Here is a 43,761-nt window from a genome sequence, read left to right as displayed (position 1 = left end):
TTCACTAACGCTAGGGCTACTATCGTCATTTCACATACGCAAGCGGATTATCGTCATTTCAGATTCACCGCCGCGCTATCGTCATTTCGATTACGCTTGAGCGCGGCAGGGAAGGCCTGGCGCTATCGTCATAGTGGATTCGCCTTTTCGTCACTCTGGATTCGCTTTTTCGTCAGAGCGGATTCACCGCGCGGCAAATTTCTGCCAAAAAAGCGAGGATTTCTGCGCCTTTCCGGGCAGGCCGAATTTCCGTAACACATCACTAAACCCATATTTTAACACTAGGCTGACCTGTGGATAACTTCAGCGGAAGATTATGACGAGAGGCTGGATCATCGTGGTTTCACCCACCAGCGTCCCGCCAGATCGGACAGCTTGTCCCGAAAATCGGGACAACGGCAGCGCGACTCACCAGCGCCGCGCTTCAGGGGGGCGTTTGCGGGAGGGGGCGGAATCCTACGCTAAGGATTTGGGCCAGCGATATTCCCCGGTTAGATTGATGTGTTCCCATCCCAACGGCGAGACGTGGGCGAGTAGATCAGGCTCGATATGGGTACCGCTGGCGGCCCGGGTATTGACGACCTCGCCGAGCTTCATGGTGTTCCAGAATATGATGATGGCGGCGAGCAGGTTCATTCCGGCGATGCGATAGTGCTGGCCTTCGCCGGATCGATCCCGGATTTCACCTCGGCGGTGGAAGCTGATGGCGCGCTTTAGGGCGTGGTGGGCCTCACCCTTGTTGAGGCCGATCTGAGCCTGGCGCTGGAGGCCGGCATCAAGAATCCAGTCGATCATGAACAGGGTTCGCTCGATGCGGCCCACCTCTCGCAATGCGAGGGCCAGCTCATTCTGGCGCGGGTAAGAGGCGAGCTTGCGAAGAATCTGGCTGGGGGCGACGATCCCCGCTGCGATCGTCGCCATGATGCGCAGGATGTCGGGCCAGTTGCGCTCGATGAGCGGTTCATTGATCTTACCTCCGACCAGCGCTCGCACATTGGCCGGCGTCGCGTTGGGCGTGAAGGCATAGAGTCTTTTCTGAGGGAGATCGCGGATACGGGGGGCGAACCTGTAGCCGAGCAAGGCGCAGGCGGCGAACACATGATCGGTGAAGCCGCCCGTGTCGGCAAAATGCTGGCGAACGCGGCGGCCCGCGTCATTCATGAGCAGCCCGTCCAGGATATAGGGAGCCTCGCTGACCGTTGCCGGGATCACCTGGGTTGCGAACGGCGCATATTGATCGGACACATGGCTGTATCCCTTGAGGCCCGGGACGTTGCCATATTTCGCGTTGATCAGATTCATCGCCTCGCCCTGCTCGGTAGCAAGGAAGAACTGCCCGTCGCTGGATGCCGATTGCCCTTGTCCCCAGAAGGCGGCCATGGGCAGGGCGGCGTGGGCCTCCACGATCATGGCGAGCGCCCGATCATAGGCGCTGCCTTCGACATGCCAGCGCGCGATCCGCAGCAATTCCCAGAAGCTGTGCGTGTTGGTCGCCGCCGCCATCTTGCGCAAACCGAGATTGACGCCTTCCGCCAGCAACACGTTCATCAGGCCGATCCGGTCGCTGCAGGGCGCGCCGGTGCGCAGATGCGTGAACGCCTCGGAAAATCCGGTTCGCTCATCGACTTCCAGCAACAGATCGGTGATCCTCGCGGGCGGGAGCTGTTGATAGAGATCGAGCACGAGATCCTCGGCCCCTTCGGGCGTGTCGGCCCTCAGCTTGTCGATGTGCAGCTTGCCGTTCTCGATGATGCCGCCTGGGATCGTGCCGGTTCGCGCCGCGCGGCCAAACTCCTTCAGCCGTGTATCCAGTCGAGCCCTGCGCTCGGCCAGCCATTCGCCGGGTCGCAGCGGCACGGCGAGCCGCGCGGTCTGCTCTATCGCCTGTGGCGGGACCAGAAGCTGCTTGAGGTCGCCATAGCGGCGCGATCCCGCCAACCATATGTCACCGGACCGGAAGGCGTCGCGGATGTGGAACAGCACCGCGATTTCCCAAAGCCGGTGGTCGCCGCTCGGCTCAGCGCGAAGATGACGATGCCATTTCGAGTTGGGACGTAGAAAATCCACCGGCGGATCGACCTTGATCCCGTTACGCAGCATCGCAACGGCCGCCAGAAGAGGCGTGGCGATCGGCGCCGCCTGCATGTCGAGCAGGCGCAGCATCCTGGGCGCGTAGAGGCGGAAACGGTGATAGCCGTCCAGCACACGGCTGAGCGGGTCGGCCGCGAGCACGTTGGTCAGCGCGGAGGCCGTGGCGACAAGGGTTCTGAACCGTTCCCAGCCAGGCCCGGTGGCGATTATCCCGTCCAGGGCCGTGCCATCGTCCTGCGCTCCAAGCAAAGCACCACCGATTTCGGCAAAGGACTTCAGCGTGTCCCGAACGGCCGCCTTTTCGTCGGCGATCCTGGTGTTGCAAAGGCGTTCGGAGGCCCGATAGAGACGGCCTACGATGCGATCGTGGGTCTCCACGATGACATCGGCCAGCGATGACCGCCATTCCAGGGTGCAGACAGCGAGGATCGCAAGCCGCCTGTCTTCGGGCAGATCACGCATACCGTCGGCGTAATAGCGCTCGCCCTGCCGGCGAAGCCGGGTCACACGATGCGCCGGCACGCCGTCCAGCAAATCCGCCGGAAGATCGAACCTTTGAAGATATTCCAGTCGATCCATCAGCCGGTTAGCGGCTGCTGAATTTGCGCCAACCTCGAACTGTCGCAGCCATACGAAGCGCGTGACGCGACCATCCACCGTATCCTCCAACAGGTGAGCCAAATTCTCGCTCAGGGTTGGCGTGATGCGATGGGCGATAAGATCCTCGATCCGGCGCTCGGCCTCAACCAGCGCATCGGCGCAAAGGCGCTCGATCGTCGAGGAGCCGGGAAGGATCGTGCGGGTGCGGCGACACTCCGCAACGAAGCGACGGGCAAGATCCTCATTCGATGTCGCCGCCTCGGCTTCCCGAGCGATCCATTCGCGCAAATCCCGTGCGCCCCGCCCCGAAAAGGAGCGATAGCCGTAGATTCGGCGAAGGTCCGCCAGATGCTCGTGCCGGGTCTCCTCGCGCGCGGCATAGAGGAGTAGATCGTCGCTGGTCAGGCCGAGCTGGGCCGCGATGAAATCCGATACCTGCGCCGGGATCAACTCGCCAGGAGCGAGCACCCGGCCCGGGTAGCGCAGGACGCACAGTTGCAGCGCGAAGCCAAAACGATTGTGGGCGCGCCGGCGCTGGCGGATATGCCCGAGATCCTCATCGCTGAGGGTATAGTGCCGCAGCAGCTCACCTTGATCGACCGGCAAGTGAAGCAGCGCCTCGCGCTGTCGATCGGTCAGGGTCACGCGACGCGGCATACATGCTCCTTATTCTTTCCGAGCTACGGTTTGAGATAGCTTGATTGAGATGCTGGTTAAGATACACAATAGCCCAATCTTATGTGCTCATGTTCGTCACCGCCTCAAACCTTCGTTTGTGATCCATGCTGATCGGCTACGCCCGCGTGTCCAAAGCCGACGGCTCGCAGTCGCTCGACCTGCAGCACGATGCCCTTCGCGCTGCCGGTGTCGAGCCAGGCAATATCTATGATGATCGTGCATCCGGTAGCCGTGATGATCGCCCCGGTCTTGCCGCCTGCCTGAAATCGTTGCGCGACGGCGATGTCCTCATCGTTTGGAAGCTCGACCGGCTCGGCCGAACGCTCACCCACCTGGTCAGCACGGTGCAGAATCTGTCGGATCGCGGTATCGGTCTGCGGGTGCTCACCGGCAAGGGCGCGCAGATCGACACCACGACGCCATCGGGCCGGATGGTGTTCGGCATTTTTGCCACACTGGCGGAGTTTGAGCGGGATATGATCCGCGAGCGCACCATGGCTGGCCTGGCCGCTGCCCGCGCGAGGGGACGCAAGGGTGGCCGCAAGTTCGCCCTCTCCAAGGCCCAGGTGCGGCTCGCTCAGGCTGCTATGGCCCAACGCGACACGTCCGTTTCCGACCTCTGCAAGGAACTCGGGATCGAGCGCGTCACTCTCTACCGCTATGTCGGTCCCAACGGGGAACTCCGGGATTACGGTCAGCGCGCGCTTGCTGCCAAAACGCGATGATGATGACGGGAGCCCCGATCAAACTTACCCAAGCGGACGCCGCAGACGTTGCAGACCTGTACAACCGTTGCAGCGACTATTTCCTGTTGCAGGACGGGGCCGCGCCCACGCTGGACGATGCTCGCGAGCTTTTCTCCGATGTGCCGCCCGAAAAGAGCGCCCACAATCAAGCTGTCCTGGGATGGAAGGGGCCTGGCGGCCTATATGCAATCGCGGCCATCCTCCGCGATTATCCGCGTGATGGCACATGGTATCTCGGCTTCATGATCGTAGATGCCGCACAGCGTGGTCGTGGCGTCGGACGCTCAATTTACTCGACGGTCGAAAGCTGGGCCGCTGCGAGAGGTGCCACAGAGATTCGGTTGGCCGTGCTGGAAGCGAATGAAGCGGCAGAGCGATTTTGGCGTTCTCTCGGCTTCATTGAGTATCGGCGCGTTGGGCCAGACACCTTCAAAATGCGTAGCCATCGCCGGATAGAACTGAGCCGTCGCCTTTCTGGCGCGACCGTAGAAGGCAGCAACAAGTAAGATCTCGCGCCGGCTATCTGGGCGAGCTTGGCGTAGGATTCCGCCCCCTCCCGCAAACGCCCCCTTCAGGCACAATCAGAAAGAAGAAAAACACCGCCTCTTGGGGCTTCGCCCCGCCGGCTCGCGGCCTTCGGCCGCCCCGGATCGCTTTAGCGATCCTCCCACCCGGCATCCCCATGATGAGCCGGCTTCGCCGGCACGCTTTTTGTTAGAAAGGGGATCGTTTAAACGCTGCGCCTCCATCGCAGCCACAGCGCCAGCAGCACCGTCGCAATTGGCTTTCCAGAAAAGCCAGGCGGATAGGACAGCGATCAATCCGAGAGGGCAGGGCAGGCGGAAATGTCGCCACAGGCGCGATTTCCGGGCCGCTGGGCCTCATTTCAGACGTTCGGCAAGGTCGGGGAGGGTTCGGCCGGCATGGCGCTCTACGGGCTTCCCAGGCGGCTGATTTTTTGGAAAGCTAGATCCTCGCGGGGTCAGAGGATCTAGCGCGTAGAATTTGAGCCGGTCCTAATGGCGCGTCCGCTTCTGTGGCGGCGGCGCTGCCATAAGCCCATCAAAGGCGGAGTCATCGCCCAATGCGTAGCGGCGCAGCGGATCATCCTCCGTCATGCGACCGGCCTGCACCTCGCGCCCGGTCACATACCGCAGCCGGTCCCGGTCCAGCACGCCATCGACAAGGCATTCCGCGCGCAGGAACATCCATATCTGGCCCTGGCGGTGTTGGGCGAAGGCTTCAACATTGCCGTTCGTCTCTTGGAGATGCACGGCCACCAGGTCGCAAACGAGATTGAATATCCGCATGAGGCCAAGCCGGCTTTCCTCATCGGTAATCGCCGCGTGCAGCTCCAACACTTCATCGCGGATCGCGGGGAGAGGGGCGGAACCGCTCTCTCCATAGGCCATGAGCCGGTCCCAAAGATCAATGACGCGCTGATCCATATCCTATCCTTCCGCCCTTGGCGGCGGTTCTGACACTATACAACAATCGGCCTATCCCCTTGCTCGATAGTCCGGTTCACGGTTTGTCGAATCTCCCGGCGAACTCGCGATCGGCATAGTAAGCGAGCTTGGTCGCGACGATCGGGCGTTGCCCCGCGAGGAACAACAATTCCAGATTGGCCGGCATGGTGCGGACCTCATCGGGCGTGAGTAGGGGCCGCGCGACATGCTGCGACCCGAACGATATGCCGGTTTCCTCCGCGTCGATCGCGCGGCTCATGGTCTCGAACACGACCGTCTCCTGGCCGAGCAGATCGGAGACGAGCTTGGCGCTGTCGTGATCGTTGACCCCGAATATCTGCAAGACGCCGGCGTTGGACAGGAAGGTGCCGGCGCGGCGCTCGTAGAGCGCGCGGAGCTGGTGAACGTCCTGCAAGATCGGCCAGAGCTGGATGCCGTAACCGGCCATCAGGCCCATAGCGCGCTCGACAGGTTCGAGGCGGCCGAGCGCGGCAAATTCATCGAGCAGGAACAGGACGGGGCGGGCAGGGGAGGCGGGTGCGCGCGCCAGATCGGTCAGCCCTTGCGCCAGCATCAGGCGCAGCCAGCGGGCATAGGTGGCGAGCCGATCGGGCGGCAGCACCAGATAAACGGTTGTGGGCTGCGCCTTCACATCGGCGAAGGTGAAATCCGAGCGGCCCAGCACGGCCGACATGCGCGGGGAATCGAGAAAATGGGTATGGCGCTGCGCGGCCGACAGCACGCCGGCTGCCTCGCGGTCGGACTTGCCCAGGTGGCGGTTGGCGGCACGCGCGATCAGGCCCCGCGCCTGCGTGCTGCGCGACATTTCCCGCAGCATCCGCTGGAAATTATCAGGGGCGAAGGTGAGGCAGTCGCGCAGGGCTTCCAGCGTGCGATCCTGGCCTTGCGCTTGCGGGTCACAGGCCACCCACAGGAGGATGCCGGCGATCAGCGCCTTGGCTTCCTCGTTCCAATGCGCCTCGCCGGCTTCGCCGGGAGCGTCATAGACCAGCGCATCGGCCAGAGTCATCGCGTCGTCGGCGAGATCGAGGCCGGCAGGGTCGAGGCGATCGAGCGGGTTGAACGCGGCCGAGGCGATGCCCGTCACCCCGAAGGGATCGAGGACATGGACCGGGCCGAACCTGGCGCGATGGCGGGCGGTGATGCGGGCGTTCTCGCCCTTGGGGTCGATGCAGATGACCGAACCGGGATAGTCGAGCAGATTGGGAATGATGGTCCCCACGCCCTTGCCGGTGCGCGTCGGCGCGATCGTCAGCAGATGGGAGGGGCCGGCGTAGCGCAGCAGCTTGCCCGACTTGCGATCACGACCGATCAGCAGGCCGTCGCCATTTTGGGCGAGGGGCTTTGTCTCGCGATCGGTGGCGAAACGGGCCGAGCCGTGCGTGTCGTCGCCGGCAGGACCGCCATAACGCAGGATCAGCGGTTGGAAGAGGGCGCGCAGCGTGACGAGGAAGATGACCAGGCCCGTCAGCATCATCACGATCTGGTAGATATTGGAATCGCGGGGCAGGCCGAGCAGCTTGCCGAGGATGAGCGGCACCCCAAGCCCCAGCACCAGGGCGGTGATGAGGAACAGCACCAGGACGCCGAACAGATGGCGGATGAGGGCGACCGGGCTGACCACAAGGGCGGTGATCGCCCATATCGGGTTGGTCCGCGCGATGCGCGCAAGGTTACGGATCGCGCGGCCGAGCTGGCGGAACCATTCCATCATCAGGACTCCCTCCCATCGTCATTTCCCAATATCCGGCGCGGATCACGGCCGATCGCGGGCCTCCCATGCGGCTTCGAGTTCTGCGAGGCTGGCGAAATAGTCCTGCGCCGGCGCGCTTGCGGGCAGGCTGTTGGCATGAGCGAGCGCGGCGGCGATGTATTCGCTTTCGGAGAGTTCGCCGGCGACGAACCGGACGCCCAGCGCCGCCATTCCCGGCGAGAGAGCGAAGCCCGACAGCTCGATATTGGTCCGCGCGAAATCGATCGCCTTCTGGCGTCGGGCGCGTTCGTCGTCCGATATGGGATGCTCATTCATCGGCGGGGCTTTTCTCGGGGGTGTCGTCGCCGGCGAGGTGTTCGGCGCAGATCGCGCCGGCGATCGTGTGGAGATGCTTCACGCGGTCAACGAGCCAGGCCAGTTCGTCGGCGGTGATTTCATAGGCATGGGAATAGCGGGCCTCGACATAGGCGCGCTGCAACTGCGCGAAATGGCGGCGGGCGGCGCGGGTATCGCGCGGCCAGGCTTCGATCAGCCGGGGATCGAGATTTTCGGCGAGCGAGCGCAGGATGCCGAGACGGTGCGATTTGGGCGCGTAGAGCGTCAGGACGAGCAGCACGGCGTTATAGACCCGCTCGACGGCCTGGTGGAGCATGAACGCGGCATCGCGCGGCACGCCATCGGCAATGCTGTCCCGGGCGAGCTTGAGCGCGTGCGCGGCGAGCGGGAACCAGTGGTCGCGATGGCGCAGGGCTTCGGCGTGGCGTTCCTGCGCGTCGAGCTGGCGCGGCACGGCGAGGGCTTGCCCTGGCGCTTCGTAGAGGGCGATGCCGTCGCGGGCTATGTCGGCGAAGAAGGGACGGCCGCGCGCGAGCTGGTCGTTCACGTCCATCAGCGAATGCACGATGAAATTGACGGGTGTGGCGAGGTGCCTGGTGACGGTCAGCTCGCGCACCAGATGATCGTCGGCGACCGCCCACCATGTTTGCAGATCGGTGAAGGTGTCGGCGTTGACGACGACGAGCAGGTCATAATCGGAAATGTAACCGCTGGCGCGATCCTCGACCCAATCGCCGCGTGCGTAGGAGCCGAACAGGATCAGCTTGAGGATGCGGCCGCCCTTGCGCTTGTCCGAGAGCTTGGTTTTGACGGCATCCTCAAATTCATCGAACAGGACGCGGGCGACCCGTTCCAGCTCGCGGCGCTTGACGGCGGGCAGATGGTCGAGGCCGGTCCGCATCGTCATCCGATCGTCGCCGGCGAGATCGCCAGCGTCGGGTCGGCGTCGGGATGATCGAGGAGCTTGAGGACGATCGCGGTGGCGAGGGGAGGGGGCACGGATTCCTCGCGGAGCATGTCGAACAGGGCGTGTTCAGCCAAGTCGAGGTCCATGCCTTCGATCGCGAGATTGGCGCGTGCGTCGGCATCGTCCTCGCGCCATAGCGCGACTTCGGCCGGGGTGCCGCGCGTGAAATCGAGCGCGCGGACCTGGGCGCGGATCGCTTCGACATCGAGCCTGTTCATGGTGCGTCTCTCCCTTCCGCTTCCGCGTCGAACGCGCGCTTGCCGCGCCGCTTCCAGAGCATGAGCCGGTCGCGGTCCTCGCGCGCCTTGGCGGCCAGTTCGAGCAGCGCGCCGTAGAGGGTGGCGCGATCGTCGTCGGCCAGCTCGACCAAGCCGGCTTTCTGGACCAGGCCGCCCAGCTCTATGAGGTGGCGGGTGCGTTCGCGGCGAGCCACGGCCCATTCCCTCGTATCGGTGCGGCGCTGTGCGGCTTCAACCCTGCGTCTCGCCTGCGCCAGTTTTGCTTCCGCCTCCCGCGTTGCCGCCAGTGCTTCGGCCAGCCTTTCGGCCGCGTCCTTGAAAGAAGGCGGACCCCTTCGCGCGCCACGCCTCCTTTTCGTCGGCGCTGGCAGATTCGACGGCGGCGAGCAGCACCCCGGCCAGCACATCGAGATCGAGCGCATCGGCCCCGGTGGATGTGACCAGCTCGCCTAGCTGCTGGACCTTCTTCGCCTTGAGGGCGCGGGCCTTGTCGCCCAGCGCCTTCAACTCGGCGTCATAGTCGCGGACCTTACGCATATTCTCTCCCTCGCGCCCATGATCGGGAGTGGCAGCGTAGCACGGTCGCGGTGACAGGACAGCAGCTCCGGATAAAAAATGCGGCAAAGTCAATCATGCGAACGGCAGAGAGTGTGAGTGCGCGCTTATACGTCGTTGCCGACGTGCGCTAAGAAAGGCAGTATAGCGGCCGTCATGGCGATCTACCATTTCTCGGCCAAGGTCATCAGTCGCGCCAACGGATCGAGCGCCGTTGCCAGCGCGGCCTATCGTGCGGCGGAACGGCTGCACGACGACCGGCTAGGACGCGACCATGATTTCTCGAACAAGGCCGGCGTCGTCCATTCGGAAATCATGTTACCCGAAGGTACACCGGAGCGTTTAAACGATCGCGCGACCCTATGGAACGAGGTCGAGGCGGGCGAGAAACGCAAGGACGCGCAGCTCGCCCGCGAAGTCGAGTTCTCGATTCCGCGCGAGCTGGACCAGAAAGAGGGCATCCGGCTCGCCCGCGATTTTGTCGAAAAGCAGTTTGTCGAGCGCGGCATGGTCGCGGACATGAACGTGCATTGGGACTTGGGAAAGGACGGGCAATCCAAGCCACACGCGCATGTCATGCTGTCGATGCGCGAGGTAGGGCTGGAGGGCTTCGGCCAGAAGGTGCGCGAGTGGAACAGCACGGCGCTGTTGCAGGAGTGGCGCGAGGCGTGGGCCGATCATGTGAACGAGCGCCTCGCCGAACTGGATATAGACGCGCGCATAGATCATCGCAGCTATGAGGCGCAGGGGATCGAGCTTGAGCCGCAGCACAAGATCGGGCCGGCGGCGTCGCGTATGCCCGAACAGGGGCTTGAGGCCGAGCGGGTCGAGGACCATGCCCGGATCGCGCGGGAGAATGGCGAGAAGATCATCGCCAATCCGCAAATCGCGCTCGACGCGATCACGCGCCAACAGGCGACGTTCACGCGGCGCGACCTGGCGCAGTTCGCGTTCCGGCATAGCGACGGCAAGGACCAGTTCGATCAGGTGATGAGCGCGGTGCGGACCTCGCCCGAGCTGGTAGCGCTGGGGAAGGACGGACGCGGCGAGGACCGGTTCACGTCGCGCGAGATGATCGACACCGAGCAGCGGTTGGAGCGCGCCGGCTACGGCCTAGCGGATCGGGCCGGGCATGGTCTCCCGGCGGCGTCTAAAATGGGGGGGCGAGACACCGCCGAGAGGGTTGGCCTTGCGCTGGGAAGCCAGCAGAAGGACGCGCTCGCGCATATCACCGGCAAGAACGACTTGGCAATTGTCGTCGGCTATGCCGGCACCGGCAAATCGACCATGCTGGGCGTTGCGCGCGACGAATGGGAGCGGGCGGGCTATCAGGTGCGCGGTGCGGCCTTGTCGGGGATCGCGGCCGAGGGGCTTGAGGGCGGTTCCGGTATCGCCTCGCGCACGATCGCCAGCATGGAATATCAGTGGGAGCAGGGCCGCGAGCTGCTAGGTCCGCGCGACGTGCTGGTGATTGACGAGGCCGGCATGATCGGCACGCGCCAGATGGAGCGGGTGCTGTCCGAGGCCGAACGGGCAGGGGCCAAGGTGATCCTTGTCGGCGACGCCGAGCAGTTGCAGGCGATCGAGGCTGGCGCTGCGTTCCGATCGCTGGCCGAGCGCTACGGCGCGGCCGAGATCAGCGATGTTCGCCGGCAGCATGAGGACTGGCAGAAAGACGCCACGCGGGCGCTCGCAACAGGCCGCACCGGCGAGGCGATCCATGCCTATGCCGAGCATGGCATGGTCCACGCGGCCGAGACGCGCGAGGCTGCGCGGGAAAGCCTTGTGGAGGGCTGGGATCGCGCTCGCATCGCCGATCCCGACAAGACGCGGATCATCCTCACCCATACCAATGCCGAGGTGCGCGACCTGAACCTGGCTGCGCGCGATCGGCTGCGCGACGCCGGCGAGCTGGGCCAGGACGTGCGCGTGTCGGCCGAGCGGGGCGCGCGGGAGTTCGCGACCGGCGACCGCATCATGTTCCTCAAGAACGATCGCGGCCTTGGGGTGAAGAACGGCACGCTGGGCAAGGTCGAGCGCGTGTCGCCCGACAGCATGGCGGTGAAGTTGGACGATGGCCGTCAAGTCGCGTTCGACCTGAAAGATTATGCCCATGTCGATCATGGCTATGCGGCGACCATCCACAAATCGCAGGGCGTGACGGTCGATCGGGCGCATGTGCTGGCGACCCCCGGCATGGACCGCCATTCGGCCTATGTGGCGCTGTCCCGGCATCGCGACGGGGTGCAGCTCCATTACGGCCGCGATGACTTCGCCGACGATCGCCGGCTTGTCCGCACGCTGTCGCGCGAGCGGGCGAAGGATATGGCGTCCGACTATCCGATGTATCGGGATCGCGATGCCGAGGCGCAATCCTTCGCCGATCGGCGCGGGCTGTCGGGTGAGATCCGCGTTGCGGATGCACCCGAGCGGAAGGGCGTGGAGATCCTCGCGCCCCGCGCGGGAACTTCACGCCAGATGGGCGAGGATTCCCGCACGCCCGATATTGGCGGCGACCGCGGTGCCGGCGAGGCGAAGGCCGCGGCCGAGCGTCAGTCGCGGCGCGGTATGTTCGACGGCTTGAAGCTGTCGGCCGCGCCGGTGAAGGCGGCCGAGCCAGCACAGGGTGCGAAGGAAAAGCCGGCTCCCAAGCGGGGCATGTTTGACGGGCTGAAACTGCCCCAGCGCACGCCGACGCCGGAGCCGGCGAAGGAATTGCCCGCGCGGGCCGAGCAGGGCCAGGATCGCGATTTCCGGCGCGCGGTCGAGCGGGCCTCGCGTTCGGCGGAGGCGGTGTTGCAGGCGCGGGCGTCGGGCGGGCCGGTGCTGGAACATCAGAAGGTCGCGCTCGAGCGCGCGGTTCAGGCGCTCGACACGCTCCGGCCGCGAGCTTCGGACGATATGGCCGAGGCGATGAAGCGCGATTCCGGCTTGCTGCGCGAGGCGGCGGCGGGGCGCAGCGGCCCGATGATCGAGGCGATACGCCAAGAGGCGCGCGTGCGGGCCGATCCGAACTTGCGCGCCGATCGGTTCGTGGAACGCTGGCAACAGCTCTCCCAGGATCGCGACCGGCTTTATCGCGCCGGCGACATGGCGGGCCGCAAGACGCTCGGGCAGGAGATGGCGGGCATGGCGAAAAGCCTTGAGCGCGATCCCCAGGTGGAATCGATCCTGCGCGGTCGCACCCGCGAGCTGGGGCTTGAGATCGGAATGAGTCCGGGCCGCGAGCTTGGGCGCGAGCTGTCGCGGGGGTTGGGGATCAGTCACGATCGCGGATTGAGCCGATAGGGAGAGGATGATGGACGAGGATGAATATCGCGAACCCGATGCTGGTGACGATCCGGCGCTGGCGTTCGCGCGGGTCGAGGATCGGTTGGCGTCGGTGCATGGCGAGGTCGGGTTGCTGCGCGCCGCGATCGCGGGGCTGGCTGCTACGCGCGAGTCCATCGAGATACCCGATTACGAGCCGACGCTGGCCCGCACCGAAAAGGTGCTGGGGGTGCTGGTGCAGCAGATCGACCCCATCGCCAAAAGTCCTCTCCTGTCGATGACGCCTCACAACATGGCGGGCGAGATCGTATCGGCGGCGCTCCATGCCCGTCGCGAGGATCAACGGCTGATCGCCGAAGCCCGGACAGGACTGGACCAGGCCGCGCGCGAGGTCGGCAACCGGCTCGCATCCGCACGGCGCGGCGATGTGCAAAACCGCTGGCTGATCGGGACCGGGCTGGGGGGCGCGGCGCTGGGGATGCTGCTCTATGCGGCGCTCGCCGGCCCGGTCGCGCGGATGATGCCGGCGAGTTGGCACTGGCCCGAGCGGCGGGCGATGCACGCGCTTGGCGAACCGACGATGTGGGATGCGGGGCAACGGTTGATGCAGACCGCCGCGCCCGAGAGCTGGGCGTTGATCGTCGCGGCCTCGCCGCTCGTCGATGGCAACCGCGAGGCGGTGCAGAAATGCCGCGAGCAGGCTGACAAGGCGAAAAAGCCGGTGCGCTGCACGATCGAGGTCAGGCCCGATGGCGGAAGGTGATACCGGCATGAACTCTGCGAGAGAAAGACTGTGGCGTCGCCTCAAGATTATCGCACGAGAGCAACGCCTATACGTAACCGGCGGGTGCGCCGGTTATAATCGAGCAGATTTTCACCATAGCCGTAGAAGGACTGGGCGAAGAGATAGAGATCGGGACCACCGCCGAGGAGACGGGGCAACGGATAGGACAGGTCGGCATTGACAGCCCCTTTGCCCGAACCGAAGTTGAAACGGGTGGAGGTGGAGAGGCGCAGTCCATTATCCTCTCCGACCTCCATGAACAATCCGGCATGTCCGCGATAATGGACGATATCCGGATTGTCGGATTTGTTACCGACATACAGGGAAAGCCTGGGGGCGAATGTTAGCCTGTAATCGCCGGCGATCGGAAGGGTTGCCATTGGAGCGATGTAGATGCTGTTGATGCTGCGCGACTGGGGACCGTCCCGCCCGTTGGACTCATGACGAATACCCGCCTGCACGGTCATGGCGATGTCGCCGGTAAGGCCAACTGTCGGTGTGATGTAGATAAGTTCGGGCTGGAAATCGATGTTGCGGAACGGGGAGGATTTGCTTTCAAGGTCCCAGAACATTCTCTGGGTGTAGGCGAGGTACAGCCCGTCTCGCCAATTGGAAGACGTCTGGCTGTTCGCCGAGGCTCCGAACAGGCGATATTTGAAGCTCAGTTGAATGCGAGCTTCGCTGTCGGTGCCTGGCCCGTAAACGGCATAGATGGGTTCATACAGGTCGAGATTGTCCACAAAGGCGTTGCCGGCTTTTCTGTCGGTAGGTGGCGGTGGAAGAATCGGTGCATTCGGATTCGAGCGATTTTCGGCCTCATGCGTAGCGGTCTTCACAATGGGCGCAAGCACCACCTCCTGAGTTGACCAGGCAGGAATGGAGACCATGGCTCTGACGAGGGGTTCATTTGCGGGCAGGCGATAATGGGCCTGCCCAAATCCATGCGCGTCGATGGCAAGATGCGGCTCTGTATCGTTAGCGCGCGCCAACAGGAGCGTGCGTTCACGATTCTCCTGCCGGACTTTCGCTTCGATCCTGTCCGGCAGGGCGAGGATTTCTTGTCTGTCAGTCCGGTTCAGAAAGCGCAGTGCAACGACCTGTTCGCCACTGGCATCGGTTTCTACCTGGCCGGTCAGTAGAACTTCCATGTCGGGCGGTGAAGCCCACACGGTGCCGGGAAGAACAAGCCAGAATGCACCGAGGATCAGGCAGCTTCGTTGGTGAAGGCGGCCCATGTCAGGCCAGGCGCTCGCGCCGGCGCACCGAGGTGTCGAGGGTATCGGCAAGCCACAGCAGGCTACCGCGAACCGGTCCATAAATTCGCGCCTGATGCCGCCGATAGAGCAGCGCATGCCCAAGCTGCGCCATGCGCCCGTGCAGGAACCCACCCCGGAACAACCCGAAGCGGCCAAGCGTCCCATAAGCGTCATAACCGCCGAGCGACACCAATGACCCGAAGTCATGGTAGCGAAATGGCGGCACGGGCTTTCCTTCCAATATTGTAGGCAAAGTGCGGCCAAGATAAACGCTCTGCTGATAGGCTGCTTGGGCCGTGGTCGGCAATGGACTCTCGCGGTCCGGAAGCATGACACTCGCACAGTCGCCCAGCGCGAAGATATCGGGGTCATTGGGTGTCGCCAAATTCGGGTTTACGATGACCTGCCCGAGCCTGCTGTGGTCCAGGCCATCTATCGCAGCGACAAACTCGGGCGCACGCACCCCGGCCGCCCAGAGTTTGATGGATGCCTCGATCCTGCGTCCATCGGCAAGCTGGAACCCATCGGCATCGCCCGCCAGAACGCGCGCCTGCGTCAACACCTCGATGCCCAGCGACTCCAGGACCGTGTGCGCGGCATGCGCTACGCGCTCGGGAAAGGGGCCGAGAATGCGCGGCTGAGATTCGATAAGGTATATTTTCAGCCCGCTTCGCGCTCCCGAAGCGCCATGCTGTTCCAGCACATCGGCCAGCCGCACCAGTTCGGAGGCAAGCTCTACCCCGGTCGCGCCAGCCCCAACGATAGCAATCGAAAGATGGTCGTTCGAGGCGATCGCCTGAAGCATTGCGACACGCAGCCGCTCGCTGAAGGCAATGGCTTCGCGCCGGCAATCGATCGTCATGCAATGCTCTACGACGCCGGGTGTGCCGAAGTCGTTGGCTCGGCTTCCCGCAGCCAGCACCAGCTTGTCATAGGGCAGGCTGCGCGCGGGGAGAATCTCCGCCCCATCGACGACGAGCGGCGCCAGAAGGACTTGCTTCGCTGCGCGGTCGACGGCCATCACTTCGCCCATCTCGAAACGGAAGCCACGCTGCTGAGCCTGAACCAGATAGGCGGTCTGGTTGGCGCCGGTGTCGGCCGTTCCGGCCGCGATCGTATGGAGCATGGGCTTCCAGACATGGGCCGGCTCACGATCTATGAGGCGTATGTCAAGGCCCAGCCGCTTCGCCGGGGCGCCCGCCAGTTGGCCCGCAAGGTCGAGTCCGGCCACACCGCCACCGACGATCAGGATGTTTTTGCGCGGGCTCATCGTTTCAATCCTTCTGACCTGGCCGGCAGCAATGATCGCCGCCGGGCGCTTCAGTGCATGTGTGCGCCGCCATTGATATCCAGCGTGGTTCCAGTGATGTAGGACGCCTGCGGCGATGCCAGGAACACGACGCCAAAGCCGACTTCCTCGGGCGTCCCCAAACGGTTGAGCAATGCAGATCGCGCGGTTTGTGCCCTGAATTCTTCGCTCGTATTGCGGTAGAATTCCGGTGTTCCGACCACGCCTGGAGCGATGGTGTTGACGGTGATGTTGGCGTGAGCCAGATCGTAGGCGACCTGACGGGTGAGGCCGATCAGCGCGGCCTTTGACGCCACATAGGCGGGGTTGGCCGGGCTTACCGCAAGCTGGCCGGTTCCCGAGGTCATCGTTATGATCCGGCTGTGCTCAAGAGGGCGGGCCAGACGCAACTGGGCAAATTTGCGAATACAGAAGAAAACCCCGCTGAGGTTCAGAGCGATACCCCGGTTCCAGTCCTCGGTGGCCGTCGTCGCAATATTGGGATGAGGATTATCCGGGTTCACGGGAGCGCCGCCGGACGCCACCACCAGCACGCTGGCCGGCCCATCCGCCTCGATGCTATCGAATGCGGCATCCACCGCCCTATCTTTTGTGACATCGAACACGCTTACGTCGTGGCCCTCGCCCGCCAAAGTGCGCAAGACTTCACGGGCTCGGTCTTCATTATAGTCTGCAACGACGACGCGATACCCTTCCAGCGCCATGCGCCGGCATATGTCACTGCCGATCCCGCCGGCGGCGCCCACAACAATGGCTCTGCGCCGTTCCATCGGCACGGTTTCGGAAATATTCATCACAGGCTCCTTGATTTCATTCATTGCGGGGAACGGGTCCAGCGCGGCGAGAGGCGTTTGCGAGGCTGGTTCTCGGTGAGGACGCGAACGAGATTGAGCCAGTCATTGACCTGGACAGCGGCGGTGGTCTCGGTGAGACGATAGTGTTCGATCATCCGGTTGAGCAACTCGTCGATATCGTGGATCACGAGATTGCGCGCGGCATTCAGGTCATCGCGGTTGTCCGGATCGAATGGCGTTTGAGGCTCCCACCGATCCTGCATCGCCGTGCGAAAGCGCTGCCATTGCGCGTTGAGCAGGGATCGGGGCCGATTTTCCGCTGTCCATCGGGTGATGGCCTGTTCGGCCTTCCGATCACCAAGGGCAAACTCGTCGCGGACAAGAATGCCGATATCATGAAGATCGCCCCGCATCGCGCGATCATAGTTGTCGAGGCGGTCCACCCAAAGATCATGGATGCGGGCGGAGATTACTTCCCAGTCCGCGATGCATTCATCGGCCATCTTCAATGTCCTGTTGCGCGAGAGCGGCGAGCTCGGACAGCCTGTCCGCGCCCAAATGATCTCGCAGGGCGAGCAAGGCCTTGAGACGCTGGCGCGTTCGAATAAGATGCGTCTTGTCGAGCCGGTCGCCGGTTATTCCGGTCAGGATACCCATTTGTGTGTCGGCCAGAACGATGGCGAGGAACATGTCCGCCAGAAAATCCGACGCGGCTTCGTCACGGCAGAACGAGGCACCAGTCTGTTCACGGAACATACGGCGCATCCATGCCTGGATCCTGGGTACGATCTGGCGATAGATTTCCCCGATACCCGGATAATGCTGCCGCTCGGCAATCACCATCCGCAACAGATCGATCGTTTCCTCGCTGGTGGCGACGGCGATCAACCGTTCCGCCATGGCATCGAGATCGCCGCTGGCGGCGGGCGCGATGGTTTCGGTGACGGCCTGCGCGAAGCGCTCGGCCTCTTCCTCGACAATCGCCTCGAAAAGAGCGAGCTTGCCGTCGAAATGGCCATAGAGCGTTCCGCGCGACCCACCGGTGCGAGCCATGATGTCGTCGATGGTGGCTGCGGCGAATCCCTTTTCGTGAAAGACCGAGCGGGCTGCGGCGATAAGCAGGCGCCGCCGCTCTTCCTTCCGCTCCGCACGCCTGGAGCTTTGCGCGACCGGACGGATCGCCGCTCCCTCCTTATTCGACATAGGTTTCTTCCATTTCACAAACCGAATTCCTCCTGGCCCCTGTCAGTGACCCGCGTTGGTATCGATCGGTCCCTTGGGCTTGGGCGCAAGCCAGATGAGGGCGGCAGCGACGGCGAAGCACATTACAATCGCCGCGAACGTATTGAGGGTTGCCAGCATGACGCTTTGCCCTTCGACGATATTGGTCAGCATGACCCTCGCCGATTCCGGGGATGCGCCGCCCGCGATCATGCCATCCAGGGTCGATTGTCCCGGCTCTGTTGCAAAGATTGGCGGCAGTCAGAGGTAGGCTGTCGCTCTGCGCCGATCAGGCGGCTGCTGCGAAATGGTGGTTGAGCATGCCCATGGCCTCCGTCAGCGCCGAGGGCCCAATGCCAAAAGCTCTCTCCACAAGGCGCACCTCGCCCCTGATGCCGGGCTGCAGGCACCAGGGGCGAGCCTGTCCTTTGCGCAGGGCTCGCATGACTTCGAATCCCTTGATCGTGGCATAGGCCGTGGGGATCGATTTGAAACCGCGCACCGGCTTGATCAGTATCTTGAGCTTTCCGTGATCGGCCTCGATCACGTTATTGAGATACTTCACCTGCCGGTGGGCCGTCTCCCGGTCCAGCTTTCCTTCGCGCTTCAATTCGGTGATCGCTGCACCATAGCTCGGCGCTTTGTCGGTATTGAGCGTGGCAGGCTTTTCCCAGTGCTTCAGGCCTCGCAGGGCCTTGTCCAGGAACCGCTTCGCTGCCTTGGCGCTGCGGGTCGGCGACAGGTAGAAATCGATCGTGTCGCCCCGCTTGTCGACTGCCCGGTACAGGTAGGTCCACTTGCCCCGCACCTTGACGTAGGTTTCATCCAGGCGCCAGCTCGGATCAAAGCCACGCCGCCAGAACCAGCGCAGCCGCTTCTCCATCTCCGGGGCGTAGCACTGGACCCAGCGATAGATCGTCGTATGGTCGACCGAAATGCCGCGTTCCGCCAGCATTTCCTCAAGGTCGCGATAGCTGATCGGATAGCGACAATACCAGCGCACCGCCCACAGGATCACATCACCCTGGAAATGGCGCCACTTGAAATCCGTCATCGTTCCGTCCGTCCAATCTCCGCCAAGCATGCTCAAGCTTCACGATTTTTGCAACAGAGCCGACAGGCTCGCCCCTGGTGCCTGCAGCCCGGCATCAGGGGCGAGGTGCGCCTTGTGGAGAGAGCTTTTGGCATTGGGCCCTCGGCGCTGACGGAGGCCATGGGCATGCTCAACCACCATTTCGCAGCAGCCGCCTGATCGGCGCAGAGCGACAGCCTACCTCTGACTGCCGCCAATCTTTGCAACAGAGCCTTTTTTGTTACGCGTACTTCGAGAAGTGTTTGATCCATATAAGAAATCCATGCTCGTCCTGGATTCGAGCGCTGTTGAATGGTCTCGGCCCTGCCGGACGACGCGTTCAGGGCATGGACCGCGTCGCTTGCGGACGGCGCGGTGGTTGCCTTTAGGCGTTGCTCAGGAGATGGATGACATTCTCGCTCGGCGGATGGCCGGGCCACTGGATGATCGCATCCTTGACGGAGGGCCGCGCGAAGAGCCGATTGGCATAGGCCTCGACACGGGGCTTGCCTGCACCGTCTTTCCAGAAACCCGAATAGCCGAGCCAGAGGAAGCGGTAGAGACTGACGGCCCAGAACAGGTCGGCGAGCGTGAAGCGGTCGCCGAACAGCCAAGGTCCGGTGGACGCCCCGAGGTCGCGATCGAGATCGGTAACCAGCTGCTCCGCCTTCGAGATGGCGGTCCGCATTTGCGGCTCGTTGATGACGAACGAGGCGGCGGCTTCCTCCTTCACAATCTTGTGTTGGTAGGCTTCGAGGAGAAGCGGGTCGCCGTCCGCGAGCGGGATATTGCGGCGCACGGCGTCGATCTTGTGTGCGTGGATGCCGGGCATGACCGCCTGCATGCTTTCGGGCCGACGATCACCGTCCGGATCGGCGCCGTAGAGCAGGGCTACATGGGGCGTCGTGTCAGCGAGCTGGACCTGCTTGAGCACAGCCTCCCGTATGTCGGCGGGCAGAAGATCGGTACCGCCGGACAAGGCGTCGCAGAGGTAGAGGCAGATTGCCTTGGAATCGGCGAGGATCCGGCCGGTCTCATGGTCGACGAGGGTCGGTACGACGAGCGGGTCGAACCCTTCGGAATCAACAGACGACTGCCCAGTGAACGAGCTGACAGGACGGTGCTTGGCTGCGGCTTCCGATCGCAACCGCAGCCGGACATATTGCGGACAATAATTCTCACTCTGCGGGGGAAGGATCGTCAACTCGTTGGAGCCGAAGGTCACGCCCTTCTCCATTAGGGTGCCGCGCACCTTTTGCGAGCAGACTGAGAACACGAAGTGGAACAGTTCGAACCGCGGTTCGACCGTCGCTTCGCGGCGAAGGAGGCTCGGTGACTGTCGATCCGGGCTAATCAGAGTCGATTGCTCAGGCTTGATAACCTCTTCACGGACTTTCCTCGCCAGGGTTTCTGTATCAGCGCTCATATTTTTATGATCCTTTTGCCTGGAACTGAGACGTTCGGGGATTTTTGCGGGCTAAATCGTCATGTAGAATGAGTGTGTTCCGCCGGCGGCCGGATGGCTGGTGAACTTTCCCGGCGCTCCTGCCCCACGCAGCGCGCAAGGCCGGTAAGCAGCGGCAGTGCAACATAGGTCGCGGCGGGCACGACAAGCCCCACGACCAAGAAGGAGCGCAGCAAAACGGGAAGATGGGCAATGGTGTCGCCCAAGAGAATGTTGACGAGGGCCACTAGCGGCGCGAGCGTGGTGATCAGCAGCAACACTCTGAGATGGCGTGTGCGGAGCGAAGGTTGGGGCGCAGCGCTCACCCCTTCCTTATTCAGACTTTGATGCGCTGCGTCTTGTCTCTCGACGTTCGCCCCTTGCCAGGGGTATCGCCGATCGAACCCGCCCATCCGCCATTCAAGAATGTCGATGCTTTGACGTGCCCCGGACACGGTCATGGGGTCTTCGGCGATGAAGGCCCGGGCTGCGTTCCAATCGTCGACATCAACGAGATATGTCGATCCGACCAAATCGCCGCCTTCGGCGAAGGTGGTCCCCACTGCCAAAATGCTTGCGGTGTGCGACGCAAGATAGGCGCGGTGTGCCGGTATGGCTGCTGTGCGCTCTGCCAGCTTTTCAGGCGAGATGGTGGTTATGACGGAGAACAGCATGGGACGTTCAATCCGTCAGACTTGGCGTGCTTTGCGGCACGAGCGGCTGATGTCGCGGCCCGCGCGTAGGGACCGGCGGGTTCAGCTCGAAGCGTGCGATCAGGGTGTCTCGCAACAACGCGATCTCGTCCGCCCCAATTCCATGGTCCTTGATCGGTTGAATATACTCGCCGACATCAGCACCAGAGAGTCTAAAGCGCTCAGCTGTCTCCCGCACATGCTCTGCCTTGACCCAATCGTCGTTCAGACCACCTGTGAATATCGCCTTGAGACCGGTAAACCGAGGCTCAACTGGCGCGGTTGGGAGCTCAAAACCCGGGAGGCTTCCGGTCAGCGAGCCCAGGAACCCCATTTTCGCAGCGCCGCACCACATGAAGTGACTGGCGAGGCAGGCACCCTGGCTGAAGCCGACTATGCCCTGACGGTCTAGCGCGACCCAGGCTGCTTCCAGCCGCGAGGAGATCTCAGCCAAGGCGGTGCAGGCGTCAGCCACAGACCTGTCGCCGTCTGGATCGAACCCGTCATATTTGGGCGAGTACCACGCCCCGGCGGGCGCTTGCAGGGCAAGCCAGGCGACAGAGGGCAGATCGAGCTGTCTCGCAAGTTCCAGCATCGCTTGCGCACGCTGGCCACGGCCGTGCAGAAGAATGATCGCAGCATTTGCCTGTTCGACAGGCGGGCCGGTCACGATTGTCCCATAGGGTCCTTCAGGGGAAAACGTCATCGCGGCGCTCCAGCAATATGGCGGCATAGCCGGTCCGCAAAGGCGACAGGATGCTGCATCGCGACCTGGTGCGCGGCACCCGTCACAACTTCGAATGCGGCACCTGGAATGAGAGCGGCGGTCGCGCGGACCGCCTCCGGTGGCACGGCGGCATCGTTCGCACCGGCTATGACGAGCGTTGGCGTTTCGACCTGCGGAAGAAGGCTTCTCGCGTCATGGCCCTTGATCGCTGCGACAGCGCCGGTGAATCCGGCAACTGTCGTGGCCAAGATCATCGACTCAGCAAGATCCAGCAGACCTTGGTCGACCGCTCCGGAAAACCATGCCGGATACACGATCGGCACCTGCGTAATGAGCCCGCCGCTGCGCACTGCGGCCACCCGCTTGTCCCAGATCGGCCAAGCTGGCTCTGGAACGAGAGAACCTGCTGCCACGAGTGTCAGCGAGATAAGCCGGTGTCCCGCCGTGGCGCCAAGATATTGCGCGACCATCGACCCGACCGACGTGCCAACAAGATGAACTCTTGCAAACGCGAGGTTATCCATTACATTAAGCACGTCGGCCGCCAGTTCGGCTAGACTGTAGTCGCCGGCACTCGGCGAACTCGTTCCATGACCCCGCAGGTCCATCGTGATCGCATATACCCCTGAAGGTAAACGACCGGCCACGTCATTCCAGGACCGCCAGTCGGCCAGCAGGGAAGAAAGGAGCAGGATCGGCTCACCGCTCGGCAAGCCAGTGGTATGAACACCGATCCGCGCACCATTTCGGCTATTGACTGCCCGATGTCGCCACATTCTCTTCACCCAGCCTGCGGAGTCATCCTTGCGATCAAATGACGATCGGATCGTTCATCGTCCGGAGGAGCTCGTCCTTTACACCTTCGAGCTGCGGCGCGACCTTGACCTCGCTGCCGAGCTTCTCGGGGCTCTCGTCATGGGTGAAACCAAGCGTGACCGAGGCTTCGAACAACACGCCGCCCGGCGTACGAACGTAGATCGATTCGAAGTAGCCGCGGTGCTTGCGATCTGAGAAATCGGTGTAGCCGAGGCCTTCCACGTCAAATTTGAGCGCGGCCTGCACGTCGAGGTCGGCGACTTCAAACGCGGCGTGATGAACTTGGCCTTCGCCAAGCGCCCAGGTGCCGGGCCTTTCGTCCTCATCGATATAGACGTCTAGCACCTTGGCCGCACCGCCATTGCCGAAAGCGTAGCGCTGGTAATTGCCGTCGCGTCCCTGGGGCTTCAGGTTCCAGGCATTGCGCATGAAGGAGTCCATCTCCTCATTGCGATTTAGGGTGGCCGTCCAGCTGTGAAAGCCCCGCAGCGCGACCTCCTTGGGCACATAGGGAGAGTCCCAGGGCTCGAACTGGCCGTCCGTGTCCTGCTCGATGATTTCGAAGCCGACACCGCAGTCGGGGTGCTCGAACGACAGATATTTCTGCCCGAACCGCTCACGCACTTCCGAGACGGTCACAGCGCGCTTTATGAGATGCTCCTGCCACCAGGAAAGCGTACCGACGGGTGCGTTATAGGAAACCGCCGATATCTGCCCTGCACCACGCTTTCCGGTGTAGCCAGCCTGGCGAACGGGGAAAGTGGTGTACAGCGTGCCCGGTTCGCCAAGCTCATTGCCGAAATACAGATGATAGACCGGCCGTGCGCCGTCGTAGAACATCGTCTTCTTGACGAGCCGCTGTCCCAGCGTCTTGACGAGAAGATCCACGTCGCCTTGCGCGGATCCGGTCGCGACGGTGATGTGATGAAGTCCTTCGACGCGTTCGGGCAGTTGCATCATGATCGCTCTCCACTATTTTCTGCGATTGCGGATCGTCTCTTCAAACCTGCACAACGATCGCTGCTGCAGCCTGTTTGAGGGATCAGGGAGTATTTGACAATTGGCGGACCTTCATAGATACAATTCAGATTGTGAATATAGATGACCTGGATTTTCGGCACTTGGTGCTTTTGGATGCGCTGTTAAAGCGGCACAGCGTCAGCGCCGCTGCACGAGAACTCGACCTACCGCAGCCCACCGCCAGCCATGGGCTGGCGCGCCTGCGCAAAGCATTGGGCGACCCGCTTCTCGTCCGGGCGCGCGACGGCATGGAGCCGACACCACGTGCCGAGGCGATCGCCGGGGTTGTTCAGCAACTGCTGGAACTGCGTCGCGACCTGGCTGAAGGCGGGCAGACATTCTCACCTGACCGTCTCAAGCGCGAATTCATCATTGCCGGATCGGACATCGCCCATCTTGTCGTTTTGACGGCGTTGCATTCGGCGGCGCGGTTCGAGGCACCACACACCAGCTACCGCGCACTCACGCTGAGCGGCGATGAAATGGTGAGCGCGCTCGAGACCGGGCATGTCGATATCGCCGTCGGCGCCTATCCGAGCCTTGTTGCCGGCATCAAGACGCAACGGCTCTACCAGGAGGAATATCTGTGCTTCGGAAAGGAAGGTCATCCGTTCATCAAGTCCGGTGAGACCGATGACTTCATGGCCGCAGATCATATCGTGGTCAGCACCAAGGGTATGGCCCATGCCCATCGTGCCGTCGAACGCGCTCTCCTCGACAAGATCCATCCCGATCGGATCAGGATCGTCGCGAGCAGCTTTCTCGTGGCGTTGGCAGCTTGCTTCGAGTCGGACCTTATTCTTACCGCTCCGGCTCGCGTGATTGGTCGGCTCGCCGAGGTCTACGGACTCCGGGCCGTGCGGCCGCCAATTCTTATGGAAGCATTTGAGGTCAGGCAATATTGGCATGCGAGGAACCAAGACGACCCGCCTCACCGCTGGTTGCGACAGCTCCTGCACAAGGTGCTGTCCGCGCGGATGTGAGAAAGCTGCCATCGACCTAGCAAAGAAAGCCCGGCCTAGGTTAAACCCGGGCCGGACAGATAGGAGCATCCGGAGTGGGATCAGTCCGGGTCGATCAGAATTTAAACCTCAAAGTCGCATAATATTCAGACGGCCTGTTCGGCACCGCGCTCAGCAGGCCAGCTCCATTGAGCTGATTGACGCCATTTGCGATGTAGCGTTTGTTGAAAACATTGTTCCCGCCAATTGCGAGAGACCAGTCGTCGCCGGGCGCGCTGTACGTGAGCGAGGCATTGACGAGGCTGACATTCCCACTGAACAACTCGGGCGTGTTTTCCGCATCCGCCGCCATGGTGGACTTGTAGGAATAATCCGCCCGCAGTGTGACCCGACCTTCATTGGCCAGGAAAACGTTGAACTCGGGAGATAGCGTCGCGGTCCACTTCGGGACACGCGGCAGCCGGCTCGCCAGCGTGATCGTGCCCGACGGATCGTTGATCCTCCGATAGTAAGCGTCAATGTATCCCGCCGACGCGCTCACGCGGAAGACGCGGCTCGGCGCGAAGATCGTCTCGACCTCGAAACCCTTGATTCTGGCGTTGCCGGCGTTCTCGAAGGAGGCACCGATGCCGCGCTGGATCTGGATCTGGATGCCCTTGTAGTCCGTGTAGAATGCCGCAGCATTGACTTGCAGCATTCGATCGAAAAGCTGCGACTTGAAGCCGATCTCGAACGTGTCGGCTTTCTCCGGATTGAAGCTCGGCGCCTGCTTGTCCGCAGGCTTGGTCGGATCCGGCGGGACCGGAGCGGCGACGCGGGTCGTCCAGCCGCCCGACTTGAACCCCTTCGAGAATGATCCGTACAGCATTATCCGCTCGGTCGGATGGAGTTCGATGCCGACGCGCGGCGAAACATTGCTGAACGAGAGCTTCTGCTCCCCTGTCGGGTAGAATTGCGACAGGTCTGTCGGATCCGGGAACAGAAATGCCGGAGTACCGAGTTTGGTGAGAAGCATATTGAGGTCCCGCTGGCTTCCAACGAGCGTCTTATCTTCCTTGGTATAACGTCCGCCCAGCGTGATCCCGATGAGATCGTTCACACGGTAGTTGAGGTGCGTGAAGAGCGCGTAGGACTTGGTGTTGAACCGATAGTTTCCGACGATCTGCAACAGACCGCCGGGAAATGCGACATCCTCCGATTCCCTACCACCTTCTGAGAAATAATACGCGCCGACGAGATAATCGAGTTTGTCATTGAACGCCTTGCCCGAAAGCTGCAGCTCTTCGCTGAACTGATGCTGCTTCACCCGGAATGAGCCCTCGAACCCCACGACCGGTGAGTTGTCGAGATCCTGTCCGAAACGGGTGTCGAGATTGCGATAGGCGGTGATCGACTTCAAGGCAGGTCCACCCAAGTCGATATCGACGGTCCCTGTGAATCCGAAATTGCGCGTGTTGGTAAAATTGATACCCGTGCCGTAACCACGGTTGAGGCTACCGGTAACGAAGCGGTTATCGATCGGAAGCCGACTATTGGTGGGATCGGCGTCCGCGTTCGCGCCGGCGATAGCCGGGAGGCCGCCCGCACGCGGGCCACAGGCGCCGCCGAGACCAATCGCGCCGAGCACTGACTCCGGAAGGCTGATGCAGGTATTATAGAGGCCGGCCAAAGTGGAGTCCGGGACGCCGTTTCCGTCCGCATCGACTGGCGTTCCGGCCGGTGACAACACAGTTGACCGTGTACCGAGAAGAGTGCTTGGCGAAGCGCTCGTTTCCGAGTTGAGATAGTCGCCCTCCAGCGTCACATCGATCGCATTGGTCGCGTTCCATAGCAATTTACCGCGAACGCCCTGTTCGCTGATGCCGCCTGCTGCGGTCCGCGAGGTATAATCGATCTGCTGGAAGGCTTCTGAAGGATCCGAAGCAAAGCCTGCAGCTCCAGGGAACGGGATCCGTTTCTGCCAAGCGTTCCGGTTCTTCGACGAGAAGGCAATGCTGCTCTTGAGCTTGCCCTCGACGATCGGGATGTTGATGACGCCACCGACATCGATTCGGTTGAAGCGACCGCCCGAGACCTGACCCATCACGCTGAAATCGTCTGTCGGTTTGCGGGTGACGACGCTGATCGCGCCACCGATGGTGTTGCGTCCGAACAGCGTACCCTGAGGGCCCTTCAGGATCTCGATGCGTTCCACGTCGAGAAGATCGACATTCGACCCGGCGGTACGCGCGAGGTAGACACCATCGACATAGGTGCCGACGCCCGGGTCGAAGTTGAGTGCGAAGTCGTCCTGGCCGATGCCGCGGATGAATCCGGACAACATCGATGGCGAACTGAAAATCTGCGACGTGGACGATAGCTGCACGCCGGGGGTGAGGTTCGCGAGCTGCGAAACATTGTCGACGCCTTTTTCCTGCAGGGCCGCACCGGAAAAAGCTGCAACGGCAATCGGGACCTGTTGGACATTCTCCGCGCGGCGCTGCGCCGTGACCACGATGTCCCCGATGCCGACATTGGACGCGGGGTCTGTGCTTTCCGCCTGAGCAGGCGCCACGGCTTGAGGCAGCGCCGGAGCAATCTGTGCCTCAGCGGGGGCCTGCGCGTATGCCGGGGTCCAGCCGAGCGCACCAGCCGTGCCGAGCATCAGCCCAATTTTGATGCGGTTTTTCATATTGTACCTCTCCCTCCCTCTTTATTTTTCGCAAGCTGGCTGGCTGCTTTGGCAGCCAGTGGCACTTGCGCGCTTTCAAACAGCGTTAATGCAAGAAGTCATCACACCTGACTTTCAACTCACGTGCAGACTGGATCTCGCTAGACTTACGACAGAAGCGACAGTCAGCCAGGAAACAGGCGGACTGAATCCTAAGCGTCCACTGACTGCTTCTGATCGCTCGCCTCTTCGCCGTTGGATTGCTCCTGCGCGATAAGTTTACGCAGCATGCGACGAGCGCGCACCGCGCCAGCATCGCCAGCCAGGAGCACAGGCCGCATGGACATGATGTCCCGATCGCCGACTTGCGCCTGTTGGAGAGCGATCATCGGCTTGTCCTCTTCCTCGAACGCATATTCGATGCCGGCGCGCAATTTTGCGGAGAACTCCTCATTGTCCGGATGGATGTCGCGCCCGAAAGCCCAGAAATAATGTGTGGTGTCCGGTGACTCCGGCGTCATCACGTGGATGGACGTGTGCATATGCCCGTCCTCCTTTGGCGTGCCAGGCTCGGCATAATAGCTGAGCAGCGACATCGACCCGGGCGCTGTCCACTGAACGTCCGTCCATGCGTCGAAGCGCTTGCCATGCGAGTTGAACATGTTGTTCATGATGTCCGAGATGAAGTCGTTAGGATGAGAGACATTGCTCCACACCGTGTCGCCATCCTGGAACACGTGCCTCTTGCCGATGGTGAAGGCCGGCGCGCTTAGATGTAGGCGCTTGCAACCGTAGCAGCTTCTGCTCGCAAACAGCGCCTTTTCCTGCCCAGATTACCTGACAACGAGCCGACTATGCTGCTCACGCTATCCGACAATGTGCTCGCCATCATCCGCGTCTGCTCGCAAACGGCAAAGGGCCGCTCATGGTATCTGCCAACTACAAAGTCGAGATTAGCAGTCATTTGCTGATGCGCGATGCTCACGCAGCTTTGTGGAACCCAAGATCAGAAAGTACACGATGGGGCAAACCACCATCAGCATCACTGCTGGATCGGTAGCCCATCTCGTTGGGCCATCGCTGTCCGGCTCACTTGCTACCGCGAGCATGAGCGCGATTGATCCTCGCACAGCGGCGTAGGTGGCAGGAACAAGCAGGATGTGGAGAAGCCACCCGTAGCGGAACCGCATGGCGCCAAACCAGCAGAGTACAGCTATGGCGGGTGGAGCGAGTGTGGCGGCTACGAAGCCGCAGAACCAAATGGCAAACCCTGCCGGAGTCAGCGTATCGCGATAGTAGCTGGCGATCCCATCCGGTCGCAATCCGAGAGCGACGAAAGAGCCTGCGACGACAACGGCACCCAAAGCCGTCAGTCCGACGCCACGCAATGTCCCGTGTCTCGGCATCAATCTATGCAATCCAGTAAGCCATTGATCAGGCTGCTCGCACTTTGGCTCGGAAGAAGGTCGTTTCCGACCCAATCAGATCGGGGTCGATCCCGCTCTCCTCGGCGGCCAGTTGCTGGATGATCCGCCAAATCTCGGGGGCGGTGAGGCGCGCGCCGTCGCGGGCAAGCCTGCCACGGTTCTGCTCCGTGACCAGTCGGGCGAGATCGCCGATAGTGTCGCACCTCCGAGGTAATCGCCGGCGGTCGAGGTGCCGTAACCATAGCCCCGCGTAGGCGCTCGCTCCAGCAGCGAAGATGCGAAGGGGAGGTGCCAGCGTCGTGAAGGCGAGGATCGCGACCGCGACAGCGAAGCAGAGACCACTGACAATCCCAAGCCATCCGGCTCGCGTCGCCGGCATCTTGAGGTCGGTATCGGCTTCCAGGTCGCTGAACGCTTGGCGCAGCTTCCCACCGATCAGCGGCGCCAACGGCGCATCCGGCCCGACGTGCCGGCCAAGCCCGAGCGCGCGTCGAAGCCTGTAGAACGTCATCTGCGTGGCGCATGTCGTGCCGCCCCCGCTGTAGGCTGCGACATGCGCGACGACATGGTCACGCACCTCGCCGAACGTTGTCCAAGGCAGGTTCGAGCGCAGGCGCAGATCGAAGGTGCGCTCGATTGCGAGGAAGAAGTCGGTGTCGTCGCCATCACCGACCCAGCCAACCGTATCGAGCACCTGCATGAACCCGGCTCCTCAGCGGTTCTGCAAAACGACCGTTTCTGACGAGCCGATCGCCTTGCTGGGCCGGCAACGTAAATCTGCGGGCCGCACTTTGTCAAAACTGTTCTGGAAACCCGCGTCGCAAAACGGTATGCCCCGCACGAGTTTGGAGAAGATCAGACGCTCATGCGGGTCGGCTATGCCAGGGTCAGCACCAGCGACCAGAACCCCGAGCTCCAGCTCGATGCGCTGCGGCGGGCCGGCTGCGAGCGGGTGTTCACCGAAAAGGCGTCGGGCGCGCGCGATGACCGGCCCGAACTGGCGCGCATTCTGGAAGACGTGCTGCGCGCAGGCGACACGCTGGTTGTTTGGAAGCTCGACCGCCTCGCCCGCTCGCTCAAGAAGTTGATCGCCACGGCCGAGGATCTGGAGCGCGAGAAGATCGGGCTGGTGTCGCTGACCGAGAGCATCGACACGACAACGCCGGGTGGCATGCTCACCTTTCACGTGTTCGGCGCCATCGCGCAGTTCGAGCGTGCCCTGATCCGCGAGCGAACTACCGCGGGGCTAGTGGAGGCGCGCCGGCAGGGTCGCAAGGGTGGCCGCCCATCGGCAATGCGCCCGAGCGACGTCGCCGCGGCACGGGCGATGATGAAGGAGGGCACGTTGCCGGTGCGCGACATCGCCAAGCGCATGGGCGTGTCGGTCGCGACCCTCTATCGCTATGCAGGCAAGCGCGGCAGCGGTGCATCGATCAAGGAGGCTGCAACAGCCCATGGCTGACCGGGCGAAGCGACCGCCTGGAGAGGCGCTGATCGATCTTCGCCGACGGTTGTCGCTGTTGCCCCCACGCGACCCCGGTCGCACCGAGATCATCGCCCGTGCGGCCGAGGCCTATGGCATCTCCATCTGGACCCTTTACCGGGCGTTGCGCGAGCTGAACCGCCCCAAGTCGGTGCGCCGGTCCGACCATGGTGCGACGCGGGTTGCCCCGCAGGCCGAGATGGAGCGCTACGCCGAGATCGTCGCCGCACTGAAGATCAGGACCACCAACAAGAAGGGCCGGCACGTTTCGACCGCCCGCGCCATCGAGTTCCTGGAAACCGATGGCGTCGAGACGCCGGAGGGCCTGGTCAAGGTAGCACCCGGCCTGCTGAAGCGGGCGACCATCGACCGGCTGCTCCGCTCATCAGGGCTGGACTATGCCCGCGTGACCCGCCCCCACGCAGCCGTTCGTTTTCAGGCGCGGCGATCCAACGAGCTGTGGCACTTCGACATGAGCCCGTCCGACCTCAAGCAGGTCGAGGCGCCGCTCTGGATCGAGCAGGGTCGCGGCAAACCCACGCTGATGCTGTTCTCGGCCGTCGATGACTGCTCGGGCGTGGTCTACCAGGAATATCGCAGCGTCTATGGCGAGGATGCCGAGTCCGCGCTGCGCTTTCTATTCAACGCCTTCGCCGCCAAGCCTGAGCCCGAACTGCCGTTCCAGGGCCTGCCGGTCACGATCTACATGGACAACGGCCCGGTCAGCCGGTCGCGCGTGTTCCAGTCGGTGATGGGCAGCCTCGGCGTGCGCGTCCTCACCCATCTGCCGCCGAAGGCCGACGACCGGCACACCGCGGCCCGCGCCAAGGGCAAGGTCGAGCGGCCGTTCCGCACGGTGAAGGAGGTGCACGAGACGTTGTACCACTTCCACAAACCCAAGGACGAGGCGGAAGCCAATCTGTGGATGCGGCGTGCGCTGGTCACCTACAACAACGGCGACCATCGTTCCGAGCCACACGCGCGGATCGAGCACTGGCTGCGGCACCTGCCCGGCGATGGCGTGCGGGCCATGTGTTCATGGGAGCGGTTCTGCGCCTTCGCTCGTGAGCCCGAGCGGCGCACCGTTGCGGGCGACGCGACCGTCTCGGTTGAGGGCGCTTCCTACGAGGTCGAGCCCGAGCTCGCCGGCGAGACGGTGACGCTGCTCTGGGGGCTGTTCGACCAGCAGCTCTTCGTGGAGCATGACGGCAAGCGGCATGGCCCTTACGAGCCGTCGCGCGGCGCCGTGCCGCTCTACCGCTATCGCAAGTATCAGAAGAGCCGCGCCGAGGAGCGGCTCGACAAGGTGGTCCGGCTCGCTGACCAGCTGGGGCTGCCCCGCGCGACCGTGACGGGCGGCGACCGGCCGCTGCCGTCGCTGCCGCCCTCCACCGCAGGGCTCGCGGTGCGGCAAACACCTTTTCCGGAGCCGGCGGTCGAGACGGCATACCCGACCGGGCTCGCGGCGCGCCACGCCATCGTCGACCAGCTCCGGCGACCGCTCGGCTCGCTGCCTGAGGCAGACCGCGCCTTCATCGACGCGCTGCTGGGCGAAACGCTCGACAAGACCATCATCGCTGACCGCATCCGAGAGCGGTTCCAGTCAAGACGGGGGACAAGCTGATGCTCGCCGACGTTCAATCCAGCTACGGGCTCGCCCGCCCGTTCCAAGGCGTCGGCAACTTCGAGACAGAGCATCAGCGCAACCTCGTGCGCGAGGTCTGTGCGGCCGTGCAGACCGGCAGGTTGATCGTCGTCTCCGGCCTGGTCGGATCGGGCAAGACGCACCTGCTGCGCCGCATCGAGGACGAGCTGGCCCGGGCGGGCAAGGTCGCCGTCGCCAAGTCGCTTGCGGTCGACAAGCGCCGCACCTCGTTGCCCTCGCTGATCGAGGCGCTGTTCTACGATCTCTCGCCCGGTGACCGTGCCCAGGTGAAGATTCCCAAGCAGGCCGAGCGCCGCGAGCGCGACCTGCGCGACATCATGCGCAAGGGCAAGCGCCCGGTCGTACTGGTGGTCGACGAGGCGCATGACCTGCACCACAAGACGCTGACCGGCCTCAAGCGGTTGATGGAGGTGGTGGCTGATGCCGGCGTGCTGCTGTCGGTCCTTCTGGTCGGCCATCCTCGGCTACGCAACGACCTGCGCCGCCCGCAAATGGAAGAGATCGGCTACCGCACGACCACCTTCGACTATGAGGGCATCGGCGCCGAACGCCGCGACTATGTTGCCTGGCTGCTCGGCGCCTGTGCGGCCGAGGGGGTCAAGGTTGCCGACTTGATGAACGAGGACGCGATCGACCTCATCGCCGAGCGCCTGCGCACCCCGCTCCAGATCGAGATGCACCTGACACTCGCCTTCGAGCAGGGCTTCCGCTTCGCTGCCAAGCCCGTCACGGCCGAGATCGTCGAGCAGGTGCTGTCGCGGGCGATTGACGACCTCGAACCCACGCTGACGCGCAACGGTTACGATGCGGGCGCGCTCGCCAGCCAGCTCAACACCCGGCCGTCCGACATACGCGCGTTCCTCGCCGGAACGCTGGACGCCGAACACACCCGCGACCTGACCGAGCGGCTCCGCGAAGCCGGTGTGCCGATATGATACTGGCTGTCCTCGCCTTGGTATCTCCCGCACGCGGACGCAACGCATGTCGTCTGTGCCACCGATTGTGGACGTTGCGCTTCTCTCATAGCCTGCCGGCATGAACAGGCATCTTACCGCAGCTTCTTTATCGATCGTCAGCTTGCTCAGCGCGTGCTCGGCCTCGGCCGAGAGGAGGTTGGAGGGACGAGTCTTCGACATCCCGAGAGCCAACGACATATCCGACAATGATAAGCCGTTCTTTCTACCAGCGCTCGATCCCAGCGACGGGTTCTCGTTCTACCTAAATCCGAGCGCAAGCTTGCCGGAGCGAAACTTGGTGGGCGTGGCAAGCAAGAAGCGGATGTGTGCCCGCGCAGCGGGAACAGAGGCGCTTGTCAACTCGACTGTCTGCGCAAGTCGCCCGCTTTCATGGCGCGGCCGAACACTGCGCAAGGTAAGTGATGGTGTTTTCTGGACATACCAGTTGCCAGCCGAAGCAGGTCAGAAGCGTCCTCCATCGCTGGCGAGTTGCTCCGCCATGGGCGGAGGCTCGCGGCCGGGGCTCTGCACGGCCAATCTGCCGTATGACAATCTCGTGCTGACGATTCACTTCCGAGACAATCAGGTCGGCTCGCTCCAGGCATTATACGATCAATCCGTTGCTAGCCTGAGGAAGTGGGAGCGCTGATGCTTACGGCAAACCCGGCGGGAACGATCGCTGCCAGACCGCTCACCGGCACTCCTCGCTATTGGCAGAAAGCGAGAACAGGCCTTCTCCGTTTGCGAGCAGGCGCGGATGATGGCGAGCACATTGTCGCATAGCGTGAGCAGCATGGCCCACCTGCTGTCAGCAAATCTGAGCAGAAATCCGCGCTGTTTGCGAGCAGAGGCCAGTATCTTTGCAATCGCCTACATCTATCAATCCTTCTAGGTGAGAATCTGGATGCCGCGCCGCTTCACCAGCGTCAGCAAGGCGAGCGCCGCGCCAGTCGGCCGCATCGTGCCGGCCTCCCAGCGCTGGACCGTGCGCTTGTGCGCCCACAGCAAGCGCGCAAACCCGGCCTGGCTCAAACCGCTCTCCTGGCGCACCGCCGGATTTCGGCCGCCTCCATCGGTGGATAAAGGATTTCGCCGTTTCGATCAGTCCCCGTCATGGTCGTTCATCCCGGCCATGCCGGCTGCTGCGCCGGCTTCGGCGATGGCGTCGTTGATTTCCTCGATCGTGAACCGCGCGCCGTTGCCCTTCACTATCCCGCGCAGGTCATCCCACGAGCTTTTGCGCGGTGCCGGCGGCGCGATGCCCGCCGCCGTCGCGGCGGTCATCAGGTCATCCAGCGAGAATCTGTTAAACTTCCCGCGCAGGAGGTCGTTGAGGCGGGGCGGCGTCAGCCCGAGCCGCTTGGCGGCCTCGCCCAGCGGCACGTCCCACGACTTCACCCGCGCGGTGATGCCCCGCATCAGGTCCGCGCGCGTCCTCAACTCCGTCGCCTCCTCCGGCGTGTCGGCGATTGCGTCAAAGACGCAGGCGAAGGTTTCGACCTTCATGTCGTCGGCGTTCATTGCCCTGCCTTCCAAACGTTCGGCCGTCGAGCCGATTACTCGAACAGTTCCGAATGGGTTCCCGCGCGCACGAAGTTCACCAGATTGCCCTCAATCGTGTAGATCAGCAGGAAATCGCCGCCGATATGGCACTCGCGATGATCGCTCCAATCGCCCTTGAGGGCGTGGTCCAGCCATTCCGGGCCAAGCGGCGCATCGTTGGCGATGAGCAGCATCATCGCTTCCTTGAGCTGGTTCATGTTGTAGCGGCCGCTGCGCGACAGCCGCTCCCAATCCTTGACGAACCGCTTTTCGTAGGATGCCTCTCTTGGGAACGAAGCCCGCTTACTGCTGGCGGGCTTCTTGGTCGAGGGCATCGAACAGTTCCTTGGGATCGGTGAAGCGCGCACGACGCGCCTTCATGGTCGCGCGGGACGATTCGATCGCGGCGCGCGTCTCGGCGTTGGGCACCTTCAGCTCGAACGGCAAGGCATGGTCCTTGGCGACCCGCGTAAGCGTCATGCGGACCACATCGGAAACCGTCAGCCCCAGCTCGGCTAGGACGGCGGCGGCTTCATCCTTCAATGTTTCGTCGATGCGCGCACGCACGAACGCGGTAGCAGCCATTGGAATCTCCCTAGTCAGACGAACGATGTAGCTCATTTGAGCAACAATTTCAATCTAGGCGAGGAGACTGCGCCTGCCGCTGCGCGGCACCGTGGCTCTACTCGCTTCGCTCCCCAAGCCCGCAAGCGGTCTTGGCCGAAGGTGACGACCCACATGGCGGGGCCGAGATCGCAAGCGGATCTCGGGCATGGTGCCGGCGTGCGCCGGCATGATGTTCGTTCGCATGGGGAAAGGCGGTCCCGGCCGCCTCTCCCCAGCAACGGCAATCAGCGGGACCGGGTTGGCGCGAAGCGCCCGCCCGCACCACTCCCGCAGATTCCCGCTGCCCCCCTCTCTCGCCGGCTGCTCCGCGCGAACTCGGGAGCGATGGCCGCAGCCATCGCCCCGCAGGGCGATTTGAAGGGAGTAGAAGGTATGGAACAGGACAACCGGGAAAGCTGGCTCAATCGGGTGGCGGCGGGCATGGCCCCCTTGTTCGCGGCGTTGGACGCTCCCCTGCCCGCGCGTATCCGCGTGGCGATCGGCTTCACCAGCTCGGGCCGGAAGGGCAAGGCGATCGGCGAGTGCTGGGATAACCGGCTGAGCGCGGACGGGCATTTTGAAATCTTCATCCGGCCCGACCTCGCGCACGCGCCTGACGCCATGCCGGCGCAGATCGCGGCCATCCTCGCGCATGAGCTGGTCCATGCCGCCGTCGGCATCCCGGCAGGGCATGGGAAAGCGTTTAAACGGATCGCGCTGGGGCTGGGGCTCGTCGGGCCGATGCGCGCCACCACCCCCGGCGAGGCGTTTCTTGCGGCCGTCGCGCCGATCTTGGACGCCGTTGGCCCCCTCCCCCATGCCCGTCTCGACACCGATGGGGAGTCGACCGCGCCGAAGAAGCAGAAAACCCGGATGCTCAAATGCGAGTGCGCGACGTGCGGCTATACCGGCCCCTGTGCATTATTCGGCCACAGATTCACGGTAGGCGAGCTTGAGGGACGTCGGCGCCAGCTTCTCTGCCAGGGATTGCGCTACGTAAGCCGTCGCGGCCACACAAAAAGGCCGGCACAACGGCCGGCCATAGTTTTAGGAGAGGATGCCTGAAAGGCATCCTCATGCTGCACCTGCGAGCAGCCGTGCGCAATACAAATCCGCAGGCACCGTTGGTGAAGGCGGCTCCAGTGTCTATCAGGCGGCCAGCATGTCCTTCATCGTTGCGGGGTCAAGCCGTCACCGGCGCAGTTCTTCGATCCCGAGTTCCTGCCATATCCACCCGAAGTCGTACGTCGCCATCGGATCATCGATGTCAGCGTGTCTCCCACTGAGATTTTCGAGATGTTTTAGCCACGTGGCGAGTTGGTCGCGTCCGGCCTTGCTGCCGGCGCATTGTCGCGGCGTTTTGTCGCCGAGCATCGGGACAGGCTCATCGAGGAGTGTCCGGTATTGACGATCGAGCATGCCGTGGACAAGCGGGGTGGCGACCTCGACCGGGATGTCCGGTGCCGGCTCCGACACGGTTCGTCCTTCCTGACGCGCAGCCATCGCCTGTTCGATCGTCTCGATCTCGGTCAAAGGTGTTCCCACCAGGGCGCCGAGCGCCTGGGTGACGAGTGCAACGCCGCGTTCTGCACGTTCGGCCGAGGTGACGGAGAGGATCAGAGCGCGGCCCTTGAGTTCCAGATTCCCAAGCACCGGCGTGCCGTCTTCCATTGACACACCCCACGCCATCTGGCCGGTGCCTTTCTTGCCCTGTTTTGTTCTGGTGCCGAGCCAGTTCCAGAAATGTGACGTTTCCCGCTGCAGGGCGGGCACGGTATCGAGGCGGTCGCCGATGAGTGCCTGCGTCGTCCCCCGCGTGAACGGAAAACGGACACGGTGGAAAACAACCTCCTCGCCATCGGCGTTATGCAGCGTGGGGATGGCGACAGGCTCGAGCATCCTGGGCAAGATGTCGAACAGCCAGACCATCGAGATGAGCGGCGCCAGGTCGCGCAGTTGATCATCGTCGATCACTAGTTTCGCGCGCGGGCCGCGCTTGCCCTGTCCCAGGCGCAATGCCTCGAGAAGGGCGCTGGTGGCTTCCGCTGTAAAGGACAGCAGGCCGCCTGCCAGGATCCTATGCCCGCTCACCGGAATGATGCGCACGCCGATCCGATCCCACGGGCCCAGCGTCCTGGACGCGGTGCGCTCGCGGACCTGGACGGGATCACCGCCCCGGATCAGATCTCGCGCGAGGAAGCCGACGCCGGGCTCGATCGCGCTGACTTCATAGACGCTCATGACGGAGGTCTTCAGCGCGCGCATGTAGAGCTTGTTGGGGCCGGCCTCGTTCCATCCGCGGCGCTTGAGATATTCGTCCACGATGTTGCGGCCATCGGGCTCGAAGACGCGGGTCACCAGGTCCTCGAACGCGCAGCCCCACAAGGTCATGGCCCAGTGATCCCCGATGATGCCGGGCAGTTCGTCGGAATCGATGTCGAACTGCGTGAGAACCGGCCCCAGATGATCGTCGAGCGCGTCATGCAGGTCGTCGGCCCACTCGGGCCGTGTCGCGAACTTCATCAGCCCGGTCAGGTCGTGGCCGCGTTTCATGCCGGTAGCTCCATAGTCTGTCGGTGCGCGGCGACGATGCGCGAAACGGTCGGCTCGCTGACATGATAGAGCCGCGCCATCTCGGCGCCGGATTTTCGTCCGGAGATGACGGACTCCGCGATCTCGCGCCGTTGCTTTTCGCCGAGTTTGCGCCGGCGTCCGCCGATCCGCCCTTCGGCGCGCGCCTGGGCGAGGCCGGCGGAGGTGCGCTCGCGGATCATGGCGCGCTCGAACTCGGCGAAGCTCCCGACCATCTGCATCATCATGCGACCTGCGGCCGTGGTGGTGTCAATCGCCTCGGTCAGCGAGCGGAAGCCCGCGCCCGCCGCCTCGATCCGCTCCATAATGTGCAGCAGATCCTTGAGGCTGCGCGATAGCCGGTCGAGTTTCCAGACGACGACGACGTCACTGTCGCGTAACTGGCCGATCATCTCCAGGAGCTTTGGCCGGTCCCAGCGCCCGCCACTGGCAATTTCCTCGAACACGCGCCTGCACCCAGCCGCGTCGAGGGCGCGGCGCTGGGCGGCGTTCGACTGCTCGTCACCCTTCGACACCCGCGCATAGCCGATCAGATAGGGTGCCCTGGTCAAATCCTGCCTTTCACAAACGGCCGTATCCGGAGGCCAGTGCGGCATGAACGGATTCCTGCGGCCTCTTGTCTTTCACAATCCTCTTTCAGAATCATGCCGAAAGGCAAGTGGTTTTTGGAGGTTCAAAGATGCCCGGACGGATTCCGATGACGACGCGGCAGCGCGCTGCCCTGCTGATGTTGCCCGACGACGAGGCGGCGATCGTGAAGCACTATAGTCTGTCAGGTGAGGACATGACCGCGATCGACACCGCGCGCACGCCCGCCACCCGACTCGGCTACGCCCTGCAGCTTTGTTGCCTGCGCTACCCGGGCCGGCATCTGCGCCACGGGGAACTGCTGCCTGCGGTCATGCTCGACCATATTGCCGAGCAGGTCGGGGTGGATGCAAAGGTCATAGCTGATTTCGCCAGACGCACGCCCACGCGCTACGATCAGCTCGCCGCGATCAAGACGCGCTTCGGCTTCAGCGATCTGAGCCGCCCGCACCGCGTGGAATTGCGGACATGGCTGACAAACGAGGCGGCGAGCATCATCGACGGACGCGCGCTGCTCGGCCGGCTTCTGGATGAGATGCGCGCGCGTCGGATCGTGATCCCGGGTGTCAGCGTCGTGGAGCGCATGGCGGCCGAGGCGATACATCAGGCGGAAACGGATCTCGTGGCCGCGATCGATGGCGGCCTTGGCCATGAGATGCGTCAGCAACTCGACGCGCTGATCGATGACAAGGTGCATGACCGGCAGAGCCGTCTGTCCTGGCTGCGCGAGCCAGAACCGCGTGTCGCATCCGCTTCGCTTTTGGAAATCGTCGAAAAGATCACGCTGATTCGTGGGACGGGCATATCGGCTTTCTCCCCTGATGTTCGCCACGAACCGCGCCTGGGGCAATTCGCCCGGGAGGGTGTGCGCTACACGGCACAGGCTTTCCAGCAAATGCGCCCGGCCCGCAGGCGGGTCGTGCTGCTCGCGACGCTGCGCGAGCTGGAGGCGACACTGACCGATGCGGCGATCGATATGTTCATTGCGCTCGTGGGGCGGGCCCATCTGCGCGCCCGCAAACGGCTCGAACAGCGCGTGGCCGTTTCCGGCCGCGAGGGCCGCGAACGGATGTTACGCATCGCCAGGGTTCTGGAAGCGATCAGCCAGGCGGCCCGGGCTGGCGGCGATGTCGCCGCGGCGGTCGATGCCGTGGCATCCCTCGACATCATCGACGCCGACGCCGCTATCATCCGACGTACCGCCTCACCGCACCGGAACGAGGTTCTGGACGAGATCGCGGCGGAATATCGCGCCTTCAAGCGGATGGGGCCGTCGTTCGTGCGCGCTTTTGATTTCCAGGGCCGGGCCGGAATGCAGCCGTTGCGCGATGCGATGGCGATCCTCGCCGATCTCGACGGAGACTGGCGCAGGGCGTTGCCCGATGACGTGCCGCTTGGCCATGTCGAGCACCGCTGGCGTCGGCATGTCATGACCGCAGGCGGGATCGATCGCACCCATTGGGAGATGGCGACTTACAGCGCGCTTTCCAATGCTTTGGCATCCGGTGGTATCTGGGTGCCGACCGCGCGCGTCCATCGCGCGCTCAGTGTGCTGCTTGCCCCACCGGCCAGCCCCGTACCGAAGCCCGCTTTCTCGCTCGGCGATCCGCACGCCTGGCTCGACGAGAGGGCGGCAAGGCTTGATAGCGCCCTGCGCGAGGTCGCCCGCGATCTGGACAAACGCGATCCCCCCCTTTTTGCCGGCGAGCGGCTGCGGTTTCCGAAAGACCCCAAAGAAGACCCTGGTCAGGATGAAGGGCGGCAACTTGCGCTCACCTGCTACGGCATGGTGCCTGCCACCCGTATCACGGATGTGCTGTCGCAGGTTCAACGATGGACCGGCTTCATCCAGCATTTCGGCCATGTCTCGACCGGTCTGCCTCCCGCCGACGAACGCGCCTTTCTTGCCACCTTGATCGCGGAGGCGACCAACCTTGGTCTGTCGCGCATGGCCGAAGTTTGCGGTGTCGCCTCGCGTCGCGCACTGTTGCGTATGCAGACGTGGCATATGCGCGAGGAAACGTTTCGCGCCGCGCTCGCCAGCCTGACCGACGCTATCCATGCCGAACCGCTCGCCGCCTGGTTTGGTTCGGGGCATCGCGCATCGGCCGATGGGCAGGCTTATTATCTCGGCGGTGCCGGCGAAGCCGGAGGAACGGTCAACGCACATTACGGTCGCGACCCCGTGGTCAAGATCTACACCACCATCACCGATCGATACGCACCGCTTCATCAGACGGTCATCGCCGGGACGGCGGGCGAGGCGATCCACGCACTCGACGGCATCCTCGGCCACGAAAGCAGCGCGGACATCACCGCCCTCCACACCGATGGTGGCGGCGTCTCCGATATCGTGTTCGCCGTCATGCATTTGCTCGGCCTCGATTTCGAGCCGCGCATTCCGCGCCTGTCGGATCGACAACTCTATGGTTTCGAGCCCGCGCGGCGCTATGGTCGGCTCGCACCGCTGTTCGGGCGCCGCCTCGGTCGGGACCTGATCGTCAGCCATTGGGCCGAAATTGCGGAGGTCATCGCGGCGATGCGCGACCGCACTGTCACACCGTCGCTGATTTTGAAGAAGCTGTCCGCCTATCGTCAACAAAACAGTCTTGCTGCGGCACTTCGGGAGGTCGGACGGATCGAGCGCACACTGTTCACGCTGCGCTGGTTCGACGACACCGATCTGCGCCGGACGGTCACCGCCGAACTCAACAAGGGCGAGGCACGCAACAGCCTGGCCCGCGCTGTCGCCTTCCATCGGCTCGGGCGGTTTCGCGACCGTGGCCTGGAGAACCAGCAGACCCGCGCGGCAGCGCTCAACCTCGTCACGGCCGCCATCATTCTTTTCAACTGCCGCTATCTCGGTCGTGCCGTCGATGAACTGCGGCACCGCGGCACACCTGTCGATCCCGCCATGCTGTCCCGATTGTCGCCGCTGGGATGGGACCGCATCAATCTCACCGGCGATTATATCTGGTCCGAGAGCCTCGACCTCGATGCCGATGGCCTCATGCCGCTGCTCATCAAGCCGCTACCGTGAATCTGTGTCCGAATAATGTACAGAGGCCCTATACCGTGAGGACCGCGCGCAAATGGCTTGAGCTGGCCGGAGCGCCGCTTTGCCCGATCGAGGATCACGGCCGCATGGAGCATGAGCCGCTGGACGACGGCAGCGAGGATGAGGGCGGCGACGACGGCTAGACCGCCCTCCCCTCCCCGCAATTCGGGGTTTCATTGACGCTGCGCGCCAGTTCGGGGTTTCGTTGACGCAACCGGAGCAAGCCAGTATGACCACATGCAAACATGCGATCATGTAAGGATATTCACATGCCAACAATCGCGATCATCAGCCAGAAGGGCGGCGCGGGGAAAACCACCCTCGCCTTGCACCTGGCCGCCGCCGCCGAGGATTCCGGGCATACCGCCCTTGTGATCGACGTCGACCCGCAGGCGACGGCGAGCCAGTGGGCGGCATGGCGACAGGATGCGCCCCCGGTCGTGATCGACAGCGCGCCCCCTCGCCTTGCCGCCAAGATCGAGCAGGCGACGGGCCAGGGCGCGGCGTTCATCGTAATCGACACCCCGCCCCACGCCGACAGCGCCGCCAGCGCCGCCGTCGAGGCGGCCGACCTAGTGTTGATCCCTTGCCGCCCCAGCGCGTTCGATTTGGCGGCGATCAAGACGACCGCCAGCCTTGTGAAGATGCGCGGCAAGCCTGCTTTCGTGATCTTCACGGCGGGAAGCCCGACCGCGCCGCGCATGTATGACGAAGCCGCGCAGCTCGTGCAGGATTATGGGCTTGACGCCTGCCCCCACCATATCGCGGATCGCGCCGCCTTTCGCCACGCGGCGGCCGAGGGCAAGACGGCGATGGAGATCGAGCCGAGCGGCAAGGCGGCCGATGAGGTGCGCCAGCTTTACAAGTGGACATGCGAGCATGTAAACATGCAAGCATCTAGGAAGCGGAGGGCCAACGCATGAGCCGGAAGGGATCATTGCTCGCATTGCGGGATCGCGATGCAGCGCCAGCGCCGGCGATGGTCGAGCCGGAGGGGAGGGCGGCCGCGCCGATCGCCCGTGGCACTGGCGCAGGCTCCGGCAGCGGATCGAGCAGCAACCCGGTTGCGCCGAGCCGTCAGGGCAAGAAGGCCATGACGGGCTATTTCAGCCCGGAAATGTCCTTCGCCATGCACATGACCGCCCGCAAGCACGGCATGAGCCTACAGGACGCGATGGCCGAGGCGTTCAACGACTGGCTTCGCAAGATGGGGGAAAGCCCTGTAGGCAAGTGAGCATGTCCACATGCAAACATGCGGGTAAGTAAACATGGCCGCTTGCCCGCATAGAGCAGGGGATCAGCGTAGTGGTTTGCGTTCGTGCCGTTTCTTGCAGAAGCCGAGGAAGGCCCCGGCAGGGCTTTTGAGTTCGGGCTTGCCCATGTCGTGCCACCACGACACCCATTCGTCATAGAGCGCATACACGTCATAGCCTGGCGCGGCCGTCTTGGCGTCGTGCATGGTTTCCGGGTCGATATAGGGCGCATCGTCGCCGGCGCTGGCGACCGGATCGGGCTTGGATTTGAGGCCCGAGCGGTTGCGGAACAAGATCACGTCATCATCCATCGTCACCGCATAGTCGGGGAAATGGCCGTGATCGGCGTCATGCTCGCAGACCTTCTTGACCAAGGCCCGGAACACTCGGAGCGGGCTGTTCGAGCCGCATTTCTTCTGTAGCAACTCTAGGCCGATCTTCCATTCGTCCTTCACGCCGCAATGCTTGCGCGCCAGTTCATACATGCGCCGCTCGAACGGCTTGCGGAGCCGGAAATAGTCGCGGTGGAGCGTCAGGACGTTCTTGCTGATGACCGAGCGATAGACCCAATCCGACAGGGTGATTTCGAGATCAAGCATCCGGCCATCGAACGTCTTGCGCGTGATCTTGGCCTCTTCGATCAGGCCGAAAATCCGCGTTTCTTCGACACCGCCCGTTTGAATATTGGTCCGCACCGTGGTCCCGCGCAGGCGGGTGAGGGCGTCGGCCATCAGTCGATAGCCTTCGCCGCTGGTTTGCCGGTTGGTGGCGACGAGCATGTCATAGGCTTGCAGGCGCACCGTGCGGCTAGGTTGCTCGCCCTGGTTCATCTTCGCGACGAGCTGCGAAATGCAGTAGATCAATATGTCCTTGTCGTGGATCGTCGCCAGCCCCTTGCCCGAGGGGATAATCTCGATGACGTTGCCGTTATGCTCGTAGCGCCGCGTCCGGTTGTCGGGCTTGGTCGAGAGCGAAAACACCGGATGCTCCATTGAGGCCATGTCATCCTTGGGGATGGCGTCCAGCACGTCGCAGATGAACAAGTCCTGGTTGGGATGGCGCACCGGCAGCAGCGGCGTGCGATCGTCGCCGTCCACGGCCGAGACCGGCGCGGCGATCGGCGCGTCAAACAGGGAAGGGGAGGGGTCTATCGTCAT

Annotated in this window: 43 protein-coding genes and 2 pseudogenes; 15 read left to right on the top strand and 30 right to left on the bottom strand. The window is 63.3% G+C overall.

Going from position 1 to position 43,761, the window contains the following annotated elements; translation table 11 throughout:
- Positions 1-456 precede the first annotated feature (456 nt).
- Complete coding sequence (locus tag SIDU_RS19005; RefSeq protein WP_007686148.1) at positions 457-3,348, bottom strand: Tn3 family transposase; 2,892 nt, start codon at positions 3,346-3,348, stop codon at positions 457-459.
- Positions 3,349-3,473: 125 nt separating this feature from the next.
- Here SIDU_RS19005 and SIDU_RS19000 point away from each other — a divergent pair, with 125 nt between their 5' ends.
- Together SIDU_RS19000 and SIDU_RS18995 are read left to right on the top strand one after the other, a co-directional pair.
- Positions 3,474-4,094: a recombinase family protein gene (locus SIDU_RS19000; protein WP_007686149.1), complete on the top strand. Its 621-nt coding sequence runs from the start codon at positions 3,474-3,476 to the stop codon at positions 4,092-4,094.
- Positions 4,091-4,621, top strand: coding sequence for a GNAT family N-acetyltransferase (locus SIDU_RS18995; protein WP_007686150.1), 531 nt, complete (start codon positions 4,091-4,093; stop codon positions 4,619-4,621). Before SIDU_RS19000 ends, SIDU_RS18995 begins: the two co-directional genes overlap by 4 nt.
- Positions 4,622-5,131: 510 nt before the next feature.
- Here the strand turns inward: SIDU_RS18995 and SIDU_RS18990 are convergent.
- The 7 genes from SIDU_RS18990 to SIDU_RS18960 all read right to left on the bottom strand — a co-directional run bounded on the left by SIDU_RS18990 (position 5,132) and on the right by SIDU_RS18960 (position 9,398).
- Positions 5,132-5,563, bottom strand: coding sequence for a hypothetical protein (locus tag SIDU_RS18990; protein WP_007686151.1), 432 nt, complete (start codon positions 5,561-5,563; stop codon positions 5,132-5,134).
- A gap of 76 nt (positions 5,564-5,639) precedes the next feature.
- Positions 5,640-7,316: a type IV secretory system conjugative DNA transfer family protein gene (locus SIDU_RS18985; RefSeq protein ID WP_007686152.1), complete on the bottom strand. Its 1,677-nt coding sequence runs from the start codon at positions 7,314-7,316 to the stop codon at positions 5,640-5,642.
- A 45-nt stretch (positions 7,317-7,361) separates the two neighbouring features.
- Entirely contained in the window at positions 7,362-7,634 is a 273-nt protein-coding gene (locus SIDU_RS18980; RefSeq protein ID WP_007686155.1) for an antitoxin VbhA family protein, read from the bottom strand.
- A complete protein-coding gene (locus SIDU_RS18975; RefSeq protein WP_007686157.1) occupies positions 7,627-8,562 on the bottom strand; it encodes a HEPN domain-containing protein in 936 nt (311 codons plus the stop codon). Before SIDU_RS18975 ends, SIDU_RS18980 begins: the two co-directional genes overlap by 8 nt.
- A complete protein-coding gene (locus SIDU_RS18970; protein ID WP_007686159.1) occupies positions 8,559-8,840 on the bottom strand; it encodes a hypothetical protein in 282 nt (93 codons plus the stop codon). Before SIDU_RS18970 ends, SIDU_RS18975 begins: the two co-directional genes overlap by 4 nt.
- Positions 8,837-9,055 carry a conjugal transfer protein TraD gene (locus SIDU_RS18965; protein WP_007686160.1) on the bottom strand — a complete coding sequence of 73 codons (219 nt, stop codon included), beginning with the start codon at positions 9,053-9,055 and terminating at the stop codon, positions 8,837-8,839. The genes SIDU_RS18970 and SIDU_RS18965 overlap by 4 nt, the downstream gene beginning before the upstream one ends.
- Positions 9,056-9,092: 37 nt before the next feature.
- Positions 9,093-9,398, bottom strand: a complete 306-nt coding sequence (locus SIDU_RS18960; RefSeq protein WP_007686162.1) for a conjugal transfer protein TraD — start codon at positions 9,396-9,398, stop codon at positions 9,093-9,095.
- A 174-nt stretch (positions 9,399-9,572) separates the two neighbouring features.
- Here SIDU_RS18960 and traA point away from each other — a divergent pair, with 174 nt between their 5' ends.
- Positions 9,573-12,704 (top strand): Ti-type conjugative transfer relaxase TraA, encoded by a 3,132-nt coding sequence (gene traA / locus SIDU_RS18955; protein ID WP_007686163.1) that lies wholly within the window; start codon positions 9,573-9,575, stop codon positions 12,702-12,704.
- Positions 12,705-12,711: 7 nt separating this feature from the next.
- Positions 12,712-13,449 carry a DUF6118 family protein gene (locus tag SIDU_RS18950; protein WP_007686165.1) on the top strand — a complete coding sequence of 246 codons (738 nt, stop codon included), beginning with the start codon at positions 12,712-12,714 and terminating at the stop codon, positions 13,447-13,449.
- Between the two features lie 47 nt (positions 13,450-13,496).
- Here SIDU_RS18950 and SIDU_RS20160 read toward each other — a convergent pair whose 3' ends face one another.
- The 7 genes from SIDU_RS20160 to SIDU_RS18910 all read right to left on the bottom strand — a co-directional run bounded on the left by SIDU_RS20160 (position 13,497) and on the right by SIDU_RS18910 (position 19,104).
- Positions 13,497-14,705: a phospholipase A gene (locus tag SIDU_RS20160; protein WP_231923484.1), complete on the bottom strand. Its 1,209-nt coding sequence runs from the start codon at positions 14,703-14,705 to the stop codon at positions 13,497-13,499.
- A 1-nt stretch (position 14,706) separates the two neighbouring features.
- Positions 14,707-15,996: an NAD(P)/FAD-dependent oxidoreductase gene (locus tag SIDU_RS18935; RefSeq protein WP_007686170.1), complete on the bottom strand. Its 1,290-nt coding sequence runs from the start codon at positions 15,994-15,996 to the stop codon at positions 14,707-14,709.
- A 50-nt stretch (positions 15,997-16,046) separates the two neighbouring features.
- Complete coding sequence (locus SIDU_RS18930) at positions 16,047-16,853, bottom strand: SDR family NAD(P)-dependent oxidoreductase (protein ID WP_007686172.1); 807 nt, start codon at positions 16,851-16,853, stop codon at positions 16,047-16,049.
- The gene (locus tag SIDU_RS18925) at positions 16,850-17,332 is read right to left on the bottom strand and encodes a hypothetical protein (RefSeq protein WP_007686174.1); all 483 of its coding nucleotides are present in this window, start codon (positions 17,330-17,332) and stop codon (positions 16,850-16,852) included. Before SIDU_RS18925 ends, SIDU_RS18930 begins: the two co-directional genes overlap by 4 nt.
- Positions 17,322-18,032: a TetR/AcrR family transcriptional regulator gene (locus SIDU_RS18920; protein ID WP_007686175.1), complete on the bottom strand. Its 711-nt coding sequence runs from the start codon at positions 18,030-18,032 to the stop codon at positions 17,322-17,324. Before SIDU_RS18920 ends, SIDU_RS18925 begins: the two co-directional genes overlap by 11 nt.
- Before the next feature lie 42 nt (positions 18,033-18,074).
- Complete coding sequence (locus SIDU_RS19715) at positions 18,075-18,224, bottom strand: hypothetical protein (protein WP_158514642.1); 150 nt, start codon at positions 18,222-18,224, stop codon at positions 18,075-18,077.
- Between the two features lie 115 nt (positions 18,225-18,339).
- Positions 18,340-19,104 (bottom strand): IS6-like element IS6100 family transposase, encoded by a 765-nt coding sequence (locus SIDU_RS18910; RefSeq protein ID WP_015449415.1) that lies wholly within the window; start codon positions 19,102-19,104, stop codon positions 18,340-18,342.
- A 63-nt stretch (positions 19,105-19,167) separates the two neighbouring features.
- On the opposite strand from SIDU_RS18910, the pseudogene SIDU_RS19570 reads away from it, so the two are divergent.
- A pseudogene (locus tag SIDU_RS19570) lies at positions 19,168-19,302 on the top strand (IS6 family transposase); the annotation flags it as partial.
- 205 nt (positions 19,303-19,507) lie between these two features.
- Here the strand turns inward: SIDU_RS19570 and linD are convergent.
- From linD to linE, 5 genes are read right to left on the bottom strand one after another with little or no spacing between them, the layout of a single operon-like run.
- Positions 19,508-20,548, bottom strand: a complete 1,041-nt coding sequence (linD, locus tag SIDU_RS18895; protein ID WP_031293069.1) for a 2,5-dichlorohydroquinone reductive dechlorinase — start codon at positions 20,546-20,548, stop codon at positions 19,508-19,510.
- A gap of 59 nt (positions 20,549-20,607) precedes the next feature.
- Positions 20,608-21,240: a YciI family protein gene (locus tag SIDU_RS18890; RefSeq protein WP_007686013.1), complete on the bottom strand. Its 633-nt coding sequence runs from the start codon at positions 21,238-21,240 to the stop codon at positions 20,608-20,610.
- Positions 21,241-21,247: 7 nt separating this feature from the next.
- Positions 21,248-21,964, bottom strand: coding sequence for an alpha/beta hydrolase (locus tag SIDU_RS18885; RefSeq protein WP_007686010.1), 717 nt, complete (start codon positions 21,962-21,964; stop codon positions 21,248-21,250).
- Positions 21,961-22,761: an alpha/beta fold hydrolase gene (locus tag SIDU_RS18880; protein WP_218847786.1), complete on the bottom strand. Its 801-nt coding sequence runs from the start codon at positions 22,759-22,761 to the stop codon at positions 21,961-21,963. Before SIDU_RS18880 ends, SIDU_RS18885 begins: the two co-directional genes overlap by 4 nt.
- Positions 22,762-22,795: 34 nt before the next feature.
- Entirely contained in the window at positions 22,796-23,761 is a 966-nt protein-coding gene (linE, locus tag SIDU_RS18875; RefSeq protein WP_007686007.1) for a chlorohydroquinone/hydroquinone 1,2-dioxygenase, read from the bottom strand.
- 164 nt (positions 23,762-23,925) lie between these two features.
- Here linE and SIDU_RS18870 point away from each other — a divergent pair, with 164 nt between their 5' ends.
- Positions 23,926-24,804: a LysR family transcriptional regulator gene (locus SIDU_RS18870; protein WP_233431924.1), complete on the top strand. Its 879-nt coding sequence runs from the start codon at positions 23,926-23,928 to the stop codon at positions 24,802-24,804.
- Between the two features lie 94 nt (positions 24,805-24,898).
- Here SIDU_RS18870 and SIDU_RS18865 read toward each other — a convergent pair whose 3' ends face one another.
- The 3 genes from SIDU_RS18865 to SIDU_RS18850 form a co-directional block, all read right to left on the bottom strand.
- The gene (locus tag SIDU_RS18865; RefSeq protein WP_007685998.1) at positions 24,899-27,454 is read right to left on the bottom strand and encodes a TonB-dependent receptor; all 2,556 of its coding nucleotides are present in this window, start codon (positions 27,452-27,454) and stop codon (positions 24,899-24,901) included.
- Between the two features lie 191 nt (positions 27,455-27,645).
- Positions 27,646-28,185 carry a vanillate O-demethylase oxygenase gene (locus tag SIDU_RS18860; RefSeq protein WP_257721833.1) on the bottom strand — a complete coding sequence of 180 codons (540 nt, stop codon included), beginning with the start codon at positions 28,183-28,185 and terminating at the stop codon, positions 27,646-27,648.
- Positions 28,186-28,867: 682 nt separating this feature from the next.
- A complete protein-coding gene (locus SIDU_RS18850; protein ID WP_007685994.1) occupies positions 28,868-29,560 on the bottom strand; it encodes a hypothetical protein in 693 nt (230 codons plus the stop codon).
- A 165-nt stretch (positions 29,561-29,725) separates the two neighbouring features.
- On the opposite strand from SIDU_RS18850, the gene SIDU_RS18845 reads away from it, so the two are divergent.
- From SIDU_RS18845 to SIDU_RS19565, 4 genes are all read left to right on the top strand, one after another.
- Positions 29,726-30,322 carry a recombinase family protein gene (locus SIDU_RS18845; protein ID WP_007685993.1) on the top strand — a complete coding sequence of 199 codons (597 nt, stop codon included), beginning with the start codon at positions 29,726-29,728 and terminating at the stop codon, positions 30,320-30,322.
- Complete coding sequence (locus tag SIDU_RS18840) at positions 30,315-31,967, top strand: IS481 family transposase (protein ID WP_007685992.1); 1,653 nt, start codon at positions 30,315-30,317, stop codon at positions 31,965-31,967. The genes SIDU_RS18845 and SIDU_RS18840 overlap by 8 nt, the downstream gene beginning before the upstream one ends.
- Complete coding sequence (locus SIDU_RS18835; protein ID WP_007685991.1) at positions 31,967-32,944, top strand: ExeA family protein; 978 nt, start codon at positions 31,967-31,969, stop codon at positions 32,942-32,944. Before SIDU_RS18840 ends, SIDU_RS18835 begins: the two co-directional genes overlap by 1 nt.
- A 100-nt stretch (positions 32,945-33,044) precedes the next feature.
- Positions 33,045-33,614, top strand: a complete 570-nt coding sequence (locus tag SIDU_RS19565; protein ID WP_062121710.1) for a hypothetical protein — start codon at positions 33,045-33,047, stop codon at positions 33,612-33,614.
- 239 nt (positions 33,615-33,853) lie between these two features.
- Here the strand turns inward: SIDU_RS19565 and SIDU_RS18830 are convergent, their stop codons facing one another.
- Genes SIDU_RS18830 through SIDU_RS18815 form a run of 4 tightly spaced genes read right to left on the bottom strand, consistent with a single transcriptional unit; the run spans position 33,854 to position 35,092 of the window.
- Positions 33,854-34,015, bottom strand: a complete 162-nt coding sequence (locus SIDU_RS18830) for a helix-turn-helix domain-containing protein (protein WP_015449421.1) — start codon at positions 34,013-34,015, stop codon at positions 33,854-33,856.
- A gap of 51 nt (positions 34,016-34,066) precedes the next feature.
- Positions 34,067-34,486 carry a helix-turn-helix domain-containing protein gene (locus SIDU_RS18825; protein ID WP_007685989.1) on the bottom strand — a complete coding sequence of 140 codons (420 nt, stop codon included), beginning with the start codon at positions 34,484-34,486 and terminating at the stop codon, positions 34,067-34,069.
- 35 nt (positions 34,487-34,521) lie between these two features.
- Entirely contained in the window at positions 34,522-34,842 is a 321-nt protein-coding gene (locus SIDU_RS18820) for a type II toxin-antitoxin system YafQ family toxin (RefSeq protein ID WP_007685988.1), read from the bottom strand.
- On the bottom strand, positions 34,811-35,092 hold the full coding sequence (locus SIDU_RS18815) for a type II toxin-antitoxin system RelB/DinJ family antitoxin (protein ID WP_007685985.1): 282 nt from the start codon (positions 35,090-35,092) through the stop codon (positions 34,811-34,813). Before SIDU_RS18815 ends, SIDU_RS18820 begins: the two co-directional genes overlap by 32 nt.
- Before the next feature lie 414 nt (positions 35,093-35,506).
- Here SIDU_RS18815 and SIDU_RS18810 point away from each other — a divergent pair, with 414 nt between their 5' ends.
- The gene (locus SIDU_RS18810) at positions 35,507-36,178 is read left to right on the top strand and encodes a SprT-like domain-containing protein (protein ID WP_233431923.1); all 672 of its coding nucleotides are present in this window, start codon (positions 35,507-35,509) and stop codon (positions 36,176-36,178) included.
- A 126-nt stretch (positions 36,179-36,304) separates the two neighbouring features.
- On the opposite strand, the gene SIDU_RS18805 is transcribed toward SIDU_RS18810, so the two are convergent.
- Both SIDU_RS18805 and SIDU_RS18800 read right to left on the bottom strand, forming a co-directional pair.
- Positions 36,305-37,666, bottom strand: a complete 1,362-nt coding sequence (locus SIDU_RS18805) for a hypothetical protein (RefSeq protein WP_007683476.1) — start codon at positions 37,664-37,666, stop codon at positions 36,305-36,307.
- On the bottom strand, positions 37,663-38,256 hold the full coding sequence (locus SIDU_RS18800; RefSeq protein WP_007683474.1) for a recombinase family protein: 594 nt from the start codon (positions 38,254-38,256) through the stop codon (positions 37,663-37,665). The genes SIDU_RS18805 and SIDU_RS18800 overlap by 4 nt, the downstream gene beginning before the upstream one ends.
- Positions 38,257-38,384: 128 nt before the next feature.
- On the opposite strand from SIDU_RS18800, the gene SIDU_RS18795 reads away from it, so the two are divergent.
- From SIDU_RS18795 to SIDU_RS18785, 4 genes and pseudogenes are all read left to right on the top strand, one after another.
- Positions 38,385-41,333, top strand: a complete 2,949-nt coding sequence (locus SIDU_RS18795; RefSeq protein ID WP_233431824.1) for a Tn3 family transposase — start codon at positions 38,385-38,387, stop codon at positions 41,331-41,333.
- 29 nt (positions 41,334-41,362) lie between these two features.
- A pseudogene (locus SIDU_RS19560) lies at positions 41,363-41,494 on the top strand (transcription elongation protein SprT); the annotation flags it as partial.
- Positions 41,495-41,620: 126 nt separating this feature from the next.
- Complete coding sequence (parA, locus tag SIDU_RS18790) at positions 41,621-42,274, top strand: ParA family partition ATPase (protein WP_007686145.1); 654 nt, start codon at positions 41,621-41,623, stop codon at positions 42,272-42,274.
- Positions 42,271-42,585: a ribbon-helix-helix domain-containing protein gene (locus tag SIDU_RS18785; RefSeq protein WP_007686146.1), complete on the top strand. Its 315-nt coding sequence runs from the start codon at positions 42,271-42,273 to the stop codon at positions 42,583-42,585. The genes parA and SIDU_RS18785 overlap by 4 nt, the downstream gene beginning before the upstream one ends.
- Positions 42,586-42,648: 63 nt before the next feature.
- Here the strand turns inward: SIDU_RS18785 and SIDU_RS18780 are convergent, their stop codons facing one another.
- On the bottom strand, positions 42,649-43,761 hold the full coding sequence (locus tag SIDU_RS18780; protein ID WP_007686147.1) for a replication initiator protein A: 1,113 nt from the start codon (positions 43,759-43,761) through the stop codon (positions 42,649-42,651).

The organism is Sphingobium indicum B90A (assembly GCF_000264945.2).
Classification (GTDB): Bacteria; Pseudomonadota; Alphaproteobacteria; order Sphingomonadales; family Sphingomonadaceae; genus Sphingobium; species Sphingobium indicum.
Note: the sequence above shows the minus strand (reverse complement) of the source record. Positions and strands in the feature narration are given on the sequence as shown.

What these genes read in the sequence shown, in the direction of transcription:
- SIDU_RS19005 (WP_007686148.1), bottom strand. Translation starts at nt 3,348, where the DNA reads ATGCCGCGTCGCGTGACCCTGACCGATCGACAGCGCGAGGCGCTGCTT.
- SIDU_RS19000 (WP_007686149.1), top strand. Translation starts at nt 3,474, where the DNA reads ATGCTGATCGGCTACGCCCGCGTGTCCAAAGCCGACGGCTCGCAGTCG.
- SIDU_RS18995 (WP_007686150.1), top strand. Translation starts at nt 4,091, where the DNA reads ATGATGATGACGGGAGCCCCGATCAAACTTACCCAAGCGGACGCCGCA.
- SIDU_RS18990 (WP_007686151.1), bottom strand. Translation starts at nt 5,563, where the DNA reads ATGGATCAGCGCGTCATTGATCTTTGGGACCGGCTCATGGCCTATGGA.
- SIDU_RS18985 (WP_007686152.1), bottom strand. Translation starts at nt 7,316, where the DNA reads ATGGAATGGTTCCGCCAGCTCGGCCGCGCGATCCGTAACCTTGCGCGC.
- SIDU_RS18980 (WP_007686155.1), bottom strand. Translation starts at nt 7,634, where the DNA reads ATGAATGAGCATCCCATATCGGACGACGAACGCGCCCGACGCCAGAAG.
- SIDU_RS18975 (WP_007686157.1), bottom strand. Translation starts at nt 8,562, where the DNA reads ATGACGATGCGGACCGGCCTCGACCATCTGCCCGCCGTCAAGCGCCGC.
- SIDU_RS18970 (WP_007686159.1), bottom strand. Translation starts at nt 8,840, where the DNA reads ATGAACAGGCTCGATGTCGAAGCGATCCGCGCCCAGGTCCGCGCGCTC.
- SIDU_RS18960 (WP_007686162.1), bottom strand. Translation starts at nt 9,398, where the DNA reads ATGCGTAAGGTCCGCGACTATGACGCCGAGTTGAAGGCGCTGGGCGAC.
- traA (WP_007686163.1), top strand. Translation starts at nt 9,573, where the DNA reads ATGGCGATCTACCATTTCTCGGCCAAGGTCATCAGTCGCGCCAACGGA.
- SIDU_RS18950 (WP_007686165.1), top strand. Translation starts at nt 12,712, where the DNA reads ATGATGGACGAGGATGAATATCGCGAACCCGATGCTGGTGACGATCCG.
- SIDU_RS20160 (WP_231923484.1), bottom strand. Translation starts at nt 14,705, where the DNA reads ATGGGCCGCCTTCACCAACGAAGCTGCCTGATCCTCGGTGCATTCTGG.
- SIDU_RS18935 (WP_007686170.1), bottom strand. Translation starts at nt 15,996, where the DNA reads ATGAGCCCGCGCAAAAACATCCTGATCGTCGGTGGCGGTGTGGCCGGA.
- SIDU_RS18930 (WP_007686172.1), bottom strand. Translation starts at nt 16,853, where the DNA reads ATGAATGAAATCAAGGAGCCTGTGATGAATATTTCCGAAACCGTGCCG.
- SIDU_RS18925 (WP_007686174.1), bottom strand. Translation starts at nt 17,332, where the DNA reads ATGGCCGATGAATGCATCGCGGACTGGGAAGTAATCTCCGCCCGCATC.
- SIDU_RS18920 (WP_007686175.1), bottom strand. Translation starts at nt 18,032, where the DNA reads ATGTCGAATAAGGAGGGAGCGGCGATCCGTCCGGTCGCGCAAAGCTCC.
- SIDU_RS19715 (WP_158514642.1), bottom strand. Translation starts at nt 18,224, where the DNA reads ATGCTGACCAATATCGTCGAAGGGCAAAGCGTCATGCTGGCAACCCTC.
- SIDU_RS18910 (WP_015449415.1), bottom strand. Translation starts at nt 19,104, where the DNA reads ATGACGGATTTCAAGTGGCGCCATTTCCAGGGTGATGTGATCCTGTGG.
- linD (WP_031293069.1), bottom strand. Translation starts at nt 20,548, where the DNA reads ATGAGCGCTGATACAGAAACCCTGGCGAGGAAAGTCCGTGAAGAGGTT.
- SIDU_RS18890 (WP_007686013.1), bottom strand. Translation starts at nt 21,240, where the DNA reads ATGCTGTTCTCCGTCATAACCACCATCTCGCCTGAAAAGCTGGCAGAG.
- SIDU_RS18885 (WP_007686010.1), bottom strand. Translation starts at nt 21,964, where the DNA reads ATGACGTTTTCCCCTGAAGGACCCTATGGGACAATCGTGACCGGCCCG.
- SIDU_RS18880 (WP_218847786.1), bottom strand. Translation starts at nt 22,761, where the DNA reads ATGTGGCGACATCGGGCAGTCAATAGCCGAAATGGTGCGCGGATCGGT.
- linE (WP_007686007.1), bottom strand. Translation starts at nt 23,761, where the DNA reads ATGATGCAACTGCCCGAACGCGTCGAAGGACTTCATCACATCACCGTC.
- SIDU_RS18865 (WP_007685998.1), bottom strand. Translation starts at nt 27,454, where the DNA reads ATGAAAAACCGCATCAAAATTGGGCTGATGCTCGGCACGGCTGGTGCG.
- SIDU_RS18850 (WP_007685994.1), bottom strand. Translation starts at nt 29,560, where the DNA reads ATGCAGGTGCTCGATACGGTTGGCTGGGTCGGTGATGGCGACGACACC.
- SIDU_RS18845 (WP_007685993.1), top strand. Translation starts at nt 29,726, where the DNA reads ATGCGGGTCGGCTATGCCAGGGTCAGCACCAGCGACCAGAACCCCGAG.
- SIDU_RS18840 (WP_007685992.1), top strand. Translation starts at nt 30,315, where the DNA reads ATGGCTGACCGGGCGAAGCGACCGCCTGGAGAGGCGCTGATCGATCTT.
- SIDU_RS18835 (WP_007685991.1), top strand. Translation starts at nt 31,967, where the DNA reads ATGCTCGCCGACGTTCAATCCAGCTACGGGCTCGCCCGCCCGTTCCAA.
- SIDU_RS19565 (WP_062121710.1), top strand. Translation starts at nt 33,045, where the DNA reads ATGAACAGGCATCTTACCGCAGCTTCTTTATCGATCGTCAGCTTGCTC.
- SIDU_RS18825 (WP_007685989.1), bottom strand. Translation starts at nt 34,486, where the DNA reads ATGAACGCCGACGACATGAAGGTCGAAACCTTCGCCTGCGTCTTTGAC.
- SIDU_RS18820 (WP_007685988.1), bottom strand. Translation starts at nt 34,842, where the DNA reads ATGCCCTCGACCAAGAAGCCCGCCAGCAGTAAGCGGGCTTCGTTCCCA.
- SIDU_RS18815 (WP_007685985.1), bottom strand. Translation starts at nt 35,092, where the DNA reads ATGGCTGCTACCGCGTTCGTGCGTGCGCGCATCGACGAAACATTGAAG.
- SIDU_RS18810 (WP_233431923.1), top strand. Translation starts at nt 35,507, where the DNA reads ATGGAACAGGACAACCGGGAAAGCTGGCTCAATCGGGTGGCGGCGGGC.
- SIDU_RS18805 (WP_007683476.1), bottom strand. Translation starts at nt 37,666, where the DNA reads ATGAAACGCGGCCACGACCTGACCGGGCTGATGAAGTTCGCGACACGG.
- SIDU_RS18795 (WP_233431824.1), top strand. Translation starts at nt 38,385, where the DNA reads ATGCCCGGACGGATTCCGATGACGACGCGGCAGCGCGCTGCCCTGCTG.
- parA (WP_007686145.1), top strand. Translation starts at nt 41,621, where the DNA reads ATGCCAACAATCGCGATCATCAGCCAGAAGGGCGGCGCGGGGAAAACC.
- SIDU_RS18785 (WP_007686146.1), top strand. Translation starts at nt 42,271, where the DNA reads ATGAGCCGGAAGGGATCATTGCTCGCATTGCGGGATCGCGATGCAGCG.
- SIDU_RS18780 (WP_007686147.1), bottom strand. Translation starts at nt 43,761, where the DNA reads ATGACGATAGACCCCTCCCCTTCCCTGTTTGACGCGCCGATCGCCGCG.